50 protein-coding genes (1 of these 50 cut by a window edge) are annotated in these 57,671 nt (G+C 69.8%); 37 read left to right on the plus strand and 13 right to left on the minus strand.

The genetic code is table 11. The features are described 5' to 3' along the window. The first annotated feature begins 373 nt into the window (after window positions 1-373). The 14 genes from QSJ59_RS08950 (at window position 374) to QSJ59_RS09015 (ending at window position 13,385) form a co-directional block, all read left to right on the plus strand. Window positions 374-1,168: an exodeoxyribonuclease III gene (locus QSJ59_RS08950; protein WP_285758557.1), complete on the plus strand. Its 795-nt coding sequence runs from the start codon at window positions 374-376 to the stop codon at window positions 1,166-1,168. Window positions 1,169-1,280: 112 nt separating this feature from the next. Continuing rightward, window positions 1,281-2,180: a ribokinase gene (locus QSJ59_RS08955; protein WP_285758558.1), complete on the plus strand. Its 900-nt coding sequence runs from the start codon at window positions 1,281-1,283 to the stop codon at window positions 2,178-2,180. Between the two features lie 781 nt (window positions 2,181-2,961). Then, window positions 2,962-3,480 carry a hypothetical protein gene (locus tag QSJ59_RS08960; RefSeq protein ID WP_285758559.1) on the plus strand — a complete coding sequence of 173 codons (519 nt, stop codon included), beginning with the start codon at window positions 2,962-2,964 and terminating at the stop codon, window positions 3,478-3,480. Beyond that, window positions 3,474-4,343, plus strand: coding sequence for a hypothetical protein (locus tag QSJ59_RS08965; protein ID WP_285758560.1), 870 nt, complete (start codon window positions 3,474-3,476; stop codon window positions 4,341-4,343). The genes QSJ59_RS08960 and QSJ59_RS08965 overlap by 7 nt, the downstream gene beginning before the upstream one ends. Before the next feature lie 14 nt (window positions 4,344-4,357). Then, on the plus strand, window positions 4,358-5,026 hold the full coding sequence (locus tag QSJ59_RS08970) for an SAF domain-containing protein (RefSeq protein ID WP_285758561.1): 669 nt from the start codon (window positions 4,358-4,360) through the stop codon (window positions 5,024-5,026). After that, window positions 5,026-5,790 carry a CpaE/TadZ family protein gene (locus QSJ59_RS08975; protein WP_285758562.1) on the plus strand — a complete coding sequence of 255 codons (765 nt, stop codon included), beginning with the start codon at window positions 5,026-5,028 and terminating at the stop codon, window positions 5,788-5,790. Before QSJ59_RS08970 ends, QSJ59_RS08975 begins: the two co-directional genes overlap by 1 nt. After that, window positions 5,787-7,142, plus strand: coding sequence for a TadA family conjugal transfer-associated ATPase (locus QSJ59_RS08980; protein ID WP_285758563.1), 1,356 nt, complete (start codon window positions 5,787-5,789; stop codon window positions 7,140-7,142). The genes QSJ59_RS08975 and QSJ59_RS08980 overlap by 4 nt, the downstream gene beginning before the upstream one ends. Beyond that, on the plus strand, window positions 7,139-8,014 hold the full coding sequence (locus QSJ59_RS08985; protein WP_432707451.1) for a type II secretion system F family protein: 876 nt from the start codon (window positions 7,139-7,141) through the stop codon (window positions 8,012-8,014). The genes QSJ59_RS08980 and QSJ59_RS08985 overlap by 4 nt, the downstream gene beginning before the upstream one ends. Then, window positions 8,011-8,916 (plus strand): type II secretion system F family protein, encoded by a 906-nt coding sequence (locus QSJ59_RS08990; protein ID WP_285758566.1) that lies wholly within the window; start codon window positions 8,011-8,013, stop codon window positions 8,914-8,916. The genes QSJ59_RS08985 and QSJ59_RS08990 overlap by 4 nt, the downstream gene beginning before the upstream one ends. Window positions 8,917-8,952: 36 nt before the next feature. After that, window positions 8,953-9,129: a hypothetical protein gene (locus tag QSJ59_RS08995; RefSeq protein ID WP_285758567.1), complete on the plus strand. Its 177-nt coding sequence runs from the start codon at window positions 8,953-8,955 to the stop codon at window positions 9,127-9,129. A 3-nt stretch (window positions 9,130-9,132) separates the two neighbouring features. After that, entirely contained in the window at window positions 9,133-9,528 is a 396-nt protein-coding gene (locus QSJ59_RS09000) for a TadE/TadG family type IV pilus assembly protein (RefSeq protein WP_285758569.1), read from the plus strand. Then, window positions 9,525-9,935, plus strand: a complete 411-nt coding sequence (locus QSJ59_RS09005; protein WP_285758571.1) for a TadE family protein — start codon at window positions 9,525-9,527, stop codon at window positions 9,933-9,935. The genes QSJ59_RS09000 and QSJ59_RS09005 overlap by 4 nt, the downstream gene beginning before the upstream one ends. After that, complete coding sequence (locus QSJ59_RS09010; RefSeq protein ID WP_285758573.1) at window positions 9,932-10,333, plus strand: pilus assembly protein TadG-related protein; 402 nt, start codon at window positions 9,932-9,934, stop codon at window positions 10,331-10,333. The genes QSJ59_RS09005 and QSJ59_RS09010 overlap by 4 nt, the downstream gene beginning before the upstream one ends. A gap of 19 nt (window positions 10,334-10,352) precedes the next feature. Further along, window positions 10,353-13,385 (plus strand): OmpA family protein, encoded by a 3,033-nt coding sequence (locus QSJ59_RS09015; protein WP_285758574.1) that lies wholly within the window; start codon window positions 10,353-10,355, stop codon window positions 13,383-13,385. Window positions 13,386-13,401: 16 nt separating this feature from the next. Here QSJ59_RS09015 and QSJ59_RS09020 read toward each other — a convergent pair whose 3' ends face one another. Together QSJ59_RS09020 and argS are read right to left on the minus strand one after the other, a co-directional pair. Then, window positions 13,402-14,016: a YceI family protein gene (locus QSJ59_RS09020; protein WP_285758575.1), complete on the minus strand. Its 615-nt coding sequence runs from the start codon at window positions 14,014-14,016 to the stop codon at window positions 13,402-13,404. A gap of 192 nt (window positions 14,017-14,208) precedes the next feature. Next, on the minus strand, window positions 14,209-15,939 hold the full coding sequence (gene argS / locus QSJ59_RS09025) for an arginine--tRNA ligase (RefSeq protein ID WP_285758576.1): 1,731 nt from the start codon (window positions 15,937-15,939) through the stop codon (window positions 14,209-14,211). Between the two features lie 548 nt (window positions 15,940-16,487). Between argS and QSJ59_RS09030 the strand changes: the two genes are divergently transcribed. Together QSJ59_RS09030 and QSJ59_RS09035 are read left to right on the plus strand one after the other, a co-directional pair. Next, the gene (locus QSJ59_RS09030; RefSeq protein ID WP_285758577.1) at window positions 16,488-16,898 is read left to right on the plus strand and encodes a hypothetical protein; all 411 of its coding nucleotides are present in this window, start codon (window positions 16,488-16,490) and stop codon (window positions 16,896-16,898) included. Between the two features lie 4 nt (window positions 16,899-16,902). Continuing rightward, window positions 16,903-17,235, plus strand: coding sequence for a winged helix-turn-helix domain-containing protein (locus QSJ59_RS09035; protein ID WP_285758580.1), 333 nt, complete (start codon window positions 16,903-16,905; stop codon window positions 17,233-17,235). Between the two features lie 257 nt (window positions 17,236-17,492). On the opposite strand, the gene QSJ59_RS09040 is transcribed toward QSJ59_RS09035, so the two are convergent. From QSJ59_RS09040 to QSJ59_RS09070, 7 genes are all read right to left on the minus strand, one after another. Beyond that, entirely contained in the window at window positions 17,493-18,818 is a 1,326-nt protein-coding gene (locus tag QSJ59_RS09040; RefSeq protein ID WP_285758581.1) for a hypothetical protein, read from the minus strand. Window positions 18,819-18,894: 76 nt separating this feature from the next. Continuing rightward, a complete protein-coding gene (gene plsX / locus QSJ59_RS09045) occupies window positions 18,895-19,980 on the minus strand; it encodes a phosphate acyltransferase PlsX (protein WP_285758582.1) in 1,086 nt (361 codons plus the stop codon). Window positions 19,981-20,614: 634 nt separating this feature from the next. Further along, complete coding sequence (locus QSJ59_RS09050; RefSeq protein WP_285758583.1) at window positions 20,615-21,943, minus strand: lyase family protein; 1,329 nt, start codon at window positions 21,941-21,943, stop codon at window positions 20,615-20,617. Window positions 21,944-22,019: 76 nt separating this feature from the next. Continuing rightward, window positions 22,020-22,736: a FadR/GntR family transcriptional regulator gene (locus tag QSJ59_RS09055; RefSeq protein WP_285758584.1), complete on the minus strand. Its 717-nt coding sequence runs from the start codon at window positions 22,734-22,736 to the stop codon at window positions 22,020-22,022. Window positions 22,737-23,022: 286 nt separating this feature from the next. Further along, entirely contained in the window at window positions 23,023-24,666 is a 1,644-nt protein-coding gene (locus QSJ59_RS09060) for an MFS transporter (RefSeq protein WP_285758585.1), read from the minus strand. A gap of 80 nt (window positions 24,667-24,746) precedes the next feature. Then, window positions 24,747-25,787 carry an ROK family glucokinase gene (locus QSJ59_RS09065; protein WP_285758586.1) on the minus strand — a complete coding sequence of 347 codons (1,041 nt, stop codon included), beginning with the start codon at window positions 25,785-25,787 and terminating at the stop codon, window positions 24,747-24,749. Between the two features lie 35 nt (window positions 25,788-25,822). After that, a complete protein-coding gene (locus QSJ59_RS09070; protein ID WP_285758587.1) occupies window positions 25,823-26,647 on the minus strand; it encodes a hypothetical protein in 825 nt (274 codons plus the stop codon). A 417-nt stretch (window positions 26,648-27,064) separates the two neighbouring features. Here QSJ59_RS09070 and QSJ59_RS09075 point away from each other — a divergent pair, with 417 nt between their 5' ends. The 7 genes from QSJ59_RS09075 (at window position 27,065) to QSJ59_RS09105 (ending at window position 33,731) form a co-directional block, all read left to right on the plus strand. Continuing rightward, window positions 27,065-28,075, plus strand: coding sequence for a Gfo/Idh/MocA family protein (locus QSJ59_RS09075; RefSeq protein ID WP_285758588.1), 1,011 nt, complete (start codon window positions 27,065-27,067; stop codon window positions 28,073-28,075). A 25-nt stretch (window positions 28,076-28,100) separates the two neighbouring features. Continuing rightward, on the plus strand, window positions 28,101-28,982 hold the full coding sequence (locus QSJ59_RS09080; protein WP_285758589.1) for a sugar phosphate isomerase/epimerase family protein: 882 nt from the start codon (window positions 28,101-28,103) through the stop codon (window positions 28,980-28,982). A gap of 153 nt (window positions 28,983-29,135) precedes the next feature. Continuing rightward, complete coding sequence (locus tag QSJ59_RS09085; RefSeq protein ID WP_285758591.1) at window positions 29,136-30,125, plus strand: substrate-binding domain-containing protein; 990 nt, start codon at window positions 29,136-29,138, stop codon at window positions 30,123-30,125. Next, window positions 30,125-31,264 (plus strand): ABC transporter permease, encoded by a 1,140-nt coding sequence (locus QSJ59_RS09090; protein WP_285758592.1) that lies wholly within the window; start codon window positions 30,125-30,127, stop codon window positions 31,262-31,264. The genes QSJ59_RS09085 and QSJ59_RS09090 overlap by 1 nt, the downstream gene beginning before the upstream one ends. Next, window positions 31,261-32,064 carry an ATP-binding cassette domain-containing protein gene (locus QSJ59_RS09095; RefSeq protein ID WP_285758594.1) on the plus strand — a complete coding sequence of 268 codons (804 nt, stop codon included), beginning with the start codon at window positions 31,261-31,263 and terminating at the stop codon, window positions 32,062-32,064. The genes QSJ59_RS09090 and QSJ59_RS09095 overlap by 4 nt, the downstream gene beginning before the upstream one ends. A gap of 119 nt (window positions 32,065-32,183) precedes the next feature. Continuing rightward, on the plus strand, window positions 32,184-32,957 hold the full coding sequence (locus QSJ59_RS09100) for an SDR family NAD(P)-dependent oxidoreductase (RefSeq protein ID WP_285758595.1): 774 nt from the start codon (window positions 32,184-32,186) through the stop codon (window positions 32,955-32,957). Window positions 32,958-32,966: 9 nt separating this feature from the next. Beyond that, window positions 32,967-33,731, plus strand: a complete 765-nt coding sequence (locus QSJ59_RS09105) for a crotonase/enoyl-CoA hydratase family protein (protein WP_285758596.1) — start codon at window positions 32,967-32,969, stop codon at window positions 33,729-33,731. Window positions 33,732-33,810: 79 nt separating this feature from the next. Here the strand turns inward: QSJ59_RS09105 and QSJ59_RS09110 are convergent, their stop codons facing one another. The 3 genes from QSJ59_RS09110 to QSJ59_RS09120 all read right to left on the minus strand — a co-directional run bounded on the left by QSJ59_RS09110 (window position 33,811) and on the right by QSJ59_RS09120 (window position 36,698). Next, a complete protein-coding gene (locus QSJ59_RS09110; RefSeq protein ID WP_285758597.1) occupies window positions 33,811-34,428 on the minus strand; it encodes an LPXTG cell wall anchor domain-containing protein in 618 nt (205 codons plus the stop codon). A 230-nt stretch (window positions 34,429-34,658) separates the two neighbouring features. Further along, complete coding sequence (locus tag QSJ59_RS09115; RefSeq protein WP_285758598.1) at window positions 34,659-35,228, minus strand: carboxymuconolactone decarboxylase family protein; 570 nt, start codon at window positions 35,226-35,228, stop codon at window positions 34,659-34,661. 81 nt (window positions 35,229-35,309) lie between these two features. Continuing rightward, a complete protein-coding gene (locus QSJ59_RS09120) occupies window positions 35,310-36,698 on the minus strand; it encodes an aspartate aminotransferase family protein (RefSeq protein WP_285758600.1) in 1,389 nt (462 codons plus the stop codon). A gap of 206 nt (window positions 36,699-36,904) precedes the next feature. Between QSJ59_RS09120 and QSJ59_RS09125 the strand changes: the two genes are divergently transcribed. From QSJ59_RS09125 to QSJ59_RS09170, 10 genes are all read left to right on the plus strand, one after another. After that, window positions 36,905-38,395, plus strand: coding sequence for a gamma-aminobutyraldehyde dehydrogenase (locus tag QSJ59_RS09125; RefSeq protein WP_285758602.1), 1,491 nt, complete (start codon window positions 36,905-36,907; stop codon window positions 38,393-38,395). 126 nt (window positions 38,396-38,521) lie between these two features. Then, a complete protein-coding gene (locus QSJ59_RS09130; protein ID WP_285758603.1) occupies window positions 38,522-39,667 on the plus strand; it encodes an ABC transporter ATP-binding protein in 1,146 nt (381 codons plus the stop codon). Window positions 39,668-39,703: 36 nt separating this feature from the next. Further along, on the plus strand, window positions 39,704-40,936 hold the full coding sequence (locus QSJ59_RS09135) for an ABC transporter substrate-binding protein (protein WP_285758605.1): 1,233 nt from the start codon (window positions 39,704-39,706) through the stop codon (window positions 40,934-40,936). A 3-nt stretch (window positions 40,937-40,939) separates the two neighbouring features. Continuing rightward, window positions 40,940-41,803 (plus strand): ABC transporter permease, encoded by an 864-nt coding sequence (locus tag QSJ59_RS09140; RefSeq protein ID WP_285758607.1) that lies wholly within the window; start codon window positions 40,940-40,942, stop codon window positions 41,801-41,803. Then, window positions 41,800-42,636 (plus strand): ABC transporter permease, encoded by an 837-nt coding sequence (locus QSJ59_RS09145; RefSeq protein WP_285758609.1) that lies wholly within the window; start codon window positions 41,800-41,802, stop codon window positions 42,634-42,636. The genes QSJ59_RS09140 and QSJ59_RS09145 overlap by 4 nt, the downstream gene beginning before the upstream one ends. A gap of 71 nt (window positions 42,637-42,707) precedes the next feature. Then, window positions 42,708-44,129, plus strand: coding sequence for an NAD(P)/FAD-dependent oxidoreductase (locus QSJ59_RS09150; protein WP_285758611.1), 1,422 nt, complete (start codon window positions 42,708-42,710; stop codon window positions 44,127-44,129). A 123-nt stretch (window positions 44,130-44,252) separates the two neighbouring features. After that, window positions 44,253-45,218, plus strand: a complete 966-nt coding sequence (locus QSJ59_RS09155) for an ABC transporter ATP-binding protein (RefSeq protein WP_285758612.1) — start codon at window positions 44,253-44,255, stop codon at window positions 45,216-45,218. A gap of 48 nt (window positions 45,219-45,266) precedes the next feature. Further along, the gene (locus QSJ59_RS09160; RefSeq protein WP_285758614.1) at window positions 45,267-46,124 is read left to right on the plus strand and encodes an ABC transporter permease; all 858 of its coding nucleotides are present in this window, start codon (window positions 45,267-45,269) and stop codon (window positions 46,122-46,124) included. A gap of 79 nt (window positions 46,125-46,203) precedes the next feature. After that, window positions 46,204-47,478, plus strand: coding sequence for a sensor histidine kinase (locus QSJ59_RS09165; protein WP_285758615.1), 1,275 nt, complete (start codon window positions 46,204-46,206; stop codon window positions 47,476-47,478). A gap of 218 nt (window positions 47,479-47,696) precedes the next feature. Next, window positions 47,697-48,299, plus strand: a complete 603-nt coding sequence (locus tag QSJ59_RS09170; RefSeq protein ID WP_285758786.1) for a response regulator transcription factor — start codon at window positions 47,697-47,699, stop codon at window positions 48,297-48,299. A gap of 39 nt (window positions 48,300-48,338) precedes the next feature. Here the strand turns inward: QSJ59_RS09170 and QSJ59_RS09175 are convergent, their stop codons facing one another. Then, on the minus strand, window positions 48,339-50,534 hold the full coding sequence (locus QSJ59_RS09175; RefSeq protein WP_285758616.1) for a SpoIIE family protein phosphatase: 2,196 nt from the start codon (window positions 50,532-50,534) through the stop codon (window positions 48,339-48,341). 395 nt (window positions 50,535-50,929) lie between these two features. Between QSJ59_RS09175 and QSJ59_RS09180 the strand changes: the two genes are divergently transcribed. From QSJ59_RS09180 to QSJ59_RS09195, 4 genes are all read left to right on the plus strand, one after another. Further along, a complete protein-coding gene (locus QSJ59_RS09180) occupies window positions 50,930-55,186 on the plus strand; it encodes a HAMP domain-containing protein (protein WP_285758617.1) in 4,257 nt (1,418 codons plus the stop codon). An 8-nt stretch (window positions 55,187-55,194) separates the two neighbouring features. Next, on the plus strand, window positions 55,195-55,833 hold the full coding sequence (locus QSJ59_RS09185; protein ID WP_285758787.1) for a response regulator: 639 nt from the start codon (window positions 55,195-55,197) through the stop codon (window positions 55,831-55,833). Between the two features lie 189 nt (window positions 55,834-56,022). Continuing rightward, a complete protein-coding gene (locus QSJ59_RS09190; RefSeq protein ID WP_285758618.1) occupies window positions 56,023-57,375 on the plus strand; it encodes a hypothetical protein in 1,353 nt (450 codons plus the stop codon). A 267-nt stretch (window positions 57,376-57,642) separates the two neighbouring features. Beyond that, window positions 57,643-57,671, plus strand: partial view of an NAD(P)/FAD-dependent oxidoreductase gene (locus tag QSJ59_RS09195; RefSeq protein WP_285758621.1) — the start only. 1,033 nt of this gene lie beyond the right edge of the window; 29 of the gene's 1,062 nt are visible here — the first part of the coding sequence; it begins with the start codon at window positions 57,643-57,645; its stop codon lies off the right edge, out of view.

Here is a 57,671-nt window from a genome sequence, read left to right on the forward strand (position 1 = left end):
CGGGGGGCGTGACAGGGCCGGTGGAGCGGGGGCCGATCGTGCGCGGGACGCTGATCCCCCGCAGAGCGGCGCTGAACCGGCCGGTCCGCCGAGACTGGGAAAACACTGGGTTTTCCGTACGGGAGGCGAGAGTCGCGCCTGCCGCGAACTCAAGGTATTCGTCCAACTACGGAATGAATTCGGAGAAAACCATGTGAACAGTGGGTCGGATGTGGTCCTCTAGCTGGACAGCGACTCCAAGGGCTCCACCGTGTGCCAGAAGTCGTGCCCGGTTCCTGGTGCGGAGGACGGCCGCGCCAGGAACCACCACCCGTGCCGGCCCTGTTCGGTGCGCTCGCCACGGGATGTCCTCGGCCGGCGCTACCCTGGCGGGGTGCGATTGGCGACATGGAACGTGAACAGTGTCCGGGCCCGCGGCGAGCGTATCGCCGCCTGGCTGGAGCGCAGCGACGTCGACGTCGTGGCGATCCAGGAGACCAAGTGCAAGGCCGAGCAGTTCCCCGAACAGGTGTTCACCGACCTCGGCTACGAGGTCGCCCACCACGGGCTGTCGCAGTGGAACGGCGTCGCGGTCGCCTCGCGGGTGGGGCTCGCCGACGTCCAGGTCGGTTTCCCCGAACAGCCGGGCTTCGGCGACCCGGTCGCGCCCGAGGCGCGCGCCATCGGTGCCACCTGCGGCGGGGTGCGGGTCTGGAGCCTCTACATTCCCAACGGCCGAGCCATCGACGATCCGCACTACACCTACAAGCTGCGGTGGTTGGACCGACTGCGCGCGGCCGGAGCCGAGTGGCTGGCTCGGGACCCCGCCGCGCAGATCGCGCTGTGCGGTGACTTCAACGTCGCTCCGCAGGACGCCGACGTCTGGGACATGGACGTCTTCGAGGGCAGTACACACGTCACCGCTCCCGAGCGCGACGCCTTCCAGGCTGTCGTGGACGCGGGGTTCGCCGACGTCGTGCGCCCGTACACCCCGGGGCCGGGCGTCTACACCTACTGGGACTACAAGGGTTTGGCCTTTCCCAAGCGCAAGGGAATGCGCATCGACTTCGTGCTGGCCTCGCCCGCTCTGGCCCGGCGGGCGGCAGGCGCCTCGGTGGACCGCGAGGAGCGCAAGGGCAAGGGCGCATCCGACCACGCCCCGGTCTTCGTCGAGTTCGCCTCCGGGTGACCCCTGCCGCCGGACGACGCGGGAAGGCGCGGGAAAGCGTGTCGAGTGCCGGTGTCGTCGCTGCTGAGGCCCGAAACCGAGAGGGCCGCCGAACCTCGGTAACGTACGAGGGGTGAATCCAGCATCGGCACCGCAGATCGCGGTATTCGGCAGTATCAATATGGACCTCGTCGCCTACGCCGACGTCGCCCCCGCCAGCGGGGAGACCGTTCAGGGCCGGGAGTTCCGGCAGATCCCCGGGGGCAAGGGCGCCAACCAGGCGGTCGCGGCGGCCATGGCCGGCGCTGATGTGACCTTCATCGGCGCGGTCGGGGACGACGCCTTCGGCACCCAACTGCGCTCCAACCTCGTCGACACCGGAGTCGAGGTGTCCGGGCTGCGCATGGAGCCCGGCGCCTCCGGGGTCGCGCACATCGTGGTGGACGGGCACGGGTCCAACTCCATCATCGTGATCCCCGGCGCCAACGGAACCGTGACCGGCCTGGAGGAGGACGACCTCCCGCTGCTGCGGGGAAGTGCGGCTCTACTGCTCCAGTTGGAGCTGCCCATGGAGGGGGTCGTCGCCGCGGCGCGTGCCGGTCGCGCGGCGGGGGTGCCCACCGTGCTGACGCCGGCACCGGCACGGCCACTGCCCGGTGAACTGCTGGACTCGGTGGATCTCATCGTGCCCAACCAGCACGAGGCGGCCGCCATCACCGGCGAGGACGACCCGGAGCGGGCTCTCGCCGCACTGCTCGAACTGGTGCCCGAGGCCATCATCACGCTCGGCGCGGACGGCTCGATCCACGGCCGCCGCGGAGAGGAGCCCACCCGGGTCGCCGCCGTGCAGGTCACGGCCGTGGACACCACCGCAGCCGGCGACACCTTCTGCGGTGCGTTCGTGGTCGCGCGCGCCGAGGGCCGTTCGCCTCGGGCGGCCCTGGAGTTCGCGGCGACGGCCGCCGCGCTCTCGGTGCAACGCCACGGTGCGAGCTCCTCGATGCCCACCCGCGCGGAGATCGACGCTGCCTGACGAGCCACGGCGGCCGGTCGCGATCGCGGGTTGCCCCGGATCGTGACCGGCCGTTTGTTGCCTGATGGTCGTTCATGGCGATCGATTCGTCTGTGAAAACCATCAAGTGAGACTTTTTTGTGCTTCATGGCTGCCCTGACGTGGTGATACGTCATCTTCGGAGGCATGGGGGGAAGCCATGAAGCGGCAAGGGTTGTGTGCTGTGTGCTATTTCTTTAAACTCACCTAAAGCCAAGTTCAAGAGCAGGTGAAGCCACACCGGCCCCCAGGGTCGGCCTCCGGCGGACCTGGAGGCCCCCGCCGCCCGGGTCGCGTCCCCGCCGTCTTCCCCTCGGAAGCGGATCCGTTTCACACATCGGCCATGTCCGAATCCACATTTTTTTCTTCCAGGGTTTCGGGCTCCGCGAAAAAATGCCCGTATCGAGCAATTTCGGGTAACGAAATTGTTTCCAAATGAGTTCGGATCGATATTCACCGAACCGTTGGTGCCGGTTCATCCATCATTGAGAACCCCCTCTGCCTGCGACTTCCGTGTCGGGTTAACGTCCCGGCCCGTCGGGGTTTCCCGTCGTGTCGCCCTGCGGTTGATCGTTGCCTTTCGGACATTTTCGGAATGGTTGCAAAGGGGGTTTCGGGTGTTTAGTATTATGGTGGCTGAGCATTGCGAAGTGGCCTTTCGGATCATGGGGACGTTCTCCACCGGCTTCGACCGGCGCGGGGTGAAACCGACACCGCGCTCGCCCGAGTCGGGACGCGGACCGAAAACAAGCGGGAGGACACGATGCGGTCACTCGATGTGGTCGCCACCGGCTGTGCTGTACTGCTCGCGGCCTGTATCGGTTGCTCCGCGGCCGGAATCGACGACGAGGAACCCGCCTCCCCCGAGGCGACCCTCGTCAACGAGGCGCAGAGCGGTGCGGCCGAAACCCCCGAGGGAGCCGCACTCGCCGCATACAACGGCATGTGGGCCGTAGTGGTCGACGCGTCCCACGCCGGAGAGACCGCTCCGGCCGAACTGGAGCGCTACGCCACGGGCGGTGCCCTGGAACTGATGAACCAGGCCCTCCAATCGGCCAAGATCTCAGGGGAGCCACCGACCGGGGAACCGGTCCTCGACCCCGAGGTCGTGATGGACGGCTCGGCCAAAGCCAATGTCACCGACTGCGTCGACGACTCCCAGTGGAGCGTGGACGGACAGTCCTCCGGCGGGGCGCCCCGCCGGGTCGATGCCGGGGTCGGCCATGACGGACTCGTCTGGCGGGTCTTCGAACTGCGAATCTGGGAGCCGGGAACGTGCTGAGACGAACAGGCGCCGTCGCCATGACTGCCGCCCTCCTGCTGGCCGCCACCACGCCGGCCAACGCCGACACCCCCGACTTCCTCAGCAGTATCCAGTGCGGAAGTTCCGGGGGCGCCGGCTGCTCGGTCCTGCTCCAGTGGGCCATCGAGTACGGCGGGGTGCCCGGCAGCAGCGGGGGCGGAGGCACCTCGACCGGTTCCGGCGACGGGGGCGGCACGGGCGGGGCCGACGACCCCTATGCCGGCATCGACTGGGACGCCATCGACTGGAGCGCCATCGACTGGGACGCGGTGGACTGGGAGTCCATCGACTGGGACGCCGTCGACTACGGCGACGGGGCGGGTGCCGCCCCCCAGGACCCGATGGTGGCCATCCAGGAGGCCCTGGGGTCCTTCGAGCTCCCCGCCCCCGAGATCGTCACCTCGCCGGCCGTCGGGTCGCGCCTGCTGGTGCACACCCCGATCTGGTTCTGGCTCCAGCCGGAGGGCTGGGAGCCCGCCAGCACCTCCGCCGAGGTCCCGGGGCTCTCGGTCGGCGTCTCCGCCACCCCCACCCAGACCCGGTGGACCCTGGGCGACGGGACGCAGATCATCTGCGACGGTCCCGGCACCCCCTTCGACCCCGCCACGCACGACCCGGCGGCGGAGTCCCCCGACTGCGGCCACGTCTACACCACCTCCTCCTTCGCCGAGCCCGGCGGGGTGTTCCAGGTGACCGCCGAGGTCACCTGGGGCATCGGCTGGGAGATCTCCGACGACGAGGGCACCGAGACGGGCGAGATGGACCCGGTCGTCACGGCCGCGCAGATCGAGTTGCCGGTTGAAGAATCGCAGGGCCTGGTGACCTCCACCGGCCGCGGATAGAGGACGGAACGAACGTGGTCGAGACAGCGACAGCCCCGACTAAGGCGCCCCGGGCGGCGGGCGCGGCCCAGCCGGTCCGTTTGCTGGGCACCGGCCCCAGGCGATGGCGCTGGCTGGGTCTGGGGATCGCACTGATGGCGGCGGGCGCGCTGGTCGCGACGACCGCCGTCGACCAGCTGGACCAGCGCCGCCAGGTGCTGGTGGCCGACGCCGACCTGCCGGCCGGTCACCTGCTGACCGCCGGCGACCTCCGGGTCGCCGACCTCTCCGGTACCAGCGGCCTCTCGGTCGTCTCCGGCGACCAGCTGGAGCAGGTGGTGGGCAGCACACTCACCGTGCCCGTGGCGGCCGACAGCGTGCTGCCCGAGACGGCCGTCGGCCCCGGCTCGGACTACCCCGAGAGCGGCCGGGCCGTGGTGGGCGCCTCGCTCAAGCCGGGCCGCTTCCCCGAGTCGCTGCGCCCCGGCGCGCAGGTCTCGGTCGTGGTCGTCAGCGAGGGCGAGTCCGGCACGCGCCGGGGCGTCCAGGCATATGCCGCCCACCTGCAGTCCTTCACCGCCGCCGACGGCGGTTCCGCCACCGCCGAACTCCTGGTGGACGCGGGCGACGCGGGCCAGATCTCCACCGCCGCCGCGGCGGACGGCATCGCCCTGGTCCAGGTCCCCGCCGGCGGGGGGTCCTGATGACCCGGACGATCTCCCTCTTCTCCCTGGGCGGCGCCCCCGGCGTCACCACCCTGGCGATGGCGCTGGCCAGTGTCTGGCCGGACGAGGCGGGCGCCGTGCTCGTCGAGGCCGACTCCGGGGGCGGCGACGTCGCCACCTGGCGCCGCCTGCACACCTCGCCCGGACTGATCGACCTCGCCGCGGCCGCCCGGCACCGCGAGGTGCAGCCCGCCGACAGCGGCGAGCACAGCCCGCTCAAGCACGCCCAGGTCCTGCCCGGCGGGCTGCCGGTGTGCGTCGCACCCGCCACCGCCGACCGGTCGGCCGGCGCGGTCGGCCTGCTCGCCCAGCACGCCTCCGTCCTGCGGGCCGACCACGGGCCGGTCACGGTCGTCGACCTGGGCCGCATCGCGCCCCGTTCCCCCACGGCGCACCTCGCCGTCGCCGCCGACACCGCGATCCTGGTGGTCCAGGACGAGGTCGCCCAGCTGCGCCGGGTCAAGGAGTCGGCCGCGGCCTTCGCGGACTCCTTCCGTTCCCTGCGGGTCGTCGTCACCGGCGGCTCCGACTCCACCGCGGAGATCTCCGCGGCCGTCGGCCTGCCCGTGTGGGGCCGGCTGCCCCGCGACGAGAAGGGCGCCGCGTTCCTGCGCGGCGAGCGCAACAACCGCCGCCCCGAGCGCCGCCCCCTGTTCAAGTCAGCGGCCGCCTTGGCCGCCGACCTGCTCAAGGACGCCGCCCCGGCACAGAGCGGCCACCAGCCGGCGGTGTCGCCCTCATGAACCTGGACTCGCCCTTCTACGAGGACCCCGGCCAGGTCGTCGACCACCAGCGGCTCAGGCTGGTCGACGACTGGACCAACTGGGTCGCCTCGGAGACCACCCGGCGCCTCAGCGAGGTCATGCGCGACGAGAAGTCGTACTCCGGGCAGGACTACCGCAGGCGCGCGGAGCGCGTCATCGCCCAGGTCCTCGACGAGGCGGCCGGCGACGCGCTGGCCGAGGGCCGCGCTGTGCTCGACGCGGCCACCGAGGCCGACATCGCCCGCCGCGTGCTGGCCCAGGTGTGCGGGTTCGGCCCGCTCCAGGTGTTCCTGGACGACCCCGAGATCGAGAACATCAACTGCAACGGAACCAGGGTCTGGATCCGCTACGCCGACGGCCGCCGGGAGCAGAAGACGGCGATCTTCGGTGACTCCTCCGAGCTCATCGCGCTGGTCCGGCGCATCGCCGCCGAGGCGACCACGGGGGAGCGCCGCTTCGACCCGGGTGCGCCGATCCTGGACATGCAGCTGCCCGGCGGCGAGCGCATGAACGCCGTCATGGAGGTCGCCCGCGAGCCCTCGGTGTCCATCCGCCGGCACCGTTACAGCACCACCACCCTGGAGCAGCTGCGCGACCTGGGCACCCTCGACAACACCCTGGTGGCGCTGCTGCGCGCCTCGGTGCGCTCGCGCCGCAACATGGTCGTCACCGGCGGAACCGGAGCGGGCAAGACCACTCTGCTGCGCGCCATCGCCGCCGAGATCCCGCCGGAGGAGCGCCTGGTCACCATCGAGGACGTCTTCGAGCTCGGCCTGGACCGCGACGAGGCCCACCCCGACTGCGTCGCGCTGCAGGCGCGGCCGGCCAACGTCGAGGGGGCCGGCGCGGTCACCATCGCCGATCTCGTGCGCACCGCGCTGCGGATGTCGCCGGACCGGGTGATCGTGGGCGAGACCCGCGGCCACGAGACGGTCCCACTGCTCAACGCCATGAGCCAGGGCAACGACGGCAGCCTCACCACGCTGCACGCCAGCGACTCCTCGGGGGCGTTCACCAAGTTCGGCGCCTACGCCGCGCAGTCCGCCGAGCGGCTGCCGCTGGAGGCCACCGCCGCACTGGTCGCCTCCGCCGTGCACCTCGTCGTGCACGTCTCCTCCACCCCCGCCGGCCGGCGCATGGTGACCAGCGTGCGCGAGGTGGTCGGAGCCGAGGAGCAGCGCGTGGTCTCCAACGAGATCTACCGCCGCCGCCCCAACGGCGAGCAGCTGCCCGCGGCCCCGCCCGGGACCGACACCGTCGCCGCGCTGACCGAGGTCGGATTCGACACCAGCCTGCTGCACGCCGACGTGAGCATGGGCGGGGGGTGGTGACCGTGCCCGACGTCCAGACCCTCCTCATCGCCGCGGCCGGTGTCATCGCCGGCGCGGGCCTGTGGCTCGCGCTGGCCGCGCTGGCCTCCTTCCCCACCGGGACGGCGCTGTACCGGCTGCGGACCCTGCCCTTCGAGCGGGGCCGTCCCCTCCGGCTGGTGCTGGCGGTGGCCGGCGGTGCCGCGGCGTGGCTGGTCACCGGCTGGCCGGTCGCCGGCGTGCTCATCGGGGTCGGCTGCTGGTTCGCCCCGGTCCTGTTCGGCTCGGACAAGCACCACGAGCAGCAGGTCGCCGGGGTCGAGGCGGTCGCCGCCTGGTCCGAGATGCTGCGCGACCTCATGGCGGGTTCCTCGGGCCTGCACCAGGCCATCACCGCCACCGTTCCCATCGCGCCGGAGCCGATCCGCGACGAGGTCGCCCGGCTCGCCGAGCGTATCCGCGCTGGGCGGTCGCCGCAGGAGGCGCTGGAGCTGTTCGCCAACGAGGTGGACAACCCCACCGCCGACCTCGTGGCCGCCGCGCTGAGTACCGCCGCCGCGCGGCATGCCGCCGACCTGGGCACCCTGCTGGGCAGCCTGGCCGAGGCCGCGCGCGAGCAGGCCGCCATGCTGGTCCGCCTCGCCGCGAACCGGGCGCGGGTGCGCACCTCCACCCGCATCATCATCGGTGTCACGATGGGGATGGCTGCATTGATGCTGCTGTTCAGCCCGGACTACCTGGCGCCGTTCGACGGCTTCGTCGGCCAGCTGGTACTCGCCGGGATCGGCGGGCTGTGGGCCGCCGCGCTGGTCTGGCTGGTCCGGCTGTCCCGGCCGAAACTGGGCCCGCGCGTGCTCGCGCCGGCCGCCCGATCCGAGGAGGTGCCCGCGTGATCCCCGACGTGTCGCCGCTGACCCTGGGGGCCGGGCTGCTGGTCGGCCTGGGGGTGTGGTTGGTACTCGCGGTGGGCTACGCCCGGCCCAGCCTGGCCGAGCGGCTCGCCGACCCCCCGCCGAAGCAGCCGCCGCGCCCGGTGGTCTCGGAAGAAGAGGCCGGGTTCACCGCCCGGCTGGGCCGCCTCGGCACCCCGCTGATGGCCTCCTTCGGCCTGCCCACGGCCCGCACCCGGCGCGACCTCGTGGTGTGCGACCGCGACGTGGACCGCTACCTCGCGGAGAAGGCCACCGGCCTGCTCCTCGGCCTGCTGGGGCCGCCGGTCATGGGCGTCGTAATGACGGTGCTGGGTGTCGGCCTCTCCCCGCTGGTGGCCGGGGCCTGCTGGGCGCTGTTCGCCGTCGTGCTGTGGATCGCCCCGGACCTCGCGCTGCGCGACGAGGCCGGCAAGCGCCGCGAGCGTATGCGGCACGCCCTCGCCGGGTTCGCCGACTTGGTGGTGGTGGCGCTGGCCGGTGGCGCCGGGGTGAACGGCGCGCTGTCCGACGCCACCGCGACCAGCAGCAGCTGGGCGATGACCCGGATCGCCCTCGCCCTGCGCGGCGCCGCGCTGGACCGCCAGCCGGCCTGGACGGCACTGCGCGAGCTCGGCGACCGCTACGACGTCCCGGAGTTCGACGAGCTCTCGGCCAGCCTCCAGCTGGCCGGGGCCGACGGGGCCCGGGTGCGCGGCTCGCTGGCCGCCAAGGCCAAGACGCTGCGCACCCAGCACCTGGCCGAGCTGGACGCCGACGCCCAGGCGGCCACCGAGAAGATGAGCCTGCCGGTGGTGCTGCTCTTCGCCGGCTTTCTCCTCCTGCTCGGTTATCCGGCAGTGAGCCTGATCATGTCCAGCCTCTGAAGCAGTCCCTCCCTTCACGAAACAAGGAGCCCCCGCATGAACACCATCAGAGAGTTCCTCGCCCGCCGCCGCCACAAGGGCGACGCCGGCTACACCACCGAGACCATCGTTGTCATCGCACTCCTGGTCGGCATCGCCATCGCCGCGGTTACGGCTGTCGGCACGACGATCCAGAACAAGGCCACGTCCATCTCGCTGGACGCCGGCGAATAGGCGATGCGACCCGACCGTCCTTCGGAGGATCGCGGTAGCGCCGAGCTCGTCGTGGCGGCGCCACTGCTGCTCTTTCTGGTGTTCTTTGTGATCCAGATGGCCGTGTGGATGCACGCCGACCACGTCGCAACCAGCATCGCGCAGCGCTCCGTCGCGGCGGCCCGGGCCGCGGAGGCCACCGACCCGCAGGGCTACGCGGAGTCGGTGGCCGACGATCTCGGCGGCGGCCTCCTGACCGACCGCAGCATCCAGGTCCAGGTCGGCGCCACCACCGCCCGGGTGGTGGTGTCCGGCAACGCGCCCAGCATCGTGCCGGGCTTCACCTGGCCGGTGCGCCACGAGCTGACCGCGCCCGTGGAGCGTTTCGTACCGCCCACCCCGGCAGGAGGAACCCAGTGAGGGGCAGGGACCGCGGCTCGGCGGCCGTCGAACTCACCGTCATCACCCCGCTGCTGCTGATGTTCGCGTTCCTGATGATCCTGGGCGGCCGGGTCACCGGCGCGGGCAGCACCGCCGACGAGGTCGCGCACGCCGCCGCCCGCGCCGCGTCCATCGAGCGCGAACCCGGCCAGGCGGAGGCGGCGGCCAACCAGGTCGCCGCGGACACCCTCGCCACCCACGGACTCAAGTGCGCCAGCTACAGCCTCGAACTCGACCACGGCGGCCTGCAGCCCGGCGGCGCGGTCACCGCGGCGCTCACCTGCAACGTCTCGTTCAGCGACATCTCCGGCCTGGGACTGCCCGGCAGCAGCACCGTGCGCGGCGAGTCCACCGTCGTCATCGACACCTACCGGGGGACCCCGTGAGCACCGGATCGGACCGCGGCCAGGTCACCGCCTTCGTCGTCGTCATGGTGTCGGCGTTCGTCATGTGCCTGGGCCTGGTCCTCGACGGCGGTGGCGCGCTGCGCGCCAAGAACCGCGCGTCGCTGCTGGCCCAGGAGGCGGCCCGGGTCGGCGCCCAGCAGCTGGACTGGGCGGCCTACCGCGCGGGCGACCCGGTCGCCATCGACGCCGCCGCGGCGGTGGGGGCGGCCCAGGGCTTCCTGGCCTCCTCCGGGGCGAGCGGCAGCGCCGAGGTGAGCGGCGACACGGTGACGGTCACCACGTCGGTCTCTTATAGCTTTGTCCTCCTACCATTGGGTAATACGACTGTCAGTGGCACCGCGAGTGCCCGCCCCTATTCCGGACCCACCACCCCCTGAACGTCTCGTGGAGGCGGCCATGCGAACCATCCAACGGCTGAGCGCGCTACTTCTCACCTCGGCCCTGCTGCTGGGGCTGCCCTACGCGCTACTGGTGCACCTGCCGTGGCCCGACCTCTCCCTGTCCTGGACCGTCCTGGCGGTGCACCTGAGCGGGCTGTCCCTGCCCCCGGGGGTGCCCCAGGCACTGCTCATCGGGACGCTCTGGGGCGTGTGGGGCCTCTTCGCGCTGAGCGTCGTCACCGAGATCGCGGCCCGGGCGAGGGGGCGGCAGCGCGGCTTCCGCCTGTTCGGGCCGCTCCAGGTGATCGCGGCCACCGCGATCGGCACCACGCTGGCCGTGCCGGCGCAGGCCATGGCCGACACCGTCGTGGTCCACGACGTGCAGACGGACACGGCCGACGCCTCCGACGCGCAGGCCCCCGCCGCCGCACCGCAGGCCCCTGCGGACCAGGACGCCGGTCAGGAGCAGGAGACCCAACGGGTCCGCTCCTTCTCCGGTTTCGCACTCAACTCCGCCGAGCCCACCGAGGACATGCGTGAGGACCTCGCCTCGACGGTCGAGCTGATCCGCAAGCACGGCGCACCGGACTCTCCCATCGTGGTGACCGGGCACACCGACGCCTCCGGCAGCGACGCGGTCAACCAGGAGCTGTCCGAGCGCCGCGCGCAGGGCGTCGCCGACCACCTCGCTGCCGAACTCGGGGACAAGGCCCCCGACATCCAGGTCGAGGGTCTGGGCGCCACCCGGTTGCAGGACGGCGCCGACACCCAGGATCAGCGCAGGGTGGAGGTCAGCTACACGGTCGCGCCCGCCGCCAAGCCGAAGGTGCACCAGCCCGTCCAGGAACCGGTGCAGCAGCCCGAGCAGGCGCCGGCGGCCGGGCAGGCCGAGGAGATCACCGAGATGGCCATGGTCAAGGCCGTGACCCAGGTGCCCGGCGCGGACTCCGACGAAGCGGCCCTCCAGCAGGCGGCGGTGGACAGCCCGCCCAAGGTCGTGGTCATGGAGATTCCGGCCGGTGGGCTCCTCAGCACCGCAGCCTTCGCCGGTCTCGTCGGCGGGTTCCTCGTCGGCCGGCGCGGTACCGGCGGCCTGGCGCTGTCGTTGCCCAAGCCCCGTGCGCTCACGGCAGGCATCCGCCGTGAACGGCCCGAATCCCCCGAGATCGACCCGCCCAAGCCGCCGCCCGAGCTCACCGACGGCATCGACGACCGGGTGGTCGTCGAGCTCAACCACATCCCCGGCATCGGCATCACCGGTCCCGGCGCGCCGGGGGCCGCCCGGCGGCTGATCGCCAACGCCCTCTCCGGTGAGGAGGAGCGGTCCGCGCGGGTCCTCATCACCGACTCCGACGCCAGCATGTTGCTGGGGGACGAGGGGCGCACACTGCTCAGCGAGCAGGGCTTCGAGGCGGTGCGGGTCGTGGACACGATGCACGACGCCCTGGCGATCCTCCAGCGCGAGCTGCACGAGAACGCGGCCGACCCCGACGCCGTCGACGACCAGGAGCCCCTGGTCCTGGTCGCCACCCCCGTCGCGGAGTACGAGACCGCGCTGTCGGGGCTGCTGCTGCACGGCCAGGAGCGCGGCATCACCGCGGTCCTGCTGGGGCGCTGGCCGCTGGGCGGCACCTGCACCATCGGCGAGGACGGGGTCATCACCGACACCAGCCCGCCGCTGAGCCGCATCTTCCAGGCCCAGTGGCCCGGATGCGACGCCGAGCACGTCATGGACCTGGTCCGGGAATACGACTGCGACGGCGCCACGGTCGAGTACGACAGCCACAGCGGCACGGTCGGATACCGGTCCGCGGAATGGGCGGCGGAGCTGATCGTGCCCACCGCGGACACGGGGAAGAAGGCCGAGTCCGCGAAGAAGAGGGCCCCTGCCACGCCGGTGCGTGCCGACCGCTGGTCGACGACCGAGGAGGTCGCCGCCGAGTGGGCCGACACGGCGGTGGGCGGCAGCGGGCGTCCGATACCCGACCAGCACGACATCGACCGGGTCCTGTCCATGATCGCCGCCCCGGACGGGCCCTCGCCCTGGAAGCAGGATCGGGAATCCGTCGCGGAGGCGCGCCGCGACGCGGTGGTCGCGGAGGAGCACCGGGGCCTGGAGGTCGAGGAGTCCGAGCAGTCGCCGGCCGAGCCGGCCGAGACGGTCGAGACGGTCGAACCCGTGCGTGCGTCGGCTGCGGACACCGGGTGGGCGTTGGGTCGTCCGGTGGATGTTCCGGTGGTCGCGGAGTCGGCTCCGGTGGTCGAGGAGCCCGTCGAGGCCGCCGAGCCGGTCCGGGAGCCCGTCGCGCACGAACGGCAGGACGTGGAGGTCGAGGAGTCCGCGCAGTCGCCGGTCGAGCCGGTCGAGCCGGTCGAGACGGTCGAGCCCGTGCGTGCGTCGGCTGCGGACACCGGGTGGGCGTTGGGTCGTCCGGTGGATGTTCCGGTGGTCGCGGAGTCGGCTCCGGTGGTCGAGGAGCCCGTCGAGGCCGCCGAGCCGGTCCGGGAGCCCGTGCTGGAAGCACGGCGGGACGCCAGGTCCGACGTCGTCGAGGCGCCGGTCCAAAGCGTCGAGCCGGTCCGGGAGCCCGTGGCTCAGAAACCGGCCGAGCCCGAGGAGGCGGCCCCGGAGAGGGCGGAGGCCCCCGACAGGTCGGTCGAGGAGCCCGTAGCCGCCGCCCCGTCGGAGTCGGTGGCGTCGGAGGGTGCGACGAAGGCGGTGTCGGCGGAGATCGCCAGCGCCTTCTCGGCGCTGAACGCCTCCACCCCGTCGAGTGCTTCCGAATCGCACCCGCGGCCCCCGAAGCCGCGGTCGACCGGTGCCGTGGACCAGGAGCAGGCCCCGGTGCGCGTGACCACCGCGAAGCCCGCCCGCACAGCCGGGAGCGAAGCGACCGGGAAGACGCGAACCGGTTCCGAGCCGGTCCCGGACCCGGCCGCCCCGACGCCGCTCACCCACCGCGCGCGCAAGGCCGGCAAGAGCCGGATGCGGCGGGTGCGGCCCGAAGAGGTCGAACAGCGCCACTTCCGCCCCTCCTCGAAGGGCTGATCGTTCCCGGAGCCGTTCACCCGTGCCCGATCTGGCGCAGGAACGGCTCCGGGTCCTGGTTCTGCACCCTGGTCTCCAGGACGACGTCCACCTCGTCCCCGACCAGGCGTCCGCCCCACGGCAGTGCGCCGCCGTCGCCGATCCCGAAGTCCGACAGGCTGATCAGGGTGGTGGCGGTGAAGAAGTGCCCGTGGCCGTTCTCGTGGTCCCCGTAGTGCGGGGCCTCGCCGACCCACTGGCAGTCGAAGGTCGTCTGCTGCGTCCGGCCGTGGACGGTCAGGTCGCCGTACATGCGGAAGGCGCCTTCCCCCCGCCCGCCCGCCGTCACCCCTGTGCTGACGAAACGCAGTTCGGGGTGGGCGTCCACGTCGAGGAAGTCCGCGGAGCGCAGGTGTTCGTCGCGCGCCCGTACCCCCGTGTTGACGCTGTCCGCCCGGACCGTCACGTCCACCGTCGAGGCGAACGGGTCCGCGGAAACGGTGATCAATCCCTTGGCCTGGCCGAACGTGCCCTGTACCCGGCCGAAGCGCAGGTAGTGCGCGACGAAGATCAGGCTGGAGTGCAGCGGGTCCAGGTGCCACTCGCCCGGTGTCGGCCCGATTCGCTGTTGTTCCTCCGGTCGTGACGTCATGCTCTGATCCCCCTTTTTGACGATGAAATCTGCTCGATTCCCCAAACGAGTATCACCGCAGGAAAGGAACCGCTGGTCAAAGGGGGGCGTTGTGTCCGGACCGGGACGGTTTCGGGCCGGGGGGGGGCGAACGCGCGAAAGCCGCCCACCACGGGGATGGCGGACGGCTTTCGGGCGTGGGGGAGAGATCGGCTACATCTGCTCGGGAGAACGGACCCCCAGCAGGTCGAGCCCCTTTACCAAGGTGTCCAGGGTGGCCGCGGTCAACGCCAGACGCGAGGCGCGCACCGCCGGATCCTCGGCCTTGAGCACCGGGCAGTTCTCATAGAACGACGTGAACGCCTGCGCCAGCTCGAACAGGTAGGCGCACAGCCGGTGCGGAACCAGTTCGTCGCCGACCTGGACCACGGTCGGGCCGAAGCCCAGCAGGGCCAGTGCGAGGGTCCGTTCGGCCGGTTCGTCGACCGTGATCGGTCCGGTGGCCTCGGCCGGCTCAAGACCGCCCTTGCGGAAGATAGACCTGATCCGTGCGGTCGCGTACTGCAGGTAGGGGCCGGTGTTGCCGGTCAGTGCCAGCATGCGGTCGAAGTCGAACACGTACTCGGTGTCGTGGGAGATCGACAGGTCGGCGTACTTCACCGCCCCGATCCCCACTTCGCGGGCGATCTGGGCGCGGGTCGCCTCGTCGAGGTCCGGACGGGCGTCGGCGACCACCTTCGCGGCCCGCTCGATCGCCTCGTCCAGCAGTGCCATCAGCCGGATGGGCGCCCCGCTGCGGGTGCGCAGGATCTTTCCGTCGCCGCCGAGCACGTTGCCGATCTGCACGTGCACGGGCTGGGCCGATCCCAGCCAGCCGGCCTTGCGCGCGGTCTCGTAGATCATCTGGAGGTGCAGGGACTGAGGGGCCCCGATCACGTACAGGACGCGGTCGGCCTTGAGCTCCTGGGCCCGGTGCTTGATGGTGGCGAGGTCGGTGGTGCCGTAGCCGTAACCGCCGTCGCTCTTGCGGATGATCAGCGGGACGGGTTTGCCCTCCCGGCCGGTGAATCCGTCGAGGAAGACGCACAGTGCGCCTTCGCTGACCACCGCGAGGCCCTTGTCCTCCAGCTCCTGGCAGATGGAGCCGAGCGTGTCGTTGTAGGTGCTCTCGCCGGCGAGGTCGGCGTCGGTCAGGGTGACGTCGAGCTTGTCGTAGATCTTGTTGAAGTAGACCGTGGACAGGTCGATGAGGTCCTGCCACAGTCGCAGGGTCTCGGGGTCGCCGGCCTGGAGCGCGACCACGCGCCGGCGGGCGCGTGCCGCGAACTCCTCGCTGCCGTCGAACTTCGCCCGCGCGCCCTGGTAGAAGGCGTTGGGGTCGTTCTTGAGCAGAGCCGCCTCGTCGGAGCCCTCGCCGACCTCCAACAGGTGCTCGATGAGCATGCCGAAGGGGGTGCCCCAGTCGCCGATGTGGTTCTGCCGGATGACGTTGTGCCCGAGGAACTCCAGCGTCCGGGCCAGTGCGTCGCCAACGACGGTGGTGCGCAGGTGGCCGACGTGCATCTCCTTGGCCACGTTCGGAGCGGAGTAGTCCAGCGGGATGTTCTGGCGCTCCTGGAGCGGTGCGCCCCTGCGTTCGTCGCCGACCAGGTCCTGGGTCCGGTCGGCGATCCAGTCCTCGCGCAGCGTCAGGTTGACGAAACCCGGTCCGCTGATCTCGACCTCTCGGCAGACGTCGGTGACGTCAAGGTGTTCGACGATCGCGGATGCCACGTCGCGCGGCTTCCTGCCGAGGCGCTTGGCCAGGGCCAGGGCGGCGTTGGCCTGGTAGTCGGCGAACTGAGAGGGACGGATGACAGGGTCGGTCTCGGCGTAGTCGGCACCGAAGGCGGCGCCGAGCGCGGACTGGACCCGTTGCGTGAGAACTTCTTGCGGGTCGGCCATGCCAGACAGCTTAGTGAGTACTCCCGACCGGCACGGCCTGACCAGCGGGGACCGGATCGGATCCGGCTCGGGGTCACACCGCGGCTGTCATGACCGGCTGCGGGCCGTCCTCGCCAGGGCGCGGCCCGGTCGGCCGGCGGGTTCCAGCGGGGTTCTCCGGCGGACCCGGTCCTCCCGAAGGGGGGGGCAACGGGGCCACCGTCCCAAGGGCTGACGGAATCACCGGCAAGCCGGTCGGCAGGACGCTGTCGAAGCGCGCGGGCTCGCCTTCGGATGCCCCAGGTCGTGGCCGTGTCCGGTCTTGAGTCCTCGGCCTCCTGGAGAAGGTGCCGGAGATCCGGCCGCTGGGAACGCGGTGCGGCTCCCGGCCCACGACCGCTCCCACCACTTCTGTCGCATGCGGACTGTATTTTCTTTCAGGCATCTACTTGCCTAATGGGCAAGTGCTCGTGTACTTTCCTTATAGGCAACAGCATGAAAGCCCGGCAAGCGCCGAAGCATACGAGGCGCTCGCCGTCCCGGACGACAACCGCGAGGGAGTTTTCGCAATGGCATCGCACCCCACCCCCAATGGACACCACGAGCAGGCCCCCGACGCCCACCCCGCCTGGACGCTGTGGGTCCTGGGAGCCGTGGCCATCGGCTACGGCGTCGTCTCCGACCTGCGACCGGACCTGAGCACCCCCCTGCTCTTCGTCCTCGTGGCCGCCGCACTGGCACTGGCCGCCCTGCCCCGCTGGAAGCGCTCGACGGGCGACCGGCCGAAGATGTCGGGACGCGCCAGGGTGATGCGAGGGGGCGTGATGCTCGTCCTGATGGCCCTGGCCGCGGCCGCGGGAGTGGCCATGCGCACCTTCGACGTGCCCTACCCCACCACCATCGGCATCACCGTCGTCGTGCTGACCATCCCGCTGTGGCGCGGACTGCTCAACCGCGCCGCGCGCACCGCGGAGGTGTGACGCCATGACCGGACACGGTGCCCTCGACCAGTCGCTGCTCAACCCCACCCGGCTGTCGATCGTCTCGGTACTGGCGGCCACCCACTGGGCGGAGTCCGCCTACACCCGCGAGGCCGTCGAACTCTCCGACTCGGCACTGTCCAAGCAGGTCAGCGCGCTTGACAAACTGGGCTACGTGCAAGCCGAGAAAGGCTACGTCGGCAAACGCCCGCGCACATGGCTCAACCTCACCGACGCCGGCCGCAAGGCGTTCTCGGACCACGTCGCCACACTCCGGCGTATCGCCGACCACGCACGGGGTCCGGGGCCCGCCACCGAACCCCCGGCCAGAAAATGATCCGCCCCCGACGTTCCTCCAGGGCCCGCGACCGCACCCACCGGTCACGGGCCCTGAGCCCTGCCCGCACCGGTCGATGTGCTCGGCTCCGGACCGCGGCCTCACCGGCCGTCCCGCTGCTGCCCGCCGCACCCGAGGCCCGGGGAGTAGCGGGCGGTCCGGGCCCGGCAGGGGCGATCGCCGCGAGTCCTGCGGAACGCCGGTGGGTCGCCCGGGGCCACGGGGCGAATCGCTGCACGCGATGGTGGCGGCGCCGGTTAAGCGGGCCGGTGGTCGGTGCAAAAACGCTCGACCGCCCCGCGGGGTGTGGGCCGCCACGCGCGCAGTGCGGCCCACACCAGTGCGGCCGAGGGGATCAGGGTGGCCAGGTGCCACGGAACCCGCCACCACGGGCCGACCTGGTGGGTCGCCACCGGCTCGACCTGTCCCGACAGGGCGGGGACGGTGGCCAGCGACCACATGAGGAAGGCGTCGCCTACCGGGAGCGTGCCGCCCAGGTAGCGGCGTTTTCCGTTGAACTCCACGGCCGCGCCGCTCGCCTCGGCGAAACCGGTCAGGGCGGAGGCGGCCGGCTCGTCGCGCAGGAGGACGGCGCCCGCGAGTGCCACGGTGCTGGCCGACGCCGACAGTCCGAAGAGCAGCGGTCCGGAGTCCACGTCGCCGGGGGAGTCGTCCCCGCGCGGGTACTCCCGCACCCCCGGGAGCATGAGGTGGGGGGAGCTGAACAGTTCGCGGAAGACCGCGTAGTCCACGGCGGCCCACTCGGGGTCGATCTCGTACAGGAAACGCAGGAGCAGCGACTGCGAGCTGGCCCGTGCCCCCTGGACCGTGCTGCCGTCGCCGGAGTCCACCCGGTGCGGGAGCAGACCGGTCGCCGGGTCCGGGAGGGCCGAGGCCGCAGTGATCCACCGCTCGACGAGCTCGGTGTTGCGGCCGTCGCCGGCCAGGTCGTCGCGCAGCCGCAGCGCGGCCACGGCCACGACACTGTCCACCGGCCATGCCTGGCCGGGATAGGCGTCCAGGAAGGGGGTGCCGCGCCCGATCGAGGAGTCGAACGCAGCGGACAGCTCGGCGGTGGCCGTGTTCAGCGTGTCCATCTCGGCTTCGGCGGACTCGGGGCCGCCTGCCACCGATACGATCCGTCCGCGCAACCAGTTCGACCAGCCCGAGTGGAACACCCCGTGGGCGGGGCTCCCCTCGGCGGGAAACGGCGCGGTTCCGGCCGGGGAGTCCAGCCGTTCCAGGGCCCAACGAGCCTCGGCCAGTGCCTCCGAACGGTGTGCCGTCTCCCGGTCGGCGACGTCCAACCAGGTAAGTCCGTAGAGGGCGTGGGAGAAGAAGTACCCTTCGGGAAACAACCCCTGCATGTCTTCCCCCGCGCCTTCGCGCAGGGCGTCGCCCACGAAGGCCAACCGGGGGAGCGCGTCGGCGACCGTCTCGGCGTCGGTGCGTGCCAACGGGGAAGGGGTGTAGGAGCGGACGCCGACCAGACCGGCGCCGGCGGCCACGGCGGCGGCCGACAGGGTCAACAGGACGGCGGCCACGGTCCGGAACGGGCTCTGGCGGGGCTGGGGCGTGTCCATCGGCCCATCATGCCCCACCCCCGCGGTACGCCCTGTGCCACCCGACGGCAGCGACGCGGTGGGTCGGGAAGCGGGATCAGTCCTCGCTCTGCCCCAGCCGGTGCAGCCAGGTGGGGGTGCGGCTGAGCCCTGCGACACCGCGGCGGATCTGGTCGGTGATGCGCCCGGCGGCGAGATCCCGGGCGAGCAGACAGGCGCCGGTCACGCCCCGCGCGTGGCTGTCCCCGTGCGCGATGACCACGGTGCCGTTGAGGCCGAGCAGCACCGCGCCGCCGTAGCTCTCGGAGTCGAGCCGTTCGCCCAGCTCCCGGAGCGCCTTGCGTTGCAGCAGCGCTCCCGCCTTGGCCATCGGGCTGGAGGTGAGGGCCTCCCGGATCTCGCCGAAGGCGAACCGTACCGCGCCCTCCACGGACTTCAGCGCGACATTGCCGGTGAAACCGTCGGTGACCACCACGTCCACCAGACCGGCGAGCAGGTCGTGGCCCTCGATGTTGCCGCGGAAGTCCAGTCGGGCCTCCTCCGCGTGCGCGGAGAGCAGTTCAGCCGCCTTGCGCGCGAGCCGGTTGCCCTTGCCCGGCTCCGAACCGATGGTCAGGATGCCGACCCGGGGCTCGGCGATGCCGTGTCCGATGCGTGCGTAGGCCGCGCCCAGGTGCGCGAACTGCATCAGCATCTCGGGCTTGGCGTCGGCGTTGGCGCCCGCGTCCAGCAGAATCGTGGGCTTGGGCCGGGTGGGCAGGACCAGGGCCAGGGCCGGGCGCAGCACACCGGGCAGCGTGCGCAACCGCACGGTGGAGGTGGCCACCACCCCGCCGGTGGATCCGGCCGACACCAGGGCGGCGGCCTCCCCCTGGCGAATCAGCTTGCACGCCACGGCGACGCTGGAGCGGGCCCGGCGCCATGCCGCCAGCGCGCCCTCGTGCATGGCCAGGGTCTCCTCGGCGTGCACGATGGGCAGTTCCCTGGACGCGCCTTCCGCGGCCACCAGCGGGGCCAGTTCGGGGCCGCGCCCCACCAGCAACAGCCGCAGTCCGTGCTCGCGTACTGCCTGTACCGCGCCTGAGACGATCTCCCGAGGAGCGTGGTCGCCGCCCATCGCGTCCACCGCGATGACCGGCTGGGGCGGAGGGACGGGCCGTCGCACGACGGTCGTACTGGTCATGGGTACCTCCGGGGATGCGGGGGCGGTCCGCGGCAGCCGCCCCTGCGCAAGGTTATGCCGAGTTGGAAGAACACCGGACGAGACGGCGCATTCCGGCGCGCCCACCCGTCACCGGTGACGCCTTTTCGGCAAAGCCCCAGATCAGAGCGGGAATGGGTGGGTGCAAAGATTCCTGGACCGCGCGCCCAGTCTGCGGCGCGGGAAACGAATCCGGTCGTCCTCTTCCCAAAGCCTCATTTTTCACGTCATGTCGTGGCTGTGCGCTGCGCGAAAACGTCGCGGTGTCGCGGTCGCAGCGGGCCGAGCCGCCTTCGCGGTCCGCGCGGTGGCCGCCGTGCCGTCCTGCCGGTACACCGCCTACGTCGTCGACGGGCCGACCGACCGGGACGCCGCTCCGACGACCCGATGCACCTGCTCGCCCTTCCCCGGGCGGACATCCTTCCCGGCGAGGACGTCGCACGGATCGCCGGGCGGGGGCGGTGTGGACGGACCCGCCGAGGTCAACGGGGGAGAAGGCGTTCGTGGTGCACCTGATCCAGGCGCGTGCCCTCAAACCGGTCGCCACCGCGCCACCGCGCTGATCCGGAGCAGACGGGCCTGCCCGGCACATCGCGCGGGGGCAGGCCCGTCCCGGTCAGACGAACAGCGCCACGTGCCCGGACGGTTCGGGAGCTCCGTAATGAAGTCCCTGCTGGGGGGGAGCACTCGGGACCGTCTCGCTCGGGGTGATCCCGGCGACGCAGCGCCTGGCCAGGAGGAGCGATGCCTCCCGCAGGTGCGCGATGCTCTGGGCCAGGGAGTGCACGATGACCGGTTCGAAGGCGTTGAACTGCAACTGTCCGGCCTCGGCCGCCATGGTGATCGCCGCGTCGTTGCCGACTACCGTGAACGCGATCTGGTTCACCAGTTCCGGGATCACCGAGGCGTCCTCGCCCCGCACCGAGCCGGGGTGGGCCTGCACCACGGGCAGGTCGATGTCGTTGAAGCCGCTGCGCGTTCCTGAGGACAGCAGCCGCAGGTCGTTGGAGATCTTGGAGAGTTCCACCGCGATGCGTTTGAGCACCCCCGACAGGTCCACGAACGCCGCGCAGTCCTGGGTCGCCTCCGCCACGGTGGCCACCGAGGTCAAGGGAAGACCGGTGATAAGACACAGGTGGCGGCGCACGGCCTCGGAGTACCCGGCCACCGCGTTGCTGCCGATGCCGGGGACGCCGACGTTGACCTCGTACAGCGTGCGTGCGACGTCGCGCAGGCGTCCCTCGTCGCGGCCGAGCATCCCCGCGTAGGCGTGGAATCCCTGCCCCAGTGACATCGGACTGCAGTTGCGGGCCTGGGCGCGGCCGATCGTGCGGACCCCGTCGAATTCCGCGGCTTTCTTCGCGAACGCTTCGCGGAGCGTCTCCAGAGCCGTGATCAGGCCGCCGAGGGCGGTGATCGTGGCGATCTTGGCGGCGGTGGGGTGGACCTCGTTGGTCGACTGGCCGAGGTTGACGTCCTCGGTCGGGTGCAGGTACTGGTACTCGCCCCTGTTGTGCCCCAGGATCTCCAGGGCCCGGTTGGCGATGACCTCGTTGGCGTTCATGTTGGTCGAGGTGCCCGAGCCGCCCTGGACCACGTCCACGACGAACTGCTCGTGCAGGTTCCCCGACCTGATCTCCTGGCAGGCCTGGATGATCGCCTCGGCTCGGCCGCCGCGCAGCAGTCCCAGTTCGCGGTTGGCCTGTGCGGCGGCCTCCTTGACCGCCGCCAGGGCGTTGACCAGGTGCGGGTGGGCGCTGACCGGGACCCTGCTGATGGTGAAGTTGCCCAGGGCTCGGCAGGTGTGGATCCCCCAGTAGGCGTTACCGGGGATCACGCCCTCGCCGAGTCGGTCCCGCTCGATCCGGCCGAGGCCGGCTGTCGCGGGTTTCGCGATCCGGCCGGCGGGCGGACGCGGGAGGCGGACGGCTACTGGTGCGCGCATGGGAGCGGTCCTTTGTCAGTCGGAAGGAGGCGGCAGCGCCGAGCGGTGGGGAGCACGATCGTGGCCGGACAGACCGTCACTGCGCGGCGGAGGTGTGAAGCGTGATGGTGGTGAGGCTGGTCTCCACCTGGTTCAGGTGGGCCTGCATCGCCGTTTTGGCCTTGTCGGGCGACACGTGGGCGATCGCGTCGACGATGATCCGGTGTTCCCGATCGGAACGCTCGCGGCGCCCGTGCATCTGGTTGACGAAGGTGGACTGGCGGGCCAGGGCGTCGCGGATCTCCTCGATGACCCGCCGAAAGACCGGGTTGCCCGACGCCTGGGCGATCGTGATGTGCAGCAGGGTGTCGAGTTCGACCCAAGCGGCTTCGTCGCGTTCCTGCTCCATGCGTTTCAGTAGACCGGCGAGCATGAGGAGGTCCTCGTCGGTGCGCCGGACCGCCGCGTAGCCGGCGGCCGGTATCTCCACGTGCAGTCGTACTTCCATCAGGTCGCGGGCCGAGTAGGAACCGAACCTCGTGGGCTCGACCGCGGCGGCGGACTGGACGAAAGTCCCCTTGCCCGTGTGCGTGACCGTCATACCGACTGCCTGGAGCGCGCGCAGTGCCTCGCGGACCACCGAGCGGCTGACCTGATGGCGCTGCGCCAACGCGGTTTCCGCGGGCAGTTTCGCACCGACGGGAAACTCGCCTTTCTCGATTGCCGCGCGGAGGTCGGCCAGGACCGCCTCGACCGCTCCCGTGCGGAGAACCGGTTGAGGTGACCCTGTCGCCGATCTGTCTGACAGGTCCATGAAGACAGCATGAATGCGTGTGGCAATGTCTGTCAATAATTGGCTTTATGTTGTTTTTTGCGTCTTCCTGGTCGGGAGGCGCGCGGTTTTCACAGCGCATACCCGGTAGCGCGGGCCGCGGACGGAGGCGGGGCGAGCCCGTCCCTCCGGCGCGCCGAGGAGCGTCCCGGAAGGCGGGCGAGGCTTTCCTGCGGGGTGACCGGCGGGTACAGGCGCATTTCTCCGGTGGATTCACGGTGGATGAAAGGGGGAGTCGTGGTTGTGCGCGCTGAAGGGGGAATTGCCGTCATTTCCGCGGCGCCCGCGGCGCCGCCTCCTCGGTGGTGCGGGGAGCCCCGCCCCGTGCCCCGCGAGGGGTGTTGTTTCGGGTGAACAGGGTCAACACGGCGGCGGCGACCATCGCAGCCGCGGGGAACACCGCCAGCAGGTGCATGGTGTCCAGATAGGCGTCCCGGAACACCGAGGACATCAGCCTGCTGATCTGTTCCGCTGCACCGGGGCCCGTCCCCGGGGGCAGAACCGGGGGTGTCGCGGGGCCGCCCAGTTGCACCCCTCCGCCGGTCCGGTCCAGTCCGTCCGTGAACGCCTTGCGCAGTTCCGGCGGGAGCTGCCGGGCCTGTTGTGCTGCCTGTGCGCCCATCTGGTTGCTCAATCCGACCTGGAGTAGCGCGCCCACGATCGCTCCGCCCAGCACCGACCCGAGCTGGCGGGTCGTGTTGAGCATGCCGGAGGCCGCCCCGGCCAGTTGCGACCGAACGTTGTACATCGCCAGTGAGCTCATCGGCCCGAACGCGCATCCGGTGCCCAGACCCATGAGGATCTGCGGAGCCAGGAAGTTGTGCCACGAACTGTCCGGCCCACCCGTCAGCAGGAGCCAGCCGACGCCGATCGCGAACGCGCTGAACCCGGCGAACAGGATGTACTTGCCGCCGTATCGGTCCACCTGGCGTCCCGCGATCGGCGCGGTCACCATCGAGACCAGCGACGTCGGGATCAGGGTCAGACCGGCCTGGAGTGCGCTCATGCCCAGTACGGACTGCAGGTAGATGACGAACACCAGGGAGAAGGACAGCAGCGACATCGACAGCAGTGCGGCGGTGATGTTCATCAGCCCGAAGTTGCGGTCGGCGAACAGGGCGAACGGGATCAGCGGGTCGTGGCCCTGCCGTGCCCGCTGCTGGAACAGGAGTGCGACGAACAGGAGGCCGCCGGCGGTCAGGATCACCGGGATGCTCACCACGCCGTAAACGGTGCCCCAGTGGAAGCGTTCGCCCTCGACGAGGCCGAAGGCCAACAGGGACAGCGCGAGCGTTGCCAGGAGCACCCCGCTCCAGTCCAGCCGCTGCCGCCGTTGCGGTTCCCCGGTCTCGCGGGGGATCAGCAGGACCGCGAGGACCAGTGCCACCACCCCGAAGGGGAGGTTGACGAAGAAGATGAACCGCCAGTCGAGCGCGGTGACCAGGAGCCCGCCCAGTGTCGGTCCGGCCACGGTGGCCAGGCCGGCCACGGAGCCCCACACTCCCAGGGCGGCACCACGGTGCTGGGCCGGGAAAACCCGGATGATCAGGGCCATGCTCTGCGGCACCATGATCGCCGCACCCATCCCCTGGACCACGCGGGCCGCGATCAGGAACCCGATGCCGGGGGAGAGGCCGCACAGGGTCGAGGCGGTCGTGAACAGCGCCACGCCGATGATGAACATGCGGCGCGGCCCGTACAGGTCGCCCAGCCGCCCCGCGGTGATGATGAGGACCGCCAGGACCAGGGCGTAGGCGTTGACCACCCACAGGATCTCGTCGAGGGCGGCGTCCAGGTGCGTGATCATGTCCGGGATCGCGATGTTGACGATCGTCAGATCCAGCAGGGTCATGAAGAACCCGATGCACAGGGCGATCAGGATCATCCACGGGTTTCCCCGTAAAGCGGCCATGAGACTCCTCGCGTCCGGTGGGGCTGCGAGAACACTCTGCCCTGAGGACCGCCGCCGCACGCCCGACGCGGGTGTGCGGGTCAGCGCCCGTCGCGCACGGCCAGCCGGTTCTGGCGCCGGCCCGCCCGCCGGCGCGGCAGGGCGTCCCGGGCCAGGTCGGCGGCGCCGATCATGCCGGCCTCGTTACCCAGGGCCGCGCGCACGATCTGCGCCTCGGGTCGGTAACCGCGCCCGGTGAGGTTGCGGCGGAAGTACTGACGGGTCGGCTCCAGCAACAGGTCCCCGGCCTCGCACACGCCGCCGCCGATGACGAACAGTTGCGGGTCGAAGGCCGCCGCGAGATTGGCCAGTCCCACCCCGAGCCAGGCGCCGGCGTCTTCCAGCAGTTCCGAGCTCGCGCGATCGCCTTCCCGGGCCAGTTGGGTCACCAGCGGGCCGGTGATCAACCCGGGGTCCCCGCCCACCGCATCGAGCAGCCGGGTCGCCACGGGGGAGTCGGCGACGGCCAGCTCGCGTGCCTCCCGGGTGAGGGCGTTGCCGCTCGCGTACTGTTCCCAGCAGCCGCGGTTGCCGCATTCGCAACGATGGCCGTTGGGGACCAGCGTCATGTGGCCGAACTCTCCGGCGAGTCCGTGGCGTCCCCGCCGCAGACGGCCGTCGATGATCACGGCACCGCCGATACCGGTGCCCAGGTTCACCACGACCACGTCGCGTAGGCCGCGCCCCGCCCCCAGGCACACCTCCGCCCACGCGGCGGCGTTGGCGTCGTTCTCCACCACCACCGGGACGCCCAGCCGTGTCTTCAACGAGTCGCGCAGCGGTTCGTCGCGCCAGGACAGATGGGGTGCGAACAGGACGTTGGCCCGTCGTTCGTCGACGAACCCGGCCGCGCCGACCCCGACGGCCTCCACGCGGTAGTCGCGTCGCAGTTCCTCGACGACGCCGACGATGGTGTCCTCGACGACCTTGGGACTCTTGCTGCGGTGCGGGGTCTCGGTCCGCAGACGGGCCAGGACCCGGCCCGCGGGGGTGACGACGCCGGCCGCCACCTTCGTTCCGCCGATGTCGACCCCGACCGTCAGTCCTCGCCGGGTCGGGCCGGCCCCTTTGGTGAATGCCATAGCGCCAAGAACCTTATTGGACCCGCGAGGTCGGTTCAGGCACGGGGTTCGCCCAGGGCGTTTCGCGGCGCGCCGACCAGCGCGGCGGCTCCGGCCGGGCATTCCTGGTCGAGGTCGTGGCGGCCCGCGATGAGTTCCTGGAAGCGGATCTTGGCGCGGATCAACGGGCGTCGCACGCGGTGGTCGCGGCGGGTTGCCGCGATGAGCTTGGCCGACCCCTCGGGGTAGCGCCACCGGGCCCAGGGGGAGTCGGGGACGGCCAGGCGGATCGCGGCGACGATGCCGATCACGGGGATGAAGACACCTGCGATCCCGGTCCAGATCTTGCCCTTGGCCAGACTCACGACCGAGCTTGCGGCGTTGGCCAGGACGAGGACGGCCGGCCCCGCCTGGGCCAGTGCGCCGCTGGGATCGGCTTCGGTGAATTCGGTCCAGCCCACCGGCCGCAGGCCGGTCAGAAGGAGCCCGCTGAGGGCGATCGCCACGAACACCGCGTCTACGGAGGCACGGCCCTGTTCGGTCCAGTAGACGTCGCGCAGGTGCAGGATCAGCGCGAACTCGTCCAGGACCAAGGCCGCCCCGAAACCGAACACCCCTGCTGCCACGGCGATCGCCCAGCCCTCGCGGTCGGTGACGAGCAGGCCGCCGACCCCGCCCAACAGCATGAACGCGACGCCGAACACCACGTGGTGAATGTGGAGTCCACCGGGGGTGATGTCGCTGAACCACCAACGGACCCGGGCGCGGATCATCCGGACGCTGAGCCGGATGAGGAGAAAGCCGGTGACGAAGGCCACGAAGAAACTGAACAGGGGCAGCCGACCTGTTGCCACGATGCCGGCGGCGAACCACTCGGCCATGCGGACCTCCCCGAAGGTGCGGTGGTGATGACCGATTATGACCGCGTTGGTCCACTGCCTCCAACGAATCCCTGTGACCTCTTGGTACGGCGGGCTGTTCTCGTTCCCCCGGGGCGGTCGCGGGGGGCCGTACCGCCCGTCGAGAGGGTGCGTAAGGGTGGGCCGCGGTCCCTCGGGGATGCCGGGCAGTGGCATCGTTGCCGCCGGTTCCCAGCACCGGGCCGGCCTGCCGGATCCGTTGTGCATACCGAACCGGTCGGGAAATGACGGCCATCAGGAAGCACGTCGCCCTCAAGTAAATATGTCTAGACAAAGTGTTGACACGCTCTTTTGGGGCGGCGTAGAAACATCCATGTGACGTAGCAGACACACCCAGGTGTGTTCAAACACGTTCAACAGTCATACTCGGAGGAAGAAATGCGGATCGGTCTCGTCGGAACCGGACGGATCGGCGCCTCGCACGCCGCCGTGATCGCGTCCCGGCCAGAGGTCAGCGAGCTGGTGGTCGCGGACGCCGACACCGAGCGGGCACGCGCGGTCGCCGGCCGGGTGGGCGCGTCCCTGGCGGCGACCGCGGAGGAGCTGACCGCGCCCGGGGCGATCGATGCCCTGGTGGTCACCGCGGCGACCGACGCCCACCCGGCGCTCATCACCGCCGGGGTGCGCGCAGGGATCCCGGTGTTCTGCGAGAAACCGGTCGCTCCCACCGTCGCCGGCACCGTCGAGGTCCTGCGTGCCGTGGAGGAGGCCGACGCGCTGGTGCACATCGGTTTCCAGCGCCGCTTCGACGCCGGTTACATCCGGGCCCGTGCGGCGCTGCGCGACGGTGAGCTGGGCACACTGCACCGCGTACACGCCATCACCGCCGACCCCGCGCCGCCGCACGCCTCCTACATCCCCACGTCCGGCGGTATCTTCCGGGACTGCCACGTCCACGACTTCGACATCGTGCGCTGGGTGACCGGCCGGGAGGTGGTGGACGTCTACGCGCTCGGCAGCAACCGCGGGGCGGACTTCTTCGCCGAGGCGAACGACGTCGACAACTCCGTGGCGCTGTTGCGGCTCGACGACGGCACCCTGGCCACCCTGCACGGGTCCCGCTACAACGGCGGCGGTTACGACGTGCGCATGGAGCTGGCGGGAGACCGCGCGACCATCGCCGTCGGCCTGGACGAGCGGGTCCCGTTGCGTTCGGCCGAACCCGGCACGGCCTTTCCCGCCCAGGCCGCCTGGCCCGACTTCTGGACCCGCTTCACTCCTGCCTACGAGGCCGAGATCGTGGCGTTCCTCCAGCTGGTCAAGGACGGCGGCCCGAGCCCGTGCGGGGTCGCCGACGCCCTGGAGGCAGTGCTCATCGCCGAGGCAGCGGACCGCTCCCGGCGCGAGGGCCGCCCCGTGACGATCGCCGAAGTCCGCCCCACCCTCTGATCCGGTCCCGAGACGGGAGACCTCCATGACCCCCACCCCCGAGCAGCCCCGAATAGCCGGAGCCCCCATCTCGTGGGGGGTCTGCGAGGTCCCCGGCTGGGGGTACCAGCTCGCCCCCGACGCCGTCCTCCCGCAGATGCGCGAGGCCGGCCTGAGCGCGACCGAGTTCGGTCCCGACGGCTTCCTCCCCGCAGCTCCCGGGGACAAGGCCGCGGCGCTCGCCGGACACGGCCTTGCCGCGGTCGGGGGGTTCGTCCCGGTCGTGCTGCACGAGGCCGCCCACGACCCGCTCCCCGACGTGGACCGGGCCATCGACGGCTTCCTCGCGGCCGGGGCCGATTCCCTCGTCCTGGCGGCGGCGACCGGTACCGACGGCTACGACGCCCGGCCCCGGCTCGACGCCGACCAGTGGACGGTGCTGCTGGCCAACCTCGACCGGCTGCGCGAACACGCCGCGCAGCGCGCCGTCACAGCCAGCCTGCACCCCCACGTCGGCACCCTCGTGGAGACGGCGGAGGAGGTCGACCGGGTCCTCCAGGGCAGTGAGATGCCCCTCTGTCTGGACACCGGCCACCTCCTCGTCGGCGGCGCCGACCCCCGGACGTTCACCCGTGCCGCGGCCGGACGGATCGCGCACACCCACCTCAAGGACGTGGACGGAGTACTCGCCGAGCAGGTGGTCTGCGGTGCCCTCGCCTACAGCGAAGCCGTCGCCACGGGGCTCTACCGTCCCCTCGGCCACGGTGACGTGGACCTCGCCGGAATTCTCGACGACCTCGTGAAAGCGGGCTACTCCGGGTGGTATGTGCTGGAACAAGACGTCATGCTTGCTGCTGCGCCGGAGGGAGAAGGACCGCTCGCCGACGTGCGGGTCGGAGTCGCCTTCATCCGTGACCGGCTCGGTTGAGCATTCGCAGTCGATGGCCGCCGGTCACTGCTCCGGTGGCGATCACCCCCGAAAGTGAAGAAAATGGGCAGCACCCTCACGGAAAACGCCTGGCGGGGACGGATACGTCCCAATGCCGGTCCGCGGGGTCCAAGCAACGGTGGAGGCAAAACAATGAGGTTCGGACAGAGCCAGCGGACCCTGGCGGCACTGGCGGTCGGGGGGCTGCTGCTCGCCGGCTGCACCACTGGCGAGCCGACCGGCGGGGATGCCGGCGGCCAGTCACCGGAGGCGCTCGGCTCGGGGCCGCTGACCTTCGCGGTCGTGACGCACAGCAAGCCGGGCGACACCTTCTGGGACGTGGTCAAGAGCGGTGCCGAGCAGGCCGGGACCGATCTGGGCGTCACCGTCAACTACGCGGGGGACCCCGACCCCGCCCAACAGAGCCAGTTGATCGACAACCAGGTCGCCCAAGGGGTGGACGGCATCATCGTCTCCATGGCCAACCCCGAAGGAGTCCGCTCCGGCGTGGAGGCCGCCGTGGACGCCGGCATCCCGGTCGTCACCATCAACTCGGGTCTGGAGCAGTCGCAGGAGTACGGGGCCATCACGCACGTGGGCCAAGGGGAGCGGCTGGCGGGTGAGGCGGCAGGCGAACGGCTCGACGAATCGGGTGCGGCCAAGGCGATCTGCGTCATCCACGAGGCCGGGAACGTCGGGCTGGAGGACCGCTGCGCAGGTGCCGCAAAGACGTTCGGCGGGGAGATGGAGAACCTCCAGGTCGACGTCTCCAACGCCGCGGACGCGCGCACCACCATCCAGAACAAGCTGATCTCCGACACCGACGTGGACGCGGTCCTCACCCTGAACCCGGGTATCGCCACCGCTGCGGTCGGCGCGGCGGCCGACGCGGACTCCGACGCGGCGATCGCCACCTTCGACGTCTCCGCCGACATCACCAAGGCCCTCACCGACGGCACCGTCCTGTTCGCCATCGACCAGCAGCCCTACGTCCAGGGCTACCTCCCGGTGACGCTGCTCGCCCTCAAGGCGCGCAACGGCAACGACGTCGGCGGCGGCCAGCCGGTCTACTCCGGTCCTGCCTTCATCACCAAGGAGAACGCCGAGCAGGTCCAGGCGTTCGCGGACCAGGGAACCCGGTAATGGCCACCGCGACCATCCCCGTGACCGGGCCGGACCGAATCGATGTGCCCCGCGCACCGCTGCGGGTCCGCGTCCTTCGGCGCCCCGAGGTCGGCGCGCTCGTCGCGGCGGTCGTGGTCTTCGTCTTCTTCTCCGTCGTCACCGACGCCTTCCTGACCCCGGCCGGCGTCGCCACCTGGCTGGAGTCGGCGGCGCTGTTCGGGATCATGGCGGTCGCGGTCAGCCTGCTGATGATCGGCGGCGAGTTCGACCTGTCCACCGGCGTCATGGTTGGCTCCACCGGGCTGATCACCGGGGTGCTGGCGACCGCGTTCGGCGTCGACATCTGGGTCGGAATGGTCATCTCGCTGATGGTCGCCCTTGCAGTGGGCTTCGGCAACGGGATGATGGTGATGCGCACCGGCCTGCCCAGCTTCATCGTCACCCTGGGCGCCTTCTTCATCCTGCAGGGGCTCAACCTCGCGGTGACGAAGGCCGTTACCAACCAGGTCGCGGTCCAGGGGTTCTCCGCGGTGCCGGGTTTCTGGGACGCCCGGTGGCTCTTCGGATCCAGCATGTCGATCGGCTCGGCCACCATCCAGGTGTCGGTGCTGTGGTGGCTGCTGTTCACCGCCACCGCGACCTGGGTGCTGTTGCGCACCCGCGTCGGCAACTGGATCTTCGCCGTCGGCGGTGACGCCAGGAGCGCGCGCCAGACCGGTGTCCCGGTGCTGGCCACCAAGATCGGACTGTTCATGACCACCGCCCTTGCCGGCTGGCTGGTGGGCATGTTGTCGCTGTTTCGCACCACCACCGTTCAGGCGTCCACCGGTGTGGGGGTGGAGTTCATCTACATCATCTGCGCGGTCGTGGGCGGCTGCCTGCTCACCGGTGGGTTCGGGTCGGCGGTCGGCGGGGCGCTGGGCGCGTTGATCTACGGGATGACCTACCAGGGGATCGTTTTCGCGGGGTGGGACAACAACTGGTTGAAAGCCTTCCTGGGGGCGATGCTGCTGGCGGCGGTCGTGGTGAACATGTACGTCCGCAAGCGGGCGGAGACCGCCGGTGCCGCGGAGACCAAGCAGACGACTCCTCAGGTAGGGCCGCCGGACCCAGAGGAGGCCGGGCCTGCGGTCGGCCGGGGAGGCGAGGAGGGATGACAGCGGTGCGAGACGACACGGCGGGACGGACCGCGTTCATCGAGGCGCGCGACTGCGGGAAGTCCTATGGACAGGTGGTCGCGTTGCAGGGCGTCACGACCGAGGTGGTCGCGGGTGAGGTCACCTGTGTGCTGGGCGACAACGGTGCGGGCAAGTCCACCTTCATCAAGATCCTGTCGGGAGTGCACCAGCACGACCGGGGCGAACTGCTCGTGGACGGCGTTCCGACCAGATTCACCGGTCCGAGGGAGGCACTGGCCGCCGGCATCGCCACCGTCCACCAGGATCTGGCGATGGTGCCGTTGATGCCGATCTGGCGGAACTTCTTCCTCGGCTCGGAACTGACCAAGGGGCGCGGTCCCCTGCGCAGGCTGGACGTGTCCGCGATGCGCGCGACCACCCGGGCCGAGCTGCTGCGCATGGGAATCGACCTGCGTGACGTCGACCAGCCGGTGGGGACGCTCTCCGGCGGTGAGCGCCAGTCAGTGGCGATCGCCCGCGCGGTCTATCTCGGGGCGCGCGTGCTCATCCTGGACGAGCCCACCGCCGCGCTGGGGGTCAAGCAGGCCGGGGTGGTGCTGCGCTACGTCGCCAAGGCTCGTGACCGGGGGCTGGGGGTCGTGTTCATCACGCACAACCCGCACCACGCCTATCCGGTCGGGGACCGCTTCATGCTCCTCAAGCGGGGCGAGAGCCTCGGGGAGTACGCCAAGGCCGACATCGCCCTCGACGAGCTGACCCGGTTGATGGCCGGCGGTTCGGAGCTGGAGGAGCTCAGCCACGAACTCGGCCGACGCTGACGCGCTCCGTCGGTGTGTCCGTCCCGGCAGTCGGTGCGGGGACGGGCACGGACGGCCACGCCCAGTATGACCGAATCTCGTTCTAGTTTTCTGTTCGGCGAGTCGGTAGAGTGCCGCGCATGGACCTGAATGGAGTTGCCGCCCTCGTTACCGGCGGCGCGAGCGGACTGGGTGAGGCCACTGTCAGGGAACTCGCCGGCGCCGGGGCGACCGTGGTCATCGCCGACCTCAACGCCGACAGCGGGTCGGCGCTCGCCAAGGAGGTCGGTGGTGTCTTCGTGTCCGCCGACGTCTCCGACGAGGAGCAGGTGCAGGCCGCGGTGCAAGCCGCCGTCGACACCGGCAAACCCCTGCGCGTCGCGGTCTCCTGTGCCGGCATCGGTTGGGCCACCCGGACGGTGGGCCGCGACGGCTCGCCCCACGACCTGGCCTCCTATCAGAAGGTCATCGAGGTCAACCTGATCGGCACCTTCAACCTCGTGCGCCTGGCCGCCGCGGCCATGGCGCGCACCGAGCCCGTCAACGCCGACGGCGAGCGCGGCGCGATCGTCAACACCGCTTCGCTGGCGGGCATCGAGGGCCAGATCGGCCAGATCGCCTACTCGTCGTCCAAGGGCGGCATCATCGGTATGACCGTCCCCGCCGCGCGCGACCTCGCCGCGATCGGCGTGCGCGTCAACACGGTGGCGCCCGGAATCCTGGACACCCCCATCTACGGCCACGGACCCGAGGCCGACGCGTTCAAGGAGCGGCTCGCCGCGCCGGTCCCCTTCCCCAAGCGGCTGGGCACCGCGGCGGAGTTCGCCCGGCTCGTCCGTGCCCTGCTGGAGATCAGTTACATAAACGCCGAGGTCGTGCGCATCGACGGCGGTCTGCGTATGCAGCCGAAATAGGAGGCCCACGTGTCCGACGAGGTGCGCTCCACCGTCCAGGACGGTATCGCCGTCATCACCATCAACCGTCCGCAGGTCAAGAACGCGGTCAACGCCGCGGTGGCCGGCCGGATCGCCGCGGCACTGGACGACCTCGACGCCCGGGACGAGCTGGCCGTCGGGATTCTCACCGGAGCGGGCGGTACCTTCTGCGCGGGCATGGACCTCAAGGCGTTCCTGGCGGGGGAACGACCGGTGGTCGAGGGGCGCGGGTTCGGCGGGTTCGCCCAGCGTCCGCCGCGCAAACCACTGATCGCCGCGGTCGAGGGCTATGCGCTCGCCGGCGGGTTCGAGGCAGTTCTTGCCTGTGACCTGGTCGTCGCCGCAGAGGACGCGAAGTTCGGCATCCCCGAGGTCAAGCGCGGACTGGTCGCCGCGGCAGGCGGGCTGCTGCGGTTGCCGCACCGTATCCCGCGCAACGTCGCCATGGAGTTCGCGCTCACCGGGGACTTCGTCGGCGCACCGCGTGCCGCCGAACTCGGCCTGGTCAACCGGGTCACTCCCAGTGGTGGGGCACTTGAGGGCGCTTTGGCCCTCGCGGCCCGGATCGCGGCGAACGCGCCCCTGGCCGTCGCAGCCTCCAAACAGGTGGTCACCGAGTCGGGCGACTGGCACTCCGACACGGCCTGGAGCAAGCAGGAGGAGATCATCACCCCTGTGTTCACCAGCCGCGACGCAAGGGAGGGCGCGGCCGCGTTCGCCGAGAAGCGCCCACCTCGCTGGAGCGGCGAGTAGGGGCCCGGGCGGCACGGAAAGGCCGGTCCGCCACCAGAGGTGGCGGACCGGCCCGATCGATGGAAGCGAGGCCGCGTGCTTAGGCCGTGGTGCCCGACCGACGCTTGCGCGTGGCCAGGACGGCAGCGCCTCCGGCGGCCATGACCGCGGCGGCGACCGCCGCGAGGATGCCCACCTCGTTGCCGGTGACGGGCAGGGTGGTCATCTCCTCTTCTTCCTTGACGTCGGCGCCGCCACCGCCGCCACCGCCACCGCCGCCTTCGGCTCCGCCGCCGCCGCCACCGCCGACGACCTCTTCGTCGTCGCACGCCGGCCCGGCGCACGTCTCGTTGCCCTCGAACAACGACTCGCTGCCGTCGTCCTCGTAGACGTCGCCACCGCCCTCGTACTCGGAGCCGCCCTTGTCGTCCTTGTCGTCGTTCTGCGGAACGCTGACCGGCATGGCCGCGGCGACGTGCTTGACGCCTTCCTTCGGCTCGTCGTAGCCGTAGCCGTGACCGTGCTTCTTGGGCTTCTCCTTCTCCCATGCGGCGGACACCACGGAGTGCGTGTGGCTCTCGACCGGCCCGAACATTTCACTGCGTGCCTGATCGGGCACGCCGGCCTCGGTCTCGGCCCAGGCCGCTGACGTCGCAGGAAAGAACAGAAGCGCAGCGGAAACTCCGGCCGTCGCCATGCCCTTTGTCAAGATACGCAAAGCTCTCCCCATTCGTGGAATGGCGTCGTTCCGATCGGGCTGAGGGCGCCGACCAGTCAGTTCGCCTGTACGCCAGAAGTGAAACACGTGTCGGGACATTTCCCACGTGAGTGAATGGCGGAGTGTTGGTAATTGTTTCTTTGGGTGAATCCGGAGGTTCTCTGGGTAGCTTCCCAAAACTAATTTCCGCCAGAATTCAGCGTGTTCCGGTCCTGGTCCGCCGAATCCGGTCAGTCCTCCGGGACGGGGACGCGCAGGGTGCGCAGGAGGGTCGCGAGCATGTCGTAGTAGCCGACCAGGACGATGAGTTCGACGGCTCCGGCGTCGCCGAAACCGGTGCGGACGGCCGCGTACTCGGGGTCGTCGGCGTCGCGATCGCGCAGCAGTGAGCGCGCGAAGTCCAGCGCGGCGCGTTCGGGAGCCGACAGGGATTCGGGGGTGCGGTTCCTGCCCAGCGCGGCGATCTCGGCTTCGGTCAGCCCCGCGGCCAGGCCGGCCCTGCGGTGCGCCGACCACTCGAACGCGCTCTTCCGGATGGTCGCCACGGTGAGGATGACCAGTTCACGGACGCGCGGGGACAGGGTTGCGGTCGCGCCTACCGCCGCGCTCAACCGTTGCCAGGCCGCGCCCACCTCTGGGGCCGCCAGCATGGCGTTGAACGGACCGTGCAGTCTGCCCGCATCGTCGTGCAGGGCGAACGGGGGTTCGGGGCCGTACTTGGCCAGGACCCCGTCGTAGATCGCTCGTTGTTGTTCCGAAAGGCCGTCGGGTGTGTACCAGGGAAGTCGTCCGTGCCGCATGGCCCCTGTCCTACCCGATGCGGGCGGCGGCCGGTCGGCGCGCATGGCCCCCGCCCCTATCAGGGGGCCATGCGCGCCGGGTCAGATCCGTTGCCAGGCCTCGGTCAGCACGGAGCGCAGGACGGATTCGATCTCCTCGAAGTGCTCGGGGCCGCAGATCAGCGGCGGCGAGAGCTGGATGACGGGGTCGCCGCGGTCGTCGGCCCGGCACACCAGTCCGGCGTCGAACAGCGCGGTGGACAGGAAGCCCTTCAGGAGGCGGTGGGACTCCTCGTCGTTGAAGGTCTCCTTGGTCGCCTTGTCCTTGACCAGTTCGATGCCGTAGAAGTAACCCTCCCCGCGGACGTCACCGACGATCGGCAGGTCCAGGAGCTTCTCCAGGGTCGCCCGCATCACCGGGGCGTTGGCCTGGACGTTGGCGAGGATGCCCTCGCTCTCGAACAGATCCAGGTTGGCCAGTGCGGCCGAGGCCGCCACCGGGTGTCCGGCGAAGGTGATGCCGTGCAGGAAGGAGTTTCCCTTCTTCTGGAACGGCTCCATCAGGTGGTCCCGTGCGATCATCCCGCCCAGCGGGACGTAGCCGGAGGTCACACCCTTGGCGAAGGTGATGATGTCGGGCAGGTAGCCGAACCGTTGCGCGCCGAAGTACTCACCGAGACGACCGAAGGCGCAGATGACCTCGTCGGACACCATCAACACGCCGTGGCGGTCGCAGATCTCGCGGACCCGCTGGAGGTAGCCGGGCGGCGGCGGAAAACAGCCGCCGGAGTTCTGCACCGGCTCGACGTAGACCGCGGCGACGGTGTCCGGCCCGTTCTGCAGGATCGCCTCCTCGATCTGGTCCGCCGCCCAGCGGCCGAACGCCTCGGGGTCGTCGCCGTGGACCGGTGCCCGGTAGATGTTGGTGTTGGGTACCTGGACGGTGCTGGGGACCAGTGGCTCGAACGGGGTTTTGATGGCCTGGACCCCGGTGATCGACAGCGCGCCCATGCTCGTGCCGTGGTAGGCGATCTTCCGGCTGATCACCTTGTGCCGGCCGGGCTGGCCGATGGCCTTGAAGTACTGCCGGGCCAGTTTCCACGCCGATTCCACAGCTTCGGATCCACTGGTGGTGAAGAAGACCCGGTTCAGGTCGCCCGGGGCCAGGCCCGCGAGCCGATCCGCCAGTTCGATTGCCTTGGGGTGGGCGTAGGTCCAAATGGGGAAGTAGGCGAGTTCCCTTGCCTGGGCGGCGATCGCGTCGGCGATCTCGGTGCGGCCGTGTCCGACCTGGGAGACGAACAGCCCGGCCAGTCCGTCCAGGTAGCGCTTGCCGGCCGAGTCGTAGACGTAGGCGCCCTCGCCGCGGGTGATCACCGGGACGTCGGACTCCTGGTACGCGCCCATTTCGGTGAAGTGCATCCACAGGTGGTCCTTGGCCGCTCGCTGGAGTTCGTCCGCGGTGTAGCCGTTGCCTGACTGGGTGCTCACTGTTGCACTCTCCCTGAACTGCTGCTGCCAAAGACTCGGGTGGTGCGGGGGCCGGCCCTCCCTCGCAACAAAGCTGGAGGCATCCCTCCAGTGAAATAGTCGCATCTCTCATTTGAGTGTCAAGTATCGGTCGCGAAACCGGATTTTTACAACGGAATCCCTTGTTTTGAATCATGGTATCTGTCAGGGTCGGGGAAACGGGCTCTATGCGGTTCGCCACTTTCGACGAGGAGAGTCAGCACGTGTCCAGCCAGTCCTCCACGCCCCTCCACCTGCGCAACTTCATCAATGGCGCCTACGTGGACGCCGCCGACGGGCGCACCGCCCCGGTCATCGACCCGGCCACCGGTGAACCCTTCGCAGAGGCTGCGGTTTCCGCGGCGGCCGACATCGACGCGGCCTTCCGCGCCGCCGGCGAGGCGTTCGAGGGCGGTTGGCGCGACAGCACTCCCGCCGAGCGCCAGATCGCACTCAACCGCTTCGCCGACGCCGTCGACGATCGCGCCGACGACCTGGTCGCAGCCGAGGTCCGCAACTGCGGCAAGCCCGTCCAGGCCACCAAGGACGAGGAGATCTGGCAGGTCACCGACGCGCTTCGGTTCTTCGCCGGTGCCGCGCGCACCCTGGAGGGCAAGGCGGCCGGCGAGTACATGGCCGACCACACTTCCTGGATCCGTCGCGAACCGCTCGGGGTGGTCGGCCAGATCACCCCGTGGAACTACCCGATGGCGATGGCGGCCTGGAAGATCGGCCCCGCTCTGGCCGCGGGTGACACGATCGTGCTCAAGCCCTCCGACACCACCCCCGCCTCCACCCTGCTGCTCGCAGAGATCGCCGCGGAATTCTTCCCGCCCGGAGTGTTCAACGTGGTGACCGGGGACCGCGACACCGGACGCGCTCTCGTGGACCACCCCGCGCCCAGGCTGATCTCGCTCACCGGTTCCACGCGGGCCGGGTTCGAGGTGGCCCAGGCGGGGTCCCGCGACCTCAAGCGCCTCCACCTGGAACTGGGGGGCAAAGCCCCGGTCATCGTGTTCGACGACGCAGACGTGGAGCGTGCCGCCCGGGGTATCGCCGAGGCCGGCTACTTCAACGCCGGCCAGGACTGCACGGCCGCCACCCGGGTACTCGCCGGAGCGGGAATCCACGACGAACTCGCCGCGGCACTGGCCGAGCAGGCCAAGAACACCACGACCGGGGGCCCCGACCGGACCGATGCCGCCTACGGTCCGCTGAACAACGCCAACCAACTGGCGAGGGTGAGCGGTTTCCTCGACCGGGTCCCCGGTCATGCGTCCGTACTCGCGGGCGGTGCCGCGTTGGACGGGCCCGGTTACTTCTTCGCCCCCACGGTCGTCGCCGGCCTCGTCCAGGGCGACGAGATGGTCACCGACGAGATCTTCGGACCGGTGATCACCGTCCAGCGCTTCGACGACGAGGACACCGCCGTCGCCTGGGCCAACTCCGTGCAGTACGGGCTGGCCTCCAGCGTCTGGACCAGGGACCATGCGCGTGCCCTGCGCGTGTCGCGTCGTCTGGACTTCGGCTGCGTATGGATCAACACCCACATTCCGATCGTCGCGGAGATGCCACACGGCGGATTCAAGCACTCCGGTTACGGAAAAGACCTCTCGCTTTACAGCCTGGAGGAGTACACGAGGGTGAAGCACGTTATGAGCTACATCGGCAAAGAATAATCCGGTAACACTGAACGAGTCGTTCTTGTAACCGGAAAAACATCGGCCCTGCAGTAATATCAGCGCTCCCCAGCCGGCTGATGCCGGGATTTCAGGAAAGAAACTGATAAAAGGACGACCTGGATCATGGCGACCACCACCACCGAAGAGACACCGGTTCCGCAGGAACCGAGCACACGGGGCGGCGGTGCCGCCATCGCCCTGGAGGGCGTCGCCAAGGCGTACCGTTCGGGCCACGGCACCATCGACGCGGTCCGACAGGTCGACCTGACCATCGAACAGGGCGAGTTCTTCTCCCTGCTGGGCCCCTCGGGGTGTGGCAAGACCACCACCATGCGGATGATCGCCGGGTTCGAGGAGCCGACCTCCGGCGTGGTGCGCCTGGCCGGCGAGGACGTCACGGGCGTCGCCCCCAACCGGCGCGACGTCAACATGGTCTTCCAGAGCTACGCGTTGTTTCCGCACATGAGCGTCGCCGACAACGTTGCCTTCGGTCTCAAGCGCAAGAAGGTCGCCGCGGTCGAGATCACCCGTCGCGTCACCGAGATCCTGGAACTGGTGGAGCTCGGTGACCGTGCCAAGTACAAGCCCGCCCAGTTGTCCGGCGGCCAGCAGCAACGCGTCGCGCTGGCCCGCGCCCTGGTCAACCGGCCCAGTGCGCTGCTGCTCGACGAACCCCTCGCCGCGCTCGACCTCAAACTGCGTCAGGCGATGCAGATCGAGCTCAAGCGAATCCAGCGCGAGGTCGGCATCACCTTCGTCTACGTCACGCACGACCAGGGCGAGGCGCTCACCATGTCCGACCGCATCGCCGTCATGAACAAGGGCGTGATCGAGCAGCTGGGGACACCCGCCCAGATCTACGAGACCCCGGCAACGCGGTTCGTCGCAGGCTTCATCGGCACCTCCAACCTGGTGACCGGTGTGGTTGCCAGGGGTGTCGGCGGCTACTCCAGGTTGGACTACAGCGACGGCCAGCAGGTGCTGGTGCGTACCGACGCCATCTCGGGCGAACACGTCCTGGTGACGGTACGACCCGAGAAGATCCACCTGGGCAAACACCAGCCCGGTACCGACCTGAGCCGACTCAGGGGCACCGTCCGCGAGGTCGTCTACATGGGTTCCACGACCCATTACGCAGTGGACACCGCGCAGGGTACCGGGATGACGGTCTTCCAACAGAACGTCTCCGACGCCAGCAACCTCGCCGAGCGCGGCGACACCGTATGGCTGTCCTGGCGCCCCGAGCATTCCTACGCACTGCCCAGCTGACCCCGTCCATCCCCACCGAACAGAGCGGTAGACGTCGTGCGAAACACCCCCCGACCCTCACCCGCGCTGCTGCGGGGCTTGACCCAGGCCCGCTACAGCCGCCGCGCCACCCTGAAGCTCACCGGGCTCTCCGCCGCCGCACTCGCCCTCGCCGGATGCGGTGTCCAGGGCCAACAGCAGCAGCCCCAGGACTCGACGGACTTCTGGGCCGACAAGCAGAGCAACGGGAAACTGCGCTTCGCGAACTGGCCGCTCTACATGGACTCCGACCGCACCCAGCTCACCCGGTTCACCGAGGCCACCGGGGTCACCGTGGACTATGAGGAGTCCGTCCAGGACAACCCGTCCTGGTTCGGGCAGATTCAGCCGATCCTCGCCAACGGCGGCGACATCGGTGCCGACCTCATGGTCATGACCAACGGCCTGGAACTGGCCAAACTCATTGCCCTGGGATACCTCGCGCCACTGGACCCGGCCCAACTGCCCAATTTCGCCGAGTACGCCGGCGAGATCTACAAGAAAACCGCCTACGACCCCGGCAACACGTTCACGGTGCCCTACGCCTCGGGAATGACCGGAATCGCCTACGATCCCGAGCGCACCGGCCGCACGCTCACCAGTATCGCCGACCTTTGGGACCCTGCTTTCGAAGGCCGGGTGGGGATGATGGCCGACCCCCAGGAGATCGCCAACTTCGGATTGCTCTACAACGGGATCGACCCGGCCGACTCCACCCCCGACGACTGGCGCACCGCGGCCGAAAGCCTCAAGCAGCAGCGCGACGACAAGATCGTGCGGGCCTACTACAGCCAGGACTACATCCAGCCGCTCACCAACGGCGACGTCTGGGCCACCATGGCCTGGTCCGGCGACATCTACCAGCAGAACGCCGCCGAGGGCACCAACCTGGAGTTCTTCATCCCGGAGGAAGGGGCGACCCTCTGGACGGACAACATGATGATCCCGTCCACCGCGAAGAATCCGGTCGACGCCCTGATGATGATGGACTTCCTCTACGACCCCGAGGTCGCGGCCAGTCTGGCCGAGTACATCACGTTCGTGCCCCCCGTTCCCGACGCACAGAACGTGCTGCGCGACAAGGCCGGGACGCTCGACGGGGACGAGCAGGCGGCTCTTGAGGAACTGGCCGCCAGCCCGTTGGTCTTTCCCACCGACGCCGACTACGCGAAGCTGCACAACTACGTGTCACTGCCCGCCGGCGAAGAGGAGGAGTTCACCTCCATATTCCTCGCGATCACGCAGGCCTAGACCATGGCGCGGGAGAGAACCACAGCGACGCCCTACCTCCTGGCCATGCCGGGATGGATCTGGCTGGCGGCCTTCTTCGTGGTGCCGATCATCGGGATGCTCTGGATGTCCCTCATGACCGGCAACATCGTCACCGGCTTCCAGCCCACCTTCAACTTCGGGGTCTATCCCCAGGTGATCGCCACCTACTGGGAGCAGATCCTGCGCTCCCTGGCCTACGGGTTGTGCGCCACCCTGCTGTGCATCGCCATCGGCTACCCACTGGCCTTCTGGATCGCCTTTCACGGCGGCAGGAACAAGGCCACCTACCTGCTCCTGCTGCTCCTGCCGTTCTTCGTGTCGCAGATCCTGCGCACCATTTCCTGGAAGTTCCTGCTCGCCGACAACGGCGTCATCCTCGGCACGCTCAAGAGCGCCGGGCTGCTCCCCGACGGCGCCCACGTGCTCAGCACATCCACCGCCGTGGTCTTCGGGCTCGCCTACACCTTCCTGCCGTTCATGGTCCTGCCGATCTACGCGGTCCTGGAGCGGGTGGACCACCGGATCGTCGAGGCGGCCCACGACCTCTACGCCTCCCGGATCCAGGCGTTCGTCCGCGTGGTCCTGCCGTTGTCGCTGCCCGGCCTCTTCGCCGGCGTACTGCTCGTCTTCGTGCCCAGCAGCGCCGACTACGTCAACGCCTCGGTGCTGGGTGGGACGCACAACACCATGATCGGCAACATCATCCAGTCGCAGTACCTGGTCAACAACGCCTATCCGGTGGCCTCCGCGATCACCTTCGTGCTGATGGCGATCCTGTTGGTCGGCATCTTCAGTTACGCCAAGGCGCTCGGCACCGAACAGGTCATGGAGGTGCAGGCCAAGTGAGCACGACCACGAGGAGCGGGGCGTCCCGGCCTGCTGCGCGCGCCGCCCGCGGCAGGCGCGGCGTCAACTGGGGAAAATGGTTCACCTGGGCCGTTCTCGGCTGGTTGTTCCTCCCGATCGCCGGGATGATCGCGTTCAGCTTCAACGACATCGCCGGACGCCAGAACGTCACCTGGCAGGGCTTCACCCTCAAGTGGTACGGCCAGGCGTTCGCGTACTCCGACCTCAACGACGCGCTGATCAACACGCTGTCGATCGGCGTGCTCACCATGCTCATCGCGGGAGGGATCGGCAGCCTGCTCGGGCTGGCGCTCGGCCGGCACCGGTTCCGCGGCCAGGGGGTCAGCAACCTCGTCATGTTCGCCGCGATCTCGGCCCCCGAGGTCGTGATCGGCGCGGCACTGCTGTCGCTGTTCCTCACCCTCAACCTGACCACGGGCTTCGTCACCATTCTCATCGCCCACGTCATGTTCACCGTCTCGTTCGTGGCGATCACGGTGCGGGCGCGCGTCATGACACTGGATTCCAAACTGGAGGAGGCCGCCCGCGACTTGGGGGCGGACGCCTGGACGACCTTCCGGTTGGTGACCTTCCCGATGCTGCTGCCGGCGATCATGGCCGGCGGCCTGCTGGCCATGGCCTTGTCGGTGGACGACTTCATCATCACCACGTTCGTCAGCGGTGACACCACGACGTTCCCGCTGTGGATCTGGGGGTCCACCCGGGTCGGAATCCCCCCGCAGGTCAACGTGATGGGCACCCTCATCTTCGCGTTCGGGGTGCTGCTCGCCCTCGTCAACGTCCTACTCGCCCGTTCGTCCCGCCGAGCGTGACCTTGCTCCTCCTCCACCTGCGGTGGCAGCGTGGATGACGTCACGATCGGCGAAGAGAGAAAGTGATAGCCGTGTCCGCAGCAGCCCGGAGGGCCGCCGCCGCGCTGGCCGACGCCGCGCCCCGGATCTTCTGGACCGACCCCGACGTCCCCGGCCACGACGTCCCCGAACCCGCCCCGCCGCTGAGCGGCCGGGTGCGGGCGGACCTCGCCGTCGTGGGCGGCGGGTTCAGCGGTCTGTGGAGTGCGCTCATCGCAAAGGAACGCGACCCCGACCGCGACGTCGTGCTGCTGGAGGCCCGCACGGTCGGATGGGCGGCGTCGGGGCGCAACGGAGGATTCTGCGAAGCCAGCCTCACCCACGGCTACGCCAACGGGGCCGAGCGCTGGCCCGACGAGATCGTCGAACTGGAGCGTCTGGGCCGTCAGAACCTGGACCGCATCGCCGATGCCGTGGAGCGCCACGGCATCGACTGCGAGTTCGAGCGCACCGGCCAGTTGATCCTGGCCACCCGGGACTGGCACAACGCCGAACTCGCCGAGTACGGCGAACAGTTGCGCGCGCTGGGCCACAAGGCCGTGAACCTGGACGCCGACCAGGCCCGCGCCGAGGTGAACTCGCCCACCTATCTCGGCGGTCTCTACGAGCCCGACGGCACCGCCATGCTGCACCCGGCCAAACTCGCCTGGGGGTTGCGCGCGGCCTGCCTGCGTCTGGGGGTGCGCATCTTCGAGCACAGTCCCGTGCGCTCCATCCGCAGCGAGCCCGTCGCGGTGCGGTTGGAGACGCGGGGCGGCTCGGTGTCGGCCCCGGCCGTCGCCTGGGGCACCGGCGCGTTCCCGGGCCCGCTGCGCCGGATCCGCCGCCACGTCGTTCCGGTGTACGACTACGTGCTGATGACCGAGCCGCTCACCGCCGACCAGAAGAACGCCGTCGGCTGGAAGAGCCGGGCGGGGCTGTCGGACGCGGCCAATCAGTTCCACTACTACCGGCTCACCGCGGACGACCGCATCCTCTGGGGAGGCTACGACGTCATCTACCACTACGGCGGCGGTATCCGTCCGGAGTACGACCAGCGCTCCGAGACCTTCCAACGGCTCGCCGAGCACTTCTTCGAGACGTTCCCCCAGCTGCCGGACGTGCGCTTCACCCACCGATGGGGCGGGGTGATCGACACGTGTAGCCGGTTCTGCGCCTATTTCGACACCGCCTACGACGGCCGGTTGGCCTACGCCGCCGGCTACACCGGCCTCGGCGTGGGAGCCACCCGCTTCGGTGCCGAGGTCATGCTCGACACGCTCGCGGGAGCCGACACCGAACTCACCCGCCCGGAGATGGTGCGTACCAAACCGCTGCCCTTCCCCCCGGAACCCCTGCGGTTCGCCGGGATCGAGCTCACCCGACGCTCCATAGCCGCAGCCGACCGCAACGGCGGTCGCCGCAACCTGTGGCTGCGCGGGCTGGACGCGGTAGGGCTGGGGTTCGACAGCTGACCGCCACACGCGAGGCGCGGCCCCGGGGATGACGATCGTCATCCCCGGGGCCCACGTTTTTCACGGCGTCCCGGTGACACCGGCTCCTACAGCACAATCGCCTGCTCCGGCAGGCTTGTGGACATGACGACGGCACAGCAGCACACCGCGATCAGCGTCCAGGACCTCCGCCAGGCGTACGGCACTTTCGAGGCCGTCCGGGGTGTCTCCTTCGATGTCGCCCCCGGCGAACTCTTCGCGCTCCTGGGAACGAACGGCGCCGGCAAGACCACCACCATCGAGACGCTGGAGGGTTTCCGCAAGCCCACCGCCGGTACGGTGCGGGTCTTCGGTACCGACCCGTTCGGCCAGCCCGCCGCGCTGCGCCCGCGGGTGAACGCCGTCCTCCAGCACAGCGGCGTCTTCGAGGAACTCACCGTCGCCGAGACGATCGATCTCGCCCGCGACCTGGCCGCCCGGCCGATGGGGCGCGTCGAGGTCCTGAAGACGGTCAGCCTCACCGACAAGGCCACCGTCGCCGTCCGTCAGCTCTCCGGGGGACAGAAGCGCCGCCTGGACCTCGCCCTGGCGATTCTCACCCGCCCCGAGGTGCTGTTCCTGGACGAGCCCACCACCGGGATGGACCCGGAGATGCGCAGGGAGACCTGGAGGATCATCGGCGACCAGGTGGCCCAAGGGGTGGCCGTGCTGCTCACCACCCACTACCTGGAGGAGGCCGAGCGTCTCGCCGACCGCCTGGCGATCATGCGCAACGGTCTGGTGGAGGTCGAGGGGACCGTCGCCGGGGTCGTCGCCGGCAAGGGCGACCGGATCGGCTTCCGTATGCCCGACCGGATCCGCTCCGAGGACCTGCCGCGTCTGCCCGGAGCCCGTTTCTCCGTCGAGGTGCGCAGCGGCGACCAATGGGCCGCCTACGACGTCTCCGGGGACGACATCGCCGGCCGCGCCCACCGTGCCGTCGCAACGCTGATGGGCTGGGCCGACTCCAACGGCATCACCCTGGAGCGCCTACAGGTGCGCACCGCCTCCCTGGAGGACGTCTTCCTCGACATCGCCGACGGTGACGCCGCCGTCCCCGCCGGCGCCTGACCGCCGGCCCCGGCGTCCGACCCGAACCACCCCACCAGGAGACCCACGATGGCCACGACCACCACCGCGCCCACCGCACGAAGCACCGAGCAGCGAAGCGCGGTCAACCCGTTGCGTCAGACGCTGCGCCTGACCCGGACCGAGTTCACCCTCTTCTACCGTTACCGGATGGCGCTCTACGCCGCGGTCCTGCCACTGGTGTTCCTCGTCCCCGTGTTCTCCATGGGCCCCGGCGAGCTGCTCCCCGGTATCGACGCGGTCGCCTTCTCCCTCACCAACTTCTTCGCCATGGCGGCCATGACCATCGGTGTCGTGCACGTCTCCAACGTCTACGCCGCGAGGCGTGAACAGCTGGTGCTCAAGCGTTTCCGGGTCGCCGGCGTCCCGCCGGTCGCGATGTTCGGCGCCACCGCCCTGTCGGTGATCGCAGTGGTCGGAGTGCAGTCCCTCGCCGTCATCGGGGCCCTCGTCGCCATGACCGGTTCGCCGCCGGCCGACCCCGTGATGCTGGTGCTGTCGATCCTGCTGATCAGCGTCGTCATGACGCTCTTCGGGGCGGTCATCACCCGGTTCGCCCGCAACGCCGAGAGCGCGCAGATGATGGCGATGGCCCCGTTCATGCTCCTGATCGTGGCCAGCGGGTTCTTCGTGCCCCTGGAGCTGTTGCCCGACCGTCTGGCGCAGCTGTTCGGCTACCTCCCGATGGTCCCCGCCATCGAACTGGCCCAGTCCGCGTACTTCGGCCACGACTTCTTCGCCGCCGCGACCGCCCCGGCCGCGGAGCCTGCCACCGGCCTCCGGTTGTGGACCGCGGCGGTCCCCGCCCTGGCGATCCTGCTCGCCTGGACCGCGGTGCTGGCCTACTCCCTCCGCTACTTCCGCTGGGACCCGCGCAGCGCCAAGTAACCCGGCGGCGGGGGTGGTGGCCGGGCGCAAACCCCCGGCCACCGCGCACGCGTAGGCTGACGACCTGGAGGGGGGCACGATGACACACGAGGACACCGGTCCGGGGACCGTCGAGGCGGGGGTGGCCGACGACGAGCGCAGCACGGCCCGGCTGAAGTTCGCCCGCAGGACGGTCTACTTCACGTTCACCACCCTCCCGCTGGGGCTGCTGTTCGTCATCGGTTTCCAGGCGGTCCTCCACGCCTGTGGCGAGGCCGGCCCGGGAATCCTCGCCATGTTCGGTGTCCCGTCGCCCTGGGCCGCGGTGCTCGGGTTCGCGTTGTCGGTGCCACTGGCGTGGCTGACGCTGCGGTTCGCCGTCCTCCGACTCGACGCTCCGAGGCCCCGCTCCACGGGACTGCTCTACCTGGGCCTGGTCCTGAACCTGGGCGTCCTGGCGGTCTTCGACGTCTACGCCTGGGTGTTGGTCGGATTCGCCCTGTGGTGGTCGGCCGCGGCGCTCGTCGCCACCCGGCGCCAGTCCGTGCTCTTCGCCGTGGTGCTGCTCGCGGCGCCGGCCGTCCGGCTCCTCCTGCTGCCCCAGCTCAACATCGGGCTGACGGTCCTGGTCCTCGGGTACACGGTCTTCTTCGGGGCGGTGCTGCTGGTCTGCGACCTGGCGATGGTGTGGCTGTGGGAGATCGCCAACGAGGCCACCGTCGCCCGTGAGGCGCGGGCGCGGCTCGCCGTCACCGAGGAGCGGCTGCGCTTCGCCAGGGACCTGCACGACCTGGTCGGGCACAGCCTCTCGGGCATCGCGGTGAAGAGCGAGCTGGCGGCCCGGCTCGCCGCGCGCGACCCCGAGCGCGCCGCCGCCGAGATGGTCGCGGTCCAACAGGTCGCCAGGGACGCGCTGCGCGAGGTGCGCGCGGCGGTCAGCGGGTACCGCGACGTGGACCTCACGGCCGAGGTCGAGAGCGTGCGCCAGGTGCTCAGCGCGGCCGGGACCCGGGTCGGCGTCGCGGGCGACACCGCCGAATGCCCGGTGGAGTTGCGTGCACTGACCGCCTGGCTGGTCAGGGAAGGTGCCACCAACGTGCTCCGCCACAGCGGGGCGGACCGCTGTGACATCACCCTGACCCGGCAGGAACGCTCTTTCGTCGTGGAGGTCTACAACGACGGAGTGCGCTCCGGGTCGGCACAGCCCTTCGGCAACGGGCTGAACGGACTCACCGAGCGGGTGACGGCTGTCGGGGGCGGGCTCTCGGCCACCACCACCGACGACGGCGGTTTCCTGATGCGGGCCGTCCTCCCGATCCGCTCCGCCCCGGCGGCTTCTCGCGTCCGGCAGGAGGGGGACCAGGTCCCCGCCTGACCCGCCCGGCCCACCCGTCCAGGGCAGGTGCCGCAGATCCCGCCCCCTGCGGTGCGGTCGAGGAGCGTGCAACGGGTCCGTTGCGCGCCGATGCGTGCGGCAAGGCGGTGGTGCCCGTTCCCGGGGCGCGTCCGCCCCTCCCGGTGTCCTGCGGGGTGCCCGACGCTTACGCTGATCACGTGACTGAGCTATCCGAGAACAGCCCCCCGGCCGGCCGAATGAAGGTCGTGCTCGCTGATGACGAGCACCTGGTGCGCGGTGCCATCGCCGCGCTCCTCGGTTTGGAGGAGGACATCGAGATCGCCGCGCAGGTCGGCCGCGGTGACCTGGTACTGGCTGCTGTCCGGGAACACGACGCCGACATCGCGGTCCTGGACATCGAGATGCCCGGCGCCGGCGGCCTGGAGGTCGCCGACGATCTGCGCACGGCCGCCCCCGGCTGTGGCGTGCTCATCCTCACGAGCTTCGGCCGCCCCGGTTACCTGCGCCGTGCGCTCTCCTCCGGCGCCCGCGGCTTCCTCGCCAAGGACGCACCAGTCGACCAGCTCGTCGGCGCCATCCGCAAGGTTCACGCGGGCGGACGCTACATCGACTCCGAGCTCGCAGCCGCTGCCATGACAGCGGGAGAGAGCCCTCTGACCGAGCGGGAAGCGGACGTCCTGCGGGCCGCGGTCGACGGCTCCTCGGCGGCCAAGATCGCCCGCGCCCTTCACCTCAGCGAGGGCACGGTGCGCAATTACCTGTCCAACGCCATCGCCAAGACCGGCACCGACAACCGGATGTCGGCCATCCGCACCGCCCAGGACATGGGCTGGCTCTGAGCGGTCCGTGACCCGTCCACCACGGGGCGGGGCCAACGGTCACAGGAACCGCAGGACCAGCATCGCGGTGTCGTCGGTGTGCCCGCCCGGGGCGAACTCCTCCAGTTCGCGGTCGATCCGGGCGATCACGGCCTGGGCGGTCAGCCCTGAACAGCCGGTGAAGATCTTGGTCAGCCCCTCGTCGCCGAGCATCTCCTCGTTGTTGCGGCGCTCGGTCACACCGTCGGTGACGGCGAGCAGCACGTCCCCGGGGGCGACCTCGACCGTCTCGGTGAAGAACTCCACGTCCTCGAACGCGCCCAGCAGGGGCTGGGAGGTGGCCAGCGGTTCCACCTCGCCGTTCTTGTCGAGGCGCAAGGGGAGCGGGTGGCCCGCCGAGACCAGCCGGATCCGCATCCCCTTGCCGCCGTCCGGGCCGCCGATAGGCGTCATCTCGCCGTAGAGCATGGTCAGGAAGCGGGTCGTGGTGTTCTCGTCCAGGATGGCCAGGTTCAGCCGGTGCATGATGTACGCCGGGGCGAGGTTCTCCCGGGCCAGCGCCCGCAGGGTGTGGCGGGCCAGACCGGTCACCGCTGCCGCTTCCGGGCCGGTGCCGCAGACGTCGCCGATCGCGAAACACCAGCGTCCGTCGGTGGCGAACACGTCGTAGAAGTCTCCGCCGACCACGTTGCGCTCTCCCGCCGGCTGGTAGAACACCGCGTGATCGACCCGGGGAATCGCGGGTTCCTTCTCCTTGGCCGGAAGCAGACTGCGTTGCAGGGCCTCGCTCATGAAGGTCTGGTCGGAGTACAGGCGCGCGTTCTCCATAGCTGACGACACCCGTTGGGCGAGGTCGTCGGCGACGTCGACCTCTTCGCGGGGAAACTCTTCGTTGGGCGCCTTGCCGATGGTGATCCGCCCCAGCGACCGTCCGTGTGCCATGAGGGGGATGCTGATGCCCAGGCCGGCCGCGAGCTCCCGGGTGAGCTCGTCGTCCATGCCGGCCTCTGCCAGTTCCTCGGGCTGCCACAGCTGCCCCGGCTCGCGTTGTTCCTGCGGAATGATCGCCGTGATCAGTTCGCGCAGTACGTCGGTGGTGTTCTCGTCGCGGTGCGTGGCGAAGGCGAGCCGGTCCACCCCCAGGTCGCTGGTGGTGTGCACCACGCACCACTTGCCCAGCCGGGAGGTGGTCAACTGTGCGGCCAGCGCGGCCGTCATCTGCTCGTCGAGGGTGCCGGCCAGCAGGTCACTGGCCTCGGCCAGGAAGCTCAACGAGGCGCGCCTGGCGAGTTCCACCCGGGCCAGTCGGGAGCGCTCGACCGTCAGTGCGATTCGGTCGGCCCCTTCCTGGAGCCGGTCCGCTGCGGTCTGGCCGAAATGCCGGATCCGTTTGGATGCAACCCCGAGCAGGCCGGTGATCCGCCCGTCCACGATCAACGGTGCCGTCACCAGCGAGCGCATTCCGGCCGCTGCGAGCCGGCCCCGGTGCGCCCGGGCGATCATCAGGTCGTCGTTGATGACCGGCCCGGGCTCCGGTGCGGAGGAGGGAAAAGTCTCTTCGGTCCGGCTGCGGAACGGTCGCCACTGCCCGGATGTCAGTCCGACCGCGGCCTGGAGCTCCCACTCGGTCTCGTCGGTGGTGGCCAGCGCGATGTAGGCGGCGTCCCCGCCGAGTACGGTGCGCGCGACGTCGACCGTGGAGTCCAGGAGGTCCGGGAGCGAGAGCTTGGCAGCCAGCGCGGAATCCAGCCGGGACCACGGTTCGGGCCGGGAACGGACCTTGCTGCGTACCGGCAACGGCGGTACCAGGGATGTCCGTGAGGTGGGGCCGGCAGGCGGTTCCTCGTCGTCGAGACGGAACCAGACGGCCTTGTCCTCCTTGCTGTAGCTCACGCCCCAACTGGAGGCGATCGCCGAGGCCAGTGCAAGGCCCAGCCCGCCGCTGCGGGTGTCGTCGGTGGAGGGGGAGGTGTCCACCTGCAACGGTCCCGCCTTGGGGACCGCCCGGTGCGGTACCCGGTCGACGACGACCACTTCCACCGCCCCGGGCAGGCGGCGCACGATCAGTTCCAGGGTGGTCTCGGCGTGGATGACCGCGTTCGTCACCAGTTCGCTGACCAGGAGGATGATGTCGTCGGAGCCGCGCGTGACGTTCCAATCGCGCAGTGTGTCGCGCACGAAGGAACGAGCCTCGCCCGCGGTCTCCGGAGCGGCTGAGAATTCCCGGCGGGCGACCTTCATAACGTCATATGGCATCGTGAAGCCGTACGGTTCCTCTGAGTTGCGGGCGGTTCGGTTGAAATGCACACGATCCCCCCTGTATCTCGGTGCGGGACTGCCGAGGTGGAGAATCGTGGTGTCTTCCCTGAACTATTGTCTCCGACCAGCCACCGGCGGACACGTCCGGGGGATGCCCGGTTCCGGCCGCCCGGTCGGTGCATGGTCGGACTGGGTCGGATTCCCAGCTTCTCCCAGGAAGTCGTGGAACTTGGTCGTGTTGTCCGAACGTCGTGTTATTGAGCGGACTGTCGAATTAACGTAGTGCACCGTGGTCCATCTGAGAGTCTTGAGGGCCGGAGACCCGTGTGAGTAACACCGTAAGTCTGCCCATCAGGGCACTGCAGGGCTTCAACCGGTGGAGGAGGGGATCGATGCCCAAGGCGACCAGCCCGGCCGCATCGGAGACGGAGCTGAACGCGCTCCTCGACGCGCTCTACAAGATGCGTGACGGTGACTTCAGCGTCCGGCTCGACCCTCGTGCGCGGGGGACGCACGGTGAGATCGCCGGTGTCATGAACGAGGTGCTCGACCACTGCGAGCAGCTCAGCGCCGAACTCCAGCGCGTGAGCGACGTGGTCAGTACCGAGGGGCGCCTCGCCGAGCGCGTCTCGATCAGTCCGGCCCGCGGTGCCTGGGGCAAGAGCGTGCGAGCGCTCAACCAGCTTCTCGACGAGGTCAGCGAACCCGTCACCTCCGTGGCCCAGATCTTGGACTCGGTGGCCAACGGTGACCTCGCCCAGCGGGTGGAGCTCACCAACCGCCACGGCGAACTGCACGGCGATCTCCTGCGCCTCGCCACATCGGTGAACCGCATGGCCGACCAGATGTCGGCGTTCACCATGGAGGTCACCCGCGTGGCCCGTGAGGTGGGCACCGAGGGCAAGCTGGGCGGCAGCGCCCGGGTGGAAGGCGTCTCCGGTGCCTGGCGCGACGTCACCGAGGCCGTCAACCAGATGGCGGCCCGGCTGACCGCGCAGGTGCGCGACATCTCCACGGTGACCGTCGCGGTGTCGCGCGGGGACCTCAGCCGCAAGGTCGTGGTGGACGTCCAGGGCGAGATGTTGCAGCTCAAGGACACGGTCAACACCATGGTCGACCAGTTGTCCACGTTCGCCGACGAGGTCACCCGGGTGGCCCGTGAGGTGGGCACGGAGGGCAAGCTCGGTGGACGCGCCAACGTCAAGGGCGTGTCGGGCATCTGGAAGGACCTCACGAACAACGTCAACTCCATGGCCGACAACCTCACCAACCAGGTGCGCGACATCTCCCAGGTGACGACGGCGGTGGCGCGCGGCGACCTCACCAAGAAGGTCACCGTCAACGTCCAGGGCGAGATGCTCAAGCTGAAGGACACCGTGAACACCATGGTGGATCAGCTGGACTCGTTCGCTGACGAGGTCACCCGGGTGGCGCGCGAGGTGGGGACCGAGGGCAAGCTGGGCGGGCGGGCCAGCGTCAAGGGCGTGTCGGGCATCTGGAAGGACCTGACCGACAACGTTAACTCCATGGCCAACAGCCTCACCTACCAGGTGCGCAATATTTCCCAGGTCACCACCGCTGTTGCGGTCGGTGACCTGAGCAAGAAGATCACCGTGGACGCCCAGGGTGAGATGTTGCAGCTCAAGGACACCGTGAACACCATGGTGGACCAGCTGGACTCGTTCGCCGACGAGGTCACCCGCATGGCCCGCGAGGTGGGGACCGAGGGCAAGCTCGGCGGCCAGGCGCACGTGCGCGGTGTCTCCGGCGTGTGGAAGGACCTGACCGACAACGTCAACTCCATGGCCAACAACCTCACCCACCAGGTGCGCCAGATCTCGGTGGTGACCACCGCCGTGGCGCGCGGCGACCTCACCAAGCAGGTCACCGTCAACGCCAAGGGGGAGATCCTCGAACTGAAGGACACCATCAACGTCATGGTGGACCAGTTGTCGGCGTTCGCCGACGAGGTGACCAGGGTGGCCCGTGAGGTGGGAACCGAAGGCCAGTTGGGCGGGCGTGCCGACGTCAAGGGCGTGTCGGGCATCTGGAAGGACCTGACCGAGAACGTCAACTCGATGTCGCACAACCTGACCACCCAGGTCCGCAACATCGCCCAGGTCACTTCGGCGGTGGCCGCCGGTGACCTCGGCAAGAAGATCACGGTGGACGCCCAGGGCGAGATGCTGGAGCTGAAGGACACCATCAACACCATGGTCGACCAGCTCTCCACGTTCGCCCTGGAGGTCACCCGGGTGGCGCGCGAGGTGGGCAGTGAGGGACAGCTCGGCGGCCAGGCCAAGGTCGAAGGCGTGTCGGGCACCTGGAAGCAGCTCACCGACAACGTCAACGAGCTCGCCAGGAACCTCACCACCCAGGTGCGGGCGATCGCGTCGGTGGCCAGTGCCGTGGCCCGTGGCGACCTCACCCAGTCCATCCAGGTCGGTGCGCGCGGCGAGCTCGCAGCACTCAAGGACAACGTCAACCTGATGGTGTCCAACCTGCGCGAGACCACCGCCGCCCAACGCGACGAGGACTGGCTCAAGAGCAACCTCGCTCGCATATCCGGCCTCATCCAGGGGCATCGCGACCTCAACGACCTCGCCCGGCTGATCATGACCGAGGTGACCCCGTTGGTCGCGGCCCAGCACGGGGCGTGCTTCCTGCCCGAGGACGAGAACGACGAAGAGACGTTCCGGCTCTACGCGGGCTTCGGCTACCAGCCCAAGGAGCATCGCCGCCGGATCAAGATGGGGCGGGGACTGGCGGGCGAGGCGATGGCGCAGCGCACCGAGATGCGGGTCAACGACGTCCCCGGTGATTACGTCAAGGTCGAGTCGGGCCTGGGCGAGGCGCCTCCGCTGAGCATCGTCATCTTCCCGATCCTGTCCGAGGACCGGGTGCTGGGCGTGATCGAGCTCGGTTCCTACGGCACTTTCCGGGAAATTCACCTCAATTTCCTGCGTCAGCTGGTCGGTCTCATCGGTGCCACGATCAACACGATCCTGGCCAACTCCAAGACCGAGTACCTGCTGACCCAGTCCCAGCAGCTGACCACCGCGTTGCAGGAGCGCTCCAACGAGCTCCAGCGTCAGCAGGAGGAGCTGCGCCGCAAGAACGCCGAGCTGCACAGCAAGGCCGGGCAGCTCGCCAGTCAGAACCGCGCCATCGAGTTGCAGAACCGCCAGATCGAGCGCGCCCGCCGTTCGCTGGAGGAGCGCGCCCACCAGCTCCAGGTCTCGTCCAAGTACAAGTCCGAGTTCCTGGCCAACATGTCCCACGAGCTGCGCACGCCGCTCAACAGCCTGCTCATCCTCGCCCGGCTGCTCGCCGACAACACCGAGCAGAACCTCACCCCCAAGCAGGTGGAGTTCGCCCAGACCATCCACAAGGCGGGCAGCGACCTGCTCCAGCTCATCGACGAGATCCTGGACCTGTCCAAGGTCGAGGCGGGGCGGATGGAACTGAGCCCCATCGACGTGTCGATCAGCCAGCTGGTCGACTATGTGGAGGCGTCGTTCAGGCCGATGACCAGCGACAAGGGGCTGGCGTTCGCGGTCGAGGTGTCTCCTGACATCCCCAACTACCTGTGGACCGACGAGCAGCGTCTCCAGCAGGTGCTGCGCAACCTGCTCTCCAACGCGGTGAAGTTCACCAGTACCGGTGAGGTGCGGCTCCTCATCGAGCCCGCCTGGGCGCTGGAGGACGCCGACCTCGACATGTTCGCCGAGGACGACGAGGTGATCGCGTTCTCCGTCGCCGATACCGGGATCGGTATTCCCGAGGACAAGCTCCAGGTCATCTTCGAGGCGTTCCATCAGGGCGACGGCGGCACCAGCCGCAGGTTCGGCGGAACCGGCCTGGGACTGTCCATCAGCCGCAACATGGCGCAGCTCCTCGGCGGCGAGATCCGAGTCGACAGCGTGCTCGGCCAGGGGAGTACGTTCACCCTGCTGCTTCCGGTCCGGTTGCCCGACAGCGCGAGTGAGCGGTCCTACGGCTCGGTAGACGCGGTCGAGCCGCTGGCCGTCACCGCCACCGACATCCCGGTCGCGCCCGACCCCGCGCCGGCCGAGCGGGACGAGGAGGCCCGGACGGCCGACACCGAGTCCGCTTCGCCCGTGGTGGACCCGAGCCCCTATACGGAGCCCCCCTCCGTGCCCATGCTCAAGGAGCCGGAGCCCCAGACCGGGCCGTCCTCGGGTGCGGAACTGGAGGCCGACCCCGAGCGCGACGCGACGCTGGCCGGACGCCGGGTACTCATCGTGGACGACGACGTGCGTAACGTTTTCGCGCTCACCAGCGCATTGGAGGCCAACGGTCTGCACGTCCTCTACGCTGACAACGGGCACTCCGGTATCGAGAAACTGGAAGCCAACGAGGACATCGCGCTGGTGTTGATGGACATCATGATGCCCGAGCTCGACGGCAATGCCACCACCCGTGCGATCCGTGAGATGCCCCAGTTCGCCGACCTGCCGATCATCTCTCTCACCGCCAAGGCCATGCAGGGGGACCGGGAGCGCAGCCTGGAGGCAGGCGCCTCGGACTACGTCACCAAGCCGGTCGATCTGGGTCATCTCCTGGACGTCATGCGGACGTGGTTGGATCGAACCGGCCACACCAGCCAAGAAAGCCAGGAGCAGTAGCAGTGAGTGTGCCGTACAAGGCCAACATCCTCCTCGTGGACGACCGGGACGACAACCTCATGGCCCTTGAGGCGACCCTGACCTCTCTGGACCAGAACATGGTCCGGGCCAGTTCGGGCGAGGCCGCGCTCAAGGCGCTCCTCGAAGAGGACTTCGCGCTCATCCTGCTCGACGTGATCATGCCCGGAATGGACGGGTTCGAGACGGCCGCGCACATCAAGCAGCGCGAGAGGACCAAGGACGTCCCGATCATCTTCCTGACGGCGGAGGGGACCGACCGCCACCAGGTTTTCCGCGGCTACGCGGCGCGGTTCGTGGACTACATGACCAAGCCCTACGACCCGTGGCTGCTGCGGGCGAAGGTCGAGGTCTTCCTCGAACTCGACCGGCTCAAGCGCCAGTTGGACGATCAGTCCCGCGTGCTGCGCCGGGAGCTCGGCACGGAGACGGCTGACTCCGTCGACTCGGTGGTCGCCCGGCTGGCCACGCATGTCGGTGCGGTCACCGAGAAACTGGGGCGGCTGAGGGAGCAGTCCGCGGTCGGCGACAACGATGAGGACAGCGCCACCCTCCAGGCGATCCGCGAACTCGACACCTCCGTCGGTCAGTTGACCGTCCTCGTCGAGGCCCTGCGCGGGCCGTCCTGAGCCGAGCCGCGCGGCAGGGGCGAGTGCTGTCGCCGCGTGGTTATGAAACCGATGTGAACGGTATCTCGGACAGAGTCGTGGCAGAGGTTTGATGGAGTATCGGAATTCTTCGCGCCGAACGTCCATCCTGGAGATCAGCGTCGATCTCGTCTGCTTCGCACTCTCCAGTGCCGTGAGGAGAATCCCCCCATGCCTCGCAGGCTCATCCCGGCGATGGCCGTGTCGGCGGCCGTTGCGACCGTCGTGTACGGTGCGTTCGCGACCGTTTCCCCAGCGTTGGCCGCCGATTCCGAACGCGGAATGGAGGCCGCTGTCACCAGCAGTGGAACCACTCGCACCCTGCTTCCGGGGTCGTTGGCCTACACCTGTGCCGCCGAGAACGGCGCCGGAAAGTCCTACACCGCCGAGCTGTCCATCACCGCCCCCGGCGAACTCCGGTCCGGCGAGTCGGCCGAGGTCCGGCTCGCCCGGTTCACCGGGTATTTCGACCGGTGGATCACCGAACCGATCGCCGAAGGCGACGCGGTGCTCAGTGCCCAGGTACGGGTGGGCGGCAAGGGAGCCGACGTCCGAACGGTCACACTCACCGGTGCCAATCCCGCGGCCAGCCCGGCCGGCAAGCTTCCCCTGCCCAGGCTGACCCCCGTGGAGTTCGGTCCCGTCGTCGGCTCGGTCCGGGCGACCACGCCGGGCGAGATCACCTTTGCGCCGGGCCCCGTCACCATCACGGTCCATCAGCGCGGCGACGAACTGGTCACGGTCTGTTCGCCCAAGGACGAGGCCGACCCCGTCGCCACCACCCTGGTCGTCGCCGAGCAGGAGGAAGAAGAGGAGGCCCCGGGGCCCACGGTGACTCCTGCGGTCGCCGCGCCCGGGCGTACCGAGTGGAGCGGTACCTATCGGTGCGCTTCCAGCGACCCCGGCCTGCAACCCGATTTCGAGAGCCCGGCCACGGTCACGGTCACCACGACCGATACCGGCTACCCGGTCGGGGAACGGATCGAGGCCGTGGGGGAGTTCACCCTGGAGCGCGGCCTCAAGTCGCCGATGAAGCTCGGCCCGGGAGCCGTGACCGCGGAGTTGGAGGTGGCGCTCTCGGGGCCGGCGGTGAGCACGCGACGTTTCGTGTTGCGCACGGAGAACAGTGGTGGTCTGCCCGCCGGGCAGGACATCCTGTTGCCCACGGCTGCCGGGTATTTCACCCCTGACCGGCCGGGAGCGGTGGAGTTGGCGGTGAAGGGGCTGGAGTTGTCCTTCCTCGGCGGCATCCTCACCGTCGACTGCCGGGTACGCGACGACACCGCGGACGAGGCGCCTGTCGCCGACCTCGGCAGCATCGATCGGGTTCCCGTAGGGACCACGCCGCCCGTTGGTCCGCCCGACCCCGGGCAACAGGATGCTCCGGTACACGAGCAGGCGCGCGAGGCCCCGCTGCCCGTGACAGGTGCCGCCCTGGGCGGGCTCATCGCCTTTGCCGGGGTCGCTCTGGCCTGTGGCGGTGTCGCGACCCTGGCGGCCAGGAAGAGGCACCACCGGCCTTAGGAGAGCCGTCGCGACCGCCGGGCCCGGTTGAAGGCACTCGTGTCCGTTGTTCTGGGGCGAGGTCCCAAGCGTGTCGTGGACGATCGGAGCGTGCCGTTGGTGGATCTGTTCCACCCCGGGGGTGGGGCCCGCCGGTTCCAGGCGGACCGCGCACCTCCCACGCGTTTTCCGGCTGGTTGACCGCCGTAATTTTTGCCGTATTGGCAACGATATTTGTCAATCGACGGGACGTGGATGCAGCATCTCTTTTGAACGGAGGTGCACGACATGACTGCACGAACAGAACAGAAGGGTGA

Origin of the sequence: Nocardiopsis ansamitocini, assembly GCF_030268225.1 — a bacterium.
Taxonomy (GTDB): Bacteria; Actinomycetota; Actinomycetes; order Streptosporangiales; family Streptosporangiaceae; genus Nocardiopsis_D; species Nocardiopsis_D ansamitocini.

Excerpts from the sequence above, each read along its gene's own strand:
- QSJ59_RS08960 (WP_285758559.1), top strand. The coding sequence starts at position 2,962 with ATGCGGTCACTCGATGTGGTCGCCACCGGCTGTGCTGTACTGCTCGCG.
- QSJ59_RS08975 (WP_285758562.1), top strand. The coding sequence starts at position 5,026 with ATGACCCGGACGATCTCCCTCTTCTCCCTGGGCGGCGCCCCCGGCGTC.
- QSJ59_RS08980 (WP_285758563.1), top strand. The coding sequence starts at position 5,787 with ATGAACCTGGACTCGCCCTTCTACGAGGACCCCGGCCAGGTCGTCGAC.
- QSJ59_RS08995 (WP_285758567.1), top strand. The coding sequence starts at position 8,953 with ATGAACACCATCAGAGAGTTCCTCGCCCGCCGCCGCCACAAGGGCGAC.
- QSJ59_RS09000 (WP_285758569.1), top strand. The coding sequence starts at position 9,133 with ATGCGACCCGACCGTCCTTCGGAGGATCGCGGTAGCGCCGAGCTCGTC.
- QSJ59_RS09015 (WP_285758574.1), top strand. The coding sequence starts at position 10,353 with ATGCGAACCATCCAACGGCTGAGCGCGCTACTTCTCACCTCGGCCCTG.
- QSJ59_RS09020 (WP_285758575.1), bottom strand. The coding sequence starts at position 14,016 with ATGACGTCACGACCGGAGGAACAACAGCGAATCGGGCCGACACCGGGC.
- argS (WP_285758576.1), bottom strand. The coding sequence starts at position 15,939 with ATGGCCGACCCGCAAGAAGTTCTCACGCAACGGGTCCAGTCCGCGCTC.
- QSJ59_RS09030 (WP_285758577.1), top strand. The coding sequence starts at position 16,488 with ATGGCATCGCACCCCACCCCCAATGGACACCACGAGCAGGCCCCCGAC.
- QSJ59_RS09035 (WP_285758580.1), top strand. The coding sequence starts at position 16,903 with ATGACCGGACACGGTGCCCTCGACCAGTCGCTGCTCAACCCCACCCGG.
- QSJ59_RS09040 (WP_285758581.1), bottom strand. The coding sequence starts at position 18,818 with ATGGACACGCCCCAGCCCCGCCAGAGCCCGTTCCGGACCGTGGCCGCC.
- plsX (WP_285758582.1), bottom strand. The coding sequence starts at position 19,980 with ATGACCAGTACGACCGTCGTGCGACGGCCCGTCCCTCCGCCCCAGCCG.
- QSJ59_RS09050 (WP_285758583.1), bottom strand. The coding sequence starts at position 21,943 with ATGCGCGCACCAGTAGCCGTCCGCCTCCCGCGTCCGCCCGCCGGCCGG.
- QSJ59_RS09055 (WP_285758584.1), bottom strand. The coding sequence starts at position 22,736 with ATGGACCTGTCAGACAGATCGGCGACAGGGTCACCTCAACCGGTTCTC.
- QSJ59_RS09060 (WP_285758585.1), bottom strand. The coding sequence starts at position 24,666 with ATGGCCGCTTTACGGGGAAACCCGTGGATGATCCTGATCGCCCTGTGC.
- QSJ59_RS09065 (WP_285758586.1), bottom strand. The coding sequence starts at position 25,787 with ATGGCATTCACCAAAGGGGCCGGCCCGACCCGGCGAGGACTGACGGTC.
- QSJ59_RS09070 (WP_285758587.1), bottom strand. The coding sequence starts at position 26,647 with ATGGCCGAGTGGTTCGCCGCCGGCATCGTGGCAACAGGTCGGCTGCCC.
- QSJ59_RS09075 (WP_285758588.1), top strand. The coding sequence starts at position 27,065 with ATGCGGATCGGTCTCGTCGGAACCGGACGGATCGGCGCCTCGCACGCC.
- QSJ59_RS09080 (WP_285758589.1), top strand. The coding sequence starts at position 28,101 with ATGACCCCCACCCCCGAGCAGCCCCGAATAGCCGGAGCCCCCATCTCG.
- QSJ59_RS09085 (WP_285758591.1), top strand. The coding sequence starts at position 29,136 with ATGAGGTTCGGACAGAGCCAGCGGACCCTGGCGGCACTGGCGGTCGGG.
- QSJ59_RS09090 (WP_285758592.1), top strand. The coding sequence starts at position 30,125 with ATGGCCACCGCGACCATCCCCGTGACCGGGCCGGACCGAATCGATGTG.
- QSJ59_RS09095 (WP_285758594.1), top strand. The coding sequence starts at position 31,261 with ATGACAGCGGTGCGAGACGACACGGCGGGACGGACCGCGTTCATCGAG.
- QSJ59_RS09100 (WP_285758595.1), top strand. The coding sequence starts at position 32,184 with ATGGACCTGAATGGAGTTGCCGCCCTCGTTACCGGCGGCGCGAGCGGA.
- QSJ59_RS09115 (WP_285758598.1), bottom strand. The coding sequence starts at position 35,228 with ATGCGGCACGGACGACTTCCCTGGTACACACCCGACGGCCTTTCGGAA.
- QSJ59_RS09125 (WP_285758602.1), top strand. The coding sequence starts at position 36,905 with ATGCGGTTCGCCACTTTCGACGAGGAGAGTCAGCACGTGTCCAGCCAG.
- QSJ59_RS09130 (WP_285758603.1), top strand. The coding sequence starts at position 38,522 with ATGGCGACCACCACCACCGAAGAGACACCGGTTCCGCAGGAACCGAGC.
- QSJ59_RS09140 (WP_285758607.1), top strand. The coding sequence starts at position 40,940 with ATGGCGCGGGAGAGAACCACAGCGACGCCCTACCTCCTGGCCATGCCG.
- QSJ59_RS09155 (WP_285758612.1), top strand. The coding sequence starts at position 44,253 with ATGACGACGGCACAGCAGCACACCGCGATCAGCGTCCAGGACCTCCGC.
- QSJ59_RS09160 (WP_285758614.1), top strand. The coding sequence starts at position 45,267 with ATGGCCACGACCACCACCGCGCCCACCGCACGAAGCACCGAGCAGCGA.
- QSJ59_RS09165 (WP_285758615.1), top strand. The coding sequence starts at position 46,204 with ATGACACACGAGGACACCGGTCCGGGGACCGTCGAGGCGGGGGTGGCC.
- QSJ59_RS09170 (WP_285758786.1), top strand. The coding sequence starts at position 47,697 with ATGAAGGTCGTGCTCGCTGATGACGAGCACCTGGTGCGCGGTGCCATC.
- QSJ59_RS09175 (WP_285758616.1), bottom strand. The coding sequence starts at position 50,534 with ATGCCATATGACGTTATGAAGGTCGCCCGCCGGGAATTCTCAGCCGCT.
- QSJ59_RS09180 (WP_285758617.1), top strand. The coding sequence starts at position 50,930 with ATGCCCAAGGCGACCAGCCCGGCCGCATCGGAGACGGAGCTGAACGCG.
- QSJ59_RS09190 (WP_285758618.1), top strand. The coding sequence starts at position 56,023 with ATGCCTCGCAGGCTCATCCCGGCGATGGCCGTGTCGGCGGCCGTTGCG.